General features: G+C 68.3%; 55 protein-coding genes (1 of these 55 cut by a window edge). 21 read left to right on the top strand and 34 right to left on the bottom strand.

The window, feature by feature from the left end; genetic code table 11:
• On the top strand, positions 1–1,011 hold the 3' portion of the coding sequence (locus CMO28_RS22620; protein ID WP_296717366.1) for a tripartite tricarboxylate transporter permease. It extends 522 nt beyond the left edge of the window; 1,011 of the gene's 1,533 nt are visible here — the last part of the coding sequence; the start codon falls outside the window, past its left edge; it ends in the stop codon at positions 1,009–1,011.
• Between the two features lie 19 nt (positions 1,012–1,030).
• Here CMO28_RS22620 and CMO28_RS22615 read toward each other — a convergent pair whose 3' ends face one another.
• From CMO28_RS22615 to CMO28_RS22605, 3 genes are all read right to left on the bottom strand, one after another.
• Positions 1,031–1,531: a DUF1178 family protein gene (locus CMO28_RS22615; protein ID WP_296717365.1), complete on the bottom strand. Its 501-nt coding sequence runs from the start codon at positions 1,529–1,531 to the stop codon at positions 1,031–1,033.
• Between the two features lie 56 nt (positions 1,532–1,587).
• The gene (locus CMO28_RS22610; protein ID WP_322111403.1) at positions 1,588–2,763 is read right to left on the bottom strand and encodes an MFS transporter; all 1,176 of its coding nucleotides are present in this window, start codon (positions 2,761–2,763) and stop codon (positions 1,588–1,590) included.
• 144 nt (positions 2,764–2,907) lie between these two features.
• Positions 2,908–3,792 carry a LysR family transcriptional regulator gene (locus tag CMO28_RS22605; RefSeq protein ID WP_062768121.1) on the bottom strand — a complete coding sequence of 295 codons (885 nt, stop codon included), beginning with the start codon at positions 3,790–3,792 and terminating at the stop codon, positions 2,908–2,910.
• A gap of 101 nt (positions 3,793–3,893) precedes the next feature.
• On the opposite strand from CMO28_RS22605, the gene CMO28_RS22600 reads away from it, so the two are divergent.
• Both CMO28_RS22600 and CMO28_RS22595 read left to right on the top strand, forming a co-directional pair.
• Positions 3,894–4,301: a CidA/LrgA family protein gene (locus CMO28_RS22600; protein ID WP_062768117.1), complete on the top strand. Its 408-nt coding sequence runs from the start codon at positions 3,894–3,896 to the stop codon at positions 4,299–4,301.
• Positions 4,288–4,989, top strand: coding sequence for an LrgB family protein (locus CMO28_RS22595; protein WP_062768114.1), 702 nt, complete (start codon positions 4,288–4,290; stop codon positions 4,987–4,989). Before CMO28_RS22600 ends, CMO28_RS22595 begins: the two co-directional genes overlap by 14 nt.
• A gap of 24 nt (positions 4,990–5,013) precedes the next feature.
• On the opposite strand, the gene CMO28_RS22590 is transcribed toward CMO28_RS22595, so the two are convergent.
• The 3 genes from CMO28_RS22590 to CMO28_RS22580 form a co-directional block, all read right to left on the bottom strand.
• Entirely contained in the window at positions 5,014–5,844 is an 831-nt protein-coding gene (locus tag CMO28_RS22590; protein ID WP_296717363.1) for a carbon-nitrogen hydrolase family protein, read from the bottom strand.
• Entirely contained in the window at positions 5,841–6,101 is a 261-nt protein-coding gene (gene grxC, locus CMO28_RS22585) for a glutaredoxin 3 (protein WP_014743878.1), read from the bottom strand. Before grxC ends, CMO28_RS22590 begins: the two co-directional genes overlap by 4 nt.
• 103 nt (positions 6,102–6,204) lie before the next feature.
• Entirely contained in the window at positions 6,205–7,065 is an 861-nt protein-coding gene (locus CMO28_RS22580; RefSeq protein ID WP_296717362.1) for a ComF family protein, read from the bottom strand.
• 119 nt (positions 7,066–7,184) lie between these two features.
• Here CMO28_RS22580 and CMO28_RS22575 point away from each other — a divergent pair, with 119 nt between their 5' ends.
• A complete protein-coding gene (locus CMO28_RS22575) occupies positions 7,185–8,096 on the top strand; it encodes a methyltransferase domain-containing protein (RefSeq protein ID WP_296717357.1) in 912 nt (303 codons plus the stop codon).
• A gap of 4 nt (positions 8,097–8,100) precedes the next feature.
• Here the strand turns inward: CMO28_RS22575 and mutT are convergent, their stop codons facing one another.
• From mutT to CMO28_RS22560, 3 genes are all read right to left on the bottom strand, one after another.
• Positions 8,101–8,580, bottom strand: coding sequence for an 8-oxo-dGTP diphosphatase MutT (gene mutT, locus CMO28_RS22570; protein ID WP_296717353.1), 480 nt, complete (start codon positions 8,578–8,580; stop codon positions 8,101–8,103).
• Positions 8,581–8,585: 5 nt separating this feature from the next.
• Entirely contained in the window at positions 8,586–9,824 is a 1,239-nt protein-coding gene (gene argJ / locus CMO28_RS22565) for a bifunctional glutamate N-acetyltransferase/amino-acid acetyltransferase ArgJ (RefSeq protein WP_062761424.1), read from the bottom strand.
• Positions 9,825–9,906: 82 nt separating this feature from the next.
• Positions 9,907–10,833, bottom strand: coding sequence for a peptidylprolyl isomerase (locus CMO28_RS22560; protein ID WP_296717350.1), 927 nt, complete (start codon positions 10,831–10,833; stop codon positions 9,907–9,909).
• A 367-nt stretch (positions 10,834–11,200) separates the two neighbouring features.
• Between CMO28_RS22560 and secA the strand changes: the two genes are divergently transcribed.
• The gene (gene secA / locus CMO28_RS22555) at positions 11,201–13,879 is read left to right on the top strand and encodes a preprotein translocase subunit SecA (RefSeq protein ID WP_296717344.1); all 2,679 of its coding nucleotides are present in this window, start codon (positions 11,201–11,203) and stop codon (positions 13,877–13,879) included.
• 40 nt (positions 13,880–13,919) lie between these two features.
• Here the strand turns inward: secA and CMO28_RS22550 are convergent, their stop codons facing one another.
• The 4 genes from CMO28_RS22550 to CMO28_RS22535 all read right to left on the bottom strand — a co-directional run bounded on the left by CMO28_RS22550 (position 13,920) and on the right by CMO28_RS22535 (position 17,897).
• Complete coding sequence (locus CMO28_RS22550) at positions 13,920–14,843, bottom strand: DMT family transporter (RefSeq protein WP_296717341.1); 924 nt, start codon at positions 14,841–14,843, stop codon at positions 13,920–13,922.
• Positions 14,844–14,941: 98 nt separating this feature from the next.
• Positions 14,942–15,778, bottom strand: a complete 837-nt coding sequence (locus CMO28_RS22545) for a ChaN family lipoprotein (RefSeq protein ID WP_296717338.1) — start codon at positions 15,776–15,778, stop codon at positions 14,942–14,944.
• Entirely contained in the window at positions 15,775–16,728 is a 954-nt protein-coding gene (locus tag CMO28_RS22540) for an acetyl-CoA carboxylase carboxyltransferase subunit alpha (RefSeq protein WP_014743870.1), read from the bottom strand. Before CMO28_RS22540 ends, CMO28_RS22545 begins: the two co-directional genes overlap by 4 nt.
• 185 nt (positions 16,729–16,913) lie before the next feature.
• Positions 16,914–17,897, bottom strand: coding sequence for an HpcH/HpaI aldolase/citrate lyase family protein (locus tag CMO28_RS22535; RefSeq protein WP_014743869.1), 984 nt, complete (start codon positions 17,895–17,897; stop codon positions 16,914–16,916).
• A 168-nt stretch (positions 17,898–18,065) separates the two neighbouring features.
• Between CMO28_RS22535 and CMO28_RS22530 the strand changes: the two genes are divergently transcribed.
• Positions 18,066–18,839, top strand: coding sequence for an IclR family transcriptional regulator (locus CMO28_RS22530; RefSeq protein ID WP_296717333.1), 774 nt, complete (start codon positions 18,066–18,068; stop codon positions 18,837–18,839).
• Here the strand turns inward: CMO28_RS22530 and CMO28_RS22525 are convergent.
• Genes CMO28_RS22525 through CMO28_RS22515 form a run of 3 tightly spaced genes read right to left on the bottom strand, consistent with a single transcriptional unit; the run spans position 18,836 to position 21,837 of the window.
• Positions 18,836–19,792 carry a tyrosine recombinase gene (locus CMO28_RS22525; protein ID WP_296717330.1) on the bottom strand — a complete coding sequence of 319 codons (957 nt, stop codon included), beginning with the start codon at positions 19,790–19,792 and terminating at the stop codon, positions 18,836–18,838. The two genes, CMO28_RS22530 and CMO28_RS22525, sit on opposite strands and share 4 nt — an antisense overlap.
• The gene (locus tag CMO28_RS22520) at positions 19,785–21,671 is read right to left on the bottom strand and encodes a hypothetical protein (RefSeq protein ID WP_296717327.1); all 1,887 of its coding nucleotides are present in this window, start codon (positions 21,669–21,671) and stop codon (positions 19,785–19,787) included. The genes CMO28_RS22525 and CMO28_RS22520 overlap by 8 nt, the downstream gene beginning before the upstream one ends.
• A gap of 31 nt (positions 21,672–21,702) precedes the next feature.
• Complete coding sequence (locus CMO28_RS22515) at positions 21,703–21,837, bottom strand: hypothetical protein (protein ID WP_014743865.1); 135 nt, start codon at positions 21,835–21,837, stop codon at positions 21,703–21,705.
• Positions 21,838–22,206: 369 nt separating this feature from the next.
• On the opposite strand from CMO28_RS22515, the gene CMO28_RS22510 reads away from it, so the two are divergent.
• The 5 genes from CMO28_RS22510 to CMO28_RS22490 all read left to right on the top strand — a co-directional run bounded on the left by CMO28_RS22510 (position 22,207) and on the right by CMO28_RS22490 (position 27,106).
• Entirely contained in the window at positions 22,207–22,761 is a 555-nt protein-coding gene (locus CMO28_RS22510; RefSeq protein WP_062761173.1) for a shikimate kinase, read from the top strand.
• 70 nt (positions 22,762–22,831) lie between these two features.
• Entirely contained in the window at positions 22,832–24,061 is a 1,230-nt protein-coding gene (aroB, locus tag CMO28_RS22505) for a 3-dehydroquinate synthase (RefSeq protein WP_296717319.1), read from the top strand.
• A 39-nt stretch (positions 24,062–24,100) separates the two neighbouring features.
• Positions 24,101–25,414, top strand: coding sequence for an HlyC/CorC family transporter (locus CMO28_RS22500; protein ID WP_296717316.1), 1,314 nt, complete (start codon positions 24,101–24,103; stop codon positions 25,412–25,414).
• Positions 25,411–26,310 carry an AEC family transporter gene (locus CMO28_RS22495; protein ID WP_014743861.1) on the top strand — a complete coding sequence of 300 codons (900 nt, stop codon included), beginning with the start codon at positions 25,411–25,413 and terminating at the stop codon, positions 26,308–26,310. Before CMO28_RS22500 ends, CMO28_RS22495 begins: the two co-directional genes overlap by 4 nt.
• A 160-nt stretch (positions 26,311–26,470) precedes the next feature.
• A complete protein-coding gene (locus CMO28_RS22490) occupies positions 26,471–27,106 on the top strand; it encodes a DUF2889 domain-containing protein (protein ID WP_296717310.1) in 636 nt (211 codons plus the stop codon).
• Here the strand turns inward: CMO28_RS22490 and CMO28_RS22485 are convergent.
• Both CMO28_RS22485 and CMO28_RS22480 read right to left on the bottom strand, forming a co-directional pair.
• Positions 27,069–27,455 (bottom strand): ribbon-helix-helix domain-containing protein, encoded by a 387-nt coding sequence (locus CMO28_RS22485; RefSeq protein ID WP_062761138.1) that lies wholly within the window; start codon positions 27,453–27,455, stop codon positions 27,069–27,071. The two genes, CMO28_RS22490 and CMO28_RS22485, sit on opposite strands and share 38 nt — an antisense overlap.
• Before the next feature lie 167 nt (positions 27,456–27,622).
• Positions 27,623–27,901, bottom strand: coding sequence for a BolA family protein (locus CMO28_RS22480; RefSeq protein ID WP_062761140.1), 279 nt, complete (start codon positions 27,899–27,901; stop codon positions 27,623–27,625).
• A gap of 567 nt (positions 27,902–28,468) precedes the next feature.
• Between CMO28_RS22480 and CMO28_RS22475 the strand changes: the two genes are divergently transcribed.
• From CMO28_RS22475 to cobT, 4 genes are all read left to right on the top strand, one after another.
• The gene (locus CMO28_RS22475) at positions 28,469–28,837 is read left to right on the top strand and encodes a helix-turn-helix domain-containing protein (RefSeq protein WP_014743857.1); all 369 of its coding nucleotides are present in this window, start codon (positions 28,469–28,471) and stop codon (positions 28,835–28,837) included.
• A gap of 185 nt (positions 28,838–29,022) precedes the next feature.
• A complete protein-coding gene (locus CMO28_RS22470) occupies positions 29,023–29,634 on the top strand; it encodes a J domain-containing protein (protein WP_296717291.1) in 612 nt (203 codons plus the stop codon).
• Between the two features lie 165 nt (positions 29,635–29,799).
• The gene (gene cobS, locus CMO28_RS22465) at positions 29,800–30,789 is read left to right on the top strand and encodes a cobaltochelatase subunit CobS (RefSeq protein ID WP_041605292.1); all 990 of its coding nucleotides are present in this window, start codon (positions 29,800–29,802) and stop codon (positions 30,787–30,789) included.
• Positions 30,790–30,794: 5 nt separating this feature from the next.
• Complete coding sequence (gene cobT, locus CMO28_RS22460) at positions 30,795–32,675, top strand: cobaltochelatase subunit CobT (RefSeq protein ID WP_296717286.1); 1,881 nt, start codon at positions 30,795–30,797, stop codon at positions 32,673–32,675.
• 84 nt (positions 32,676–32,759) lie between these two features.
• Here cobT and CMO28_RS22455 read toward each other — a convergent pair whose 3' ends face one another.
• The 11 genes from CMO28_RS22455 to CMO28_RS22405 form a co-directional block, all read right to left on the bottom strand.
• Positions 32,760–34,019 (bottom strand): metal-dependent hydrolase family protein, encoded by a 1,260-nt coding sequence (locus tag CMO28_RS22455; protein ID WP_296717283.1) that lies wholly within the window; start codon positions 34,017–34,019, stop codon positions 32,760–32,762.
• Positions 34,020–34,032: 13 nt separating this feature from the next.
• Positions 34,033–34,737, bottom strand: a complete 705-nt coding sequence (locus CMO28_RS22450) for an ABC transporter ATP-binding protein (RefSeq protein WP_296717280.1) — start codon at positions 34,735–34,737, stop codon at positions 34,033–34,035.
• A complete protein-coding gene (locus CMO28_RS22445; protein WP_296717277.1) occupies positions 34,734–35,543 on the bottom strand; it encodes an ABC transporter ATP-binding protein in 810 nt (269 codons plus the stop codon). The genes CMO28_RS22450 and CMO28_RS22445 overlap by 4 nt, the downstream gene beginning before the upstream one ends.
• 4 nt (positions 35,544–35,547) lie before the next feature.
• A complete protein-coding gene (locus tag CMO28_RS22440) occupies positions 35,548–36,453 on the bottom strand; it encodes a branched-chain amino acid ABC transporter permease (RefSeq protein WP_014743847.1) in 906 nt (301 codons plus the stop codon).
• Between the two features lie 12 nt (positions 36,454–36,465).
• Positions 36,466–37,338 (bottom strand): branched-chain amino acid ABC transporter permease, encoded by an 873-nt coding sequence (locus tag CMO28_RS22435; protein WP_014743846.1) that lies wholly within the window; start codon positions 37,336–37,338, stop codon positions 36,466–36,468.
• 87 nt (positions 37,339–37,425) lie between these two features.
• Positions 37,426–38,664: an ABC transporter substrate-binding protein gene (locus CMO28_RS22430; RefSeq protein ID WP_156502963.1), complete on the bottom strand. Its 1,239-nt coding sequence runs from the start codon at positions 38,662–38,664 to the stop codon at positions 37,426–37,428.
• Between the two features lie 95 nt (positions 38,665–38,759).
• Complete coding sequence (locus tag CMO28_RS22425) at positions 38,760–39,407, bottom strand: TetR/AcrR family transcriptional regulator (protein WP_062761150.1); 648 nt, start codon at positions 39,405–39,407, stop codon at positions 38,760–38,762.
• Between the two features lie 158 nt (positions 39,408–39,565).
• Positions 39,566–40,039 (bottom strand): cyanase, encoded by a 474-nt coding sequence (cynS, locus tag CMO28_RS22420; protein WP_322111402.1) that lies wholly within the window; start codon positions 40,037–40,039, stop codon positions 39,566–39,568.
• A 74-nt stretch (positions 40,040–40,113) separates the two neighbouring features.
• Positions 40,114–41,019: an ABC transporter ATP-binding protein gene (locus CMO28_RS22415; RefSeq protein WP_296717265.1), complete on the bottom strand. Its 906-nt coding sequence runs from the start codon at positions 41,017–41,019 to the stop codon at positions 40,114–40,116.
• A 20-nt stretch (positions 41,020–41,039) separates the two neighbouring features.
• The gene (gene ntrB, locus CMO28_RS22410) at positions 41,040–41,867 is read right to left on the bottom strand and encodes a nitrate ABC transporter permease (protein ID WP_062761179.1); all 828 of its coding nucleotides are present in this window, start codon (positions 41,865–41,867) and stop codon (positions 41,040–41,042) included.
• Between the two features lie 26 nt (positions 41,868–41,893).
• Positions 41,894–43,297, bottom strand: coding sequence for a CmpA/NrtA family ABC transporter substrate-binding protein (locus CMO28_RS22405; protein ID WP_296717261.1), 1,404 nt, complete (start codon positions 43,295–43,297; stop codon positions 41,894–41,896).
• Positions 43,298–43,563: 266 nt separating this feature from the next.
• On the opposite strand from CMO28_RS22405, the gene CMO28_RS22400 reads away from it, so the two are divergent.
• Positions 43,564–45,507, top strand: coding sequence for a sigma 54-interacting transcriptional regulator (locus CMO28_RS22400; RefSeq protein ID WP_296717258.1), 1,944 nt, complete (start codon positions 43,564–43,566; stop codon positions 45,505–45,507).
• On the opposite strand, the gene CMO28_RS22395 is transcribed toward CMO28_RS22400, so the two are convergent.
• The 5 genes from CMO28_RS22395 to CMO28_RS22375 form a co-directional block, all read right to left on the bottom strand.
• Positions 45,508–46,056 (bottom strand): VUT family protein, encoded by a 549-nt coding sequence (locus tag CMO28_RS22395; protein WP_014743838.1) that lies wholly within the window; start codon positions 46,054–46,056, stop codon positions 45,508–45,510.
• A gap of 198 nt (positions 46,057–46,254) precedes the next feature.
• Positions 46,255–46,566 carry a 50S ribosomal protein L28 gene (rpmB, locus tag CMO28_RS22390; RefSeq protein WP_014743837.1) on the bottom strand — a complete coding sequence of 104 codons (312 nt, stop codon included), beginning with the start codon at positions 46,564–46,566 and terminating at the stop codon, positions 46,255–46,257.
• Positions 46,567–46,845: 279 nt separating this feature from the next.
• Positions 46,846–47,655 carry an ArsR/SmtB family transcription factor gene (locus CMO28_RS22385; protein ID WP_014743836.1) on the bottom strand — a complete coding sequence of 270 codons (810 nt, stop codon included), beginning with the start codon at positions 47,653–47,655 and terminating at the stop codon, positions 46,846–46,848.
• Positions 47,656–47,805: 150 nt separating this feature from the next.
• Positions 47,806–48,723, bottom strand: a complete 918-nt coding sequence (locus CMO28_RS22380; protein WP_062761160.1) for a DMT family transporter — start codon at positions 48,721–48,723, stop codon at positions 47,806–47,808.
• 5 nt (positions 48,724–48,728) lie between these two features.
• The gene (locus tag CMO28_RS22375) at positions 48,729–49,055 is read right to left on the bottom strand and encodes an accessory factor UbiK family protein (RefSeq protein ID WP_296717252.1); all 327 of its coding nucleotides are present in this window, start codon (positions 49,053–49,055) and stop codon (positions 48,729–48,731) included.
• 367 nt (positions 49,056–49,422) lie between these two features.
• Here CMO28_RS22375 and lgt point away from each other — a divergent pair, with 367 nt between their 5' ends.
• The 5 genes from lgt to CMO28_RS22350 all read left to right on the top strand — a co-directional run bounded on the left by lgt (position 49,423) and on the right by CMO28_RS22350 (position 54,861).
• Positions 49,423–50,241 (top strand): prolipoprotein diacylglyceryl transferase, encoded by an 819-nt coding sequence (gene lgt, locus CMO28_RS22370; protein ID WP_296717249.1) that lies wholly within the window; start codon positions 49,423–49,425, stop codon positions 50,239–50,241.
• On the top strand, positions 50,238–51,416 hold the full coding sequence (locus CMO28_RS22365) for a class I SAM-dependent methyltransferase (RefSeq protein ID WP_296717248.1): 1,179 nt from the start codon (positions 50,238–50,240) through the stop codon (positions 51,414–51,416). The genes lgt and CMO28_RS22365 overlap by 4 nt, the downstream gene beginning before the upstream one ends.
• Before the next feature lie 23 nt (positions 51,417–51,439).
• Positions 51,440–52,264, top strand: coding sequence for a peptidoglycan editing factor PgeF (pgeF, locus tag CMO28_RS22360; RefSeq protein ID WP_296717244.1), 825 nt, complete (start codon positions 51,440–51,442; stop codon positions 52,262–52,264).
• Between the two features lie 141 nt (positions 52,265–52,405).
• Positions 52,406–54,160, top strand: coding sequence for an adenine deaminase (gene ade, locus CMO28_RS22355; RefSeq protein WP_296717241.1), 1,755 nt, complete (start codon positions 52,406–52,408; stop codon positions 54,158–54,160).
• Positions 54,161–54,366: 206 nt separating this feature from the next.
• A complete protein-coding gene (locus tag CMO28_RS22350) occupies positions 54,367–54,861 on the top strand; it encodes a DUF2165 family protein (RefSeq protein ID WP_296717239.1) in 495 nt (164 codons plus the stop codon).
• Positions 54,862–55,159 lie beyond the last annotated feature (298 nt).

Here is a 55,159-nt window from a genome sequence, read left to right as displayed (position 1 = left end):
GTGCTCGGCCTGATGCTGGCGACCATCGGGCTGGATGCCACCTCGGGCGCCTATCGTTTCACCTTCGGCGAGCCGGAACTCGGCGACGGCATCGAATTCGTCGTCCTCGTGATCGGCCTGTTCTCGATCTCGGAAGCGCTGATCCTGCTGGAGAAACAGGCGGCCGGCGCGGAAATTATCCGCGGCCTGGGGCGGATGACTGCGCGGCTTTCCGACATCCGTCGCGGCATCGGCACGGCGCTGCGCTCCAGCGGCATCGGCTTCGTGGTCGGCGTGCTGCCGGGTACCGGCGCCTCGGTGTCCAGCGCCATCGCCTATATGACCGAAAAGCGGATCTCGGACCGCGAGGGCAGTTTCGGCAAGGGCGATCCGCGCGGACTGGTGGCACCGGAAGCCGCCAACAACGCCACCTCCTGCGGCGCCTTCGTGCCCATGCTGACACTGGGCGTGCCCGGATCCGGCACGACGGCGGTGATGCTGGGGGCGCTGATGCTCTACAACATCCAGCCCGGCCCGACGCTGATGACCGACCGGCCGGAAATCGTCGGCGGGCTCATCGCCTCGCTCTTCATCGGCAACATCCTGCTGCTGGCCCTGAACCTGCCGCTGGTCCGGATCTTCACCCGGGTGCTGACGGTGCCCAACTGGGTGCTGGTGCCGGGCATTCTGGTGCTGTCGATCGTGGGCGTCTACTCCACCCACGCCTCCGCCTTCTCGGTGCTGCTGATGCTGGGCATCGGCATGGCCGGCTGGCTGCTGCGCAAGACCGGCTTCGACATGGCGCCGATCATCCTGGGCTTCGTGCTCGGCCGGGTGATGGAGGTGAACCTGCGCAATGCGCTCGCCATCAGCGGCGGCGATATCGGCATCCTGTTCGAGAGCACCATCTCGATCGTGCTCTGGATCGCGGCCGCCCTGGTCGCGGTGCTACCGCTGGTGCTGGGCCGGCGGCTGAAGCGGGCGACGGCGCCGACCGTGGAAGCCTCGGGCGCAGACGGACGGCCGGCATGATATTGGCCGACAAAAGTCGTCAGCCGTCCTCGCGCGGCAGCCAGGGGATGGCGGCAAAGGGAACGCCATCCTCGCGCAGGCTTTCCGCCTCGGCCTCGGTGGTCTGGCCGTAGATCGGGCGGGCAGGGGTCTCGCCCAGATGCATGCTGCGAGCCTCTTCGGCGAAGCGGTCGCCAACGAAGTCGCAATTCGCCTCCACCTCTCGGCGGATCTCGCGCAGCCGCTTCATCACCTCGCCCTGAACGGCCATCAGCCGCTCGGTGGCCGGATCGGCCGGGGCAGGCGGCTGTGCCGGCGGCACCTCTGCCGCAGCCGTCGGCACCGGCACAGGCGCGGCCTCGTCGCGGGCGTGCGAGCGCACATTGAGCCGGGGGGCCATCAATGCCTTCTCGACCTTCTGATCACCGCAGACCGGGCAGGCGACTTCACCCGCCGCGGCCTGGGCCGTGAAGGTGTCGCTGTCCCTGAACCAGGCCTCGAAACGATGGCCCGCGCTGCATTTTAGGTCGAAGACGATCATGCCGCCGATCCGCTCTCCCGCTCTCCCGGCCCCGCAGATTGCAGGGCCGTTGCGATTTAGATGGCACGAGCGGGGTCCTCAGGCAAGAGCGGCATACGGTCCAGGCGGTGCGACACCGCCGCAAGCCCCATGCCGGCCGCAGCCAGCCCCACCCCGATCCAGGGGATCTGGGCATAGGGCAGGCCATGAGTGATGGCGACGCCCCCGGCCCAGGCGCCGATGGCATTGCCCAGATTGAAGGCGCCCTGGTTGAGGGTGGAGGCCAGGTTGGGGGCGCCGCGCGCCTCGTTCACCACCCGCATCTGCAGCGGCGAAACCAGCGCGAAGGCCACCGCCCCCCACAGGATGACGCAGATCACGGCCGGCACGACAGCATGGACGCCGATGGTGAACGTACCGAGCACCGCCATCACGGCGGCGAAGAGGCCGATCACCGCCGGCATCAGCCGCCAGTCGCCCAACCGGCCGCCGATCAGATTACCGACCGTCAGCCCCACGCCCAGCAGCAGCAGGACGATGGTGACCCGGCCCGGCGCGATGCCGGTCACGTCCTGGAGCATGGGGACGATATAGGTGAAGACGCTGAACAGGCTGGCGGAGGCAAGCACGCTGATCGCCATCGCCAGCAGCACCTGCGCGCGGCCGAGGCTGCGCAACTCCCCCAGGAAACCGGCCGAGCCGATGCGCAGCCCCCGCGGCAGCCAGGCCCAAAGGCCGGCCGCCGCAAAGACCCCGATCGCGACCACCGCCCAGAAGGTCGCGCGCCAGCCCAACGCCTGCCCCAGCGCCGTACCGAAAGGCACCCCCAGGACATTGGCGAGGGTAAGGCCCGAGAACATGATTGCGATCGCCTGCGCCCGCTTCTCGGGTGCCACCACCTGGGCCGCGACCACGGCACCCAGGCCGAAGAAGGCACCATGGCAGAAGGCCGTCACCACCCGCGCCGCCATCAGCAGCGCATAATCGGGCGCGATCGCGCAGAGCAGATTGCCCAGAATGAAGATGCCGATCAGCAGCAGCAGCGCCGTGCGCCGCTCCAGCCGCGCGGTCGAAATCGCCAGCACCGGCGCTCCGAAAGTCACGCCCAGGGCATAGCCGGTCACCAGCAGCCCGGCAGCCGGAATGTCGACCCCCAGATCACGGGCGACATCGGGCAGCAGGCCCATGATGACGAATTCGGTGGTGCCGATGCCGAAAGACGCGATCGCCAGCGCGATCAGGGGCGGCGGCAGGGACAGGCGGCGGGCCATAGGCTTTGGTCTTCCTGTGGGTCTGGGGCGGCTTGTCGCCTGCACCCGGGCCGTTCACAGTGCGCCGCAGCAAGGCCGGTTTAAAATGAATTGTTTGAATATGACCCATGCCCGGCCGGCATGCTGTCAGCCGTGGCCGTGGACCTCGCGGGTCAGCGCCAGCCAGGCCCGCGCCGCATGGGAGAGATAGCCGCCACGGCGCCAGATCAGGGCCATGTGCCACTGCGCTTCCGGATCGTCGAGCGGCACCAGACGCACCGCCGCATGACGGCGCTGCTCGGCGATCATCCGCGGCAGGAAGGCGATGCCGAGGCCAGCCGCCGCCAGTTCGACGATGAAATCGATCTGGCCACTGCGCGCGGCGATGTTGGGGCGGAAGCCATGGCGACGGCAGGCATCCAGAATGATCTTGTTCAGCGCAAAGCCGCTTTCGAACAGGATCAGCGGGTGCTCGGCCAGCATGGACAGGTCGATCCTGGGCGCCTCGGCCAGTGGATGGTCGAGGGCGAGCAGCGCCGTCAGGGGCTCGGCGCGGATGGCCTGCCAGTCGAATTCTTCCGAGACCGGCAGCAGGGACGCCGCCATGTCGACCTCACCCGCCAGCAGCACCTCTTCCAGCCGCTTGCTGCCATGCTCCACAAGCCCGATGTCGATGCCCGGATAACGGCTGCGGAAGATTGCGAAGAGCGGCGCGAACAGCGTGGCGGAGCCGAGCGGCGGCAGCCCCAGACGGAGCGTGCCGCGCTTCAGCCCGCGCAGCTCGTCCAGTTCGGCGATCATGTCGTCGCGTTCGGCCAGCATCGACAGGGCGCGGCGATAGACGATCCGCCCGGCCTCGGTCAGCTCGCTGCGATGGCCGACCCGGTCGAGCAGCGGCGTGCCCAGATCGTCCTCCAGCTGCCTGACCGCCTTGCTGATGGTCGGCTGGGTGGTGTTCACGACCTTGGCCGCCTGGGAGAAACCTCCCTGGCGGACCACCTCGACGAATGCTCTGAGCGTGCGCAGTTCCATGGGCATTCCTTATACGCATCTTTAAGATGCAATCAATTCATTTTCGCCATGCCGCAATGCAGCATAGACTGTCCCTCGTAAACCCATGGAGGGTCCGTCCCATGCGCCGCCAGCGTCTCGCCGCCGCCATCCGTCATACGCTCCACCGCAACCGCCTGGTGCAGATCACGCTGCTGGCCGGTTTCTGGGCCGTGGGCGAGACTGCGGTGCGCCAACTGGCGCTGCCGGTGCCGGGCGGCATTCTGGGCATGGCCGCGGTGCTGGTTCTGCTCGCCACCCATCGCATCCGGCCCGACAGCCTGGGCCGGGGCGCAAAATGGCTGCTGGCCGAGATGCTGCTGTTCTTCGTGCCCGCGGTGATGGCCGTGCTCGACCATCACGAATTCCTGGGCACGCTGGGCCTGAAGCTGCTGGCCGTGATCATGACCGGCACGCTGATGGTGATGGTGTCGACGGCGCTGACCGTCGAACTCTTCTTTCGCCTGAGGACGCGCCATGACCCTGCCTGAGGATCCGGCGACCCTGCTCTTCTGGCCGGCCGCCACCATCGCCTTCTATATCGGCGCCCGCGCCCTGAACCGCATCCGGCCGCGCTGGTGGAGTTCGCCACTGCTGGTCACCCCCGCCCTGCTGATCCTGCTCGCCACCATCATGCAGGCGGGATATGGCGACTACAACCGCGGCAGCCACTGGCTGACGATCATGGTCGGCCCTGCCACCGTGGCCTTCGCCCTGCCGATCTGGGAACGGCGGGCCGTGATCCGCCGCTACTGGCCGATCCTGACGCTGGGCGTGGTCATCGGCAGTGGGATCGCCATGGCCAGCGCCTGGGGCATGGCCCATCTGCTGGGCCTGTCGGACCAGCTGGCGCGCAGCCTGATGCCGCGCTCGGTGACCATGCCCTTCGCCATGGCGGTGTCCGACGATATCGGCGGCCTGCCCGATCTGACGGCAGTCTTCGTGATCCTGACCGGCGTCTGTGGTGCCGCCATCGGCGAGATCATGCTGACCTGGCTGCCGCTCCGCTCCAGCCTTGCCCGCGGTGCGCTGTTCGGCATGGGCGCCCATGGCGCCGGCGTCGCCAAGGCACATCAGATCGGCACCGAGGAAGGCTCGATCGCCGGCCTGGTGATGGTGCTGGCAGGATTGTTCAACGTGCTGATGGCACCGGTGCTGGCGGCGATGCTCGCCGCCTGACCACTCGCTGACGCCGGCCCCGGGTCAGGGGCCGGTGAAGCTGCGCCGGTTGGCAAGCGAGGGCACTTTGCTCCGCGCCGCCGTCACCGCATCGGTATCCAGATCGGCCAGGATCACGCCTTCGCTCTCCCCATCGGCCTCTGCCACCACCTCGCCCCAGGGCGAGACGATCAGGCTGTGACCATAGGTACGGCGGCCGGGATAATGCTCGCCCGCCTGGGCAGGGGCCATCACCCAGCAGCCGGTCTCGATCGCCCGTGCCCGCATCAGCGCATGCCAATGGGCCCGGCCGGTCGGCACCGTGAAGGCCGCAGGAATGGCGAGCACGCTTGCCCCGGCATCGGCCAGCGCCTGATAGAGATGGGGAAAGCGCAGGTCGTAGCAGATGCTGAGCCCCATCCGGCCGGCGGGGGTGTCGATCACCCTGGCCTGATCGCCCGGACGGTAGCGGTCGCTTTCGCGATAGCTCTGGCCGTCGGCCAGATCGCCGACGTCGAAGAGGTGGATCTTGTCATAACGGGCAACGATCACCCCGTTCTGGTCGAAGACCAGCGTCCGGTTGGCGAGCCGGTCGTCGCCTGCGGCCGGTGCGCCGACCGCGATCGATCCGCAATGCAGCCAGATCCCCGCCTCCCGCGCCATGCGCGCAAAGGCCGCCACCGCCGGATGCTCCGCTTCGGCCAGGGCGGCCGCGCGTTGCTCGGGGCCGGGGGCCAGCATTGCCGACATCTCGGGCAGCATCACCAGCCGCGCGCCCTGGCCCGCCGCATCGGCGACGAAACCCGCGATCCGGTCCAGCCCCGCCGCCATGTCTGGCGTTGCCGTGGTCTGGATGCAGGCGACGCGGGTGATCACGCCGCCCCCAGCATCGGATCCAGTTTGCCGGCACGCTCCAGCGCATAAAGATCGTCACAGCCGCCGACATGGGCGCCGTCGATGAAGATCTGCGGCACGCTGGTCCGCCCGCCGGCCTTCTCGGTCATTTCCGCACGGAGCGACCGGTCGCCATAGACGTCGATATCGGTGTAGCTCACGCCCTTCCGCTCCAGCAGCGCCTTGGCGCGCGCGCAATAGGGGCAGATCGGCGTCGAATAGATGATGACCTCGGCCACGATGAACCTCGGATCCCTTCGGCTGGTGGACGGGAAGCCCCGGGCGCAGCGGCGCCCGCGACCATTGGAAACGTTCCAATGATATAGGGAGGATCGCGCCGTCTCAAAGCCTCTCGGATGCCTCTCCCTCGGCCAGCAGCGTTGCAGGATCCACCATGTGTCGGATCCCGTCGCCGGGGGCCGGCACCCGGGCCGCCGCGATGACCACCACAGCGGCGGCCCCGGCACGGATCAGGGCACGGCCGCAAGCCTCGGCGGTGGCGCCGGTGGTCAGCACGTCATCGACCAGCAGCACCCGGGCCCCCGCCAGCCGCGACCGCAAGGCTGTTCCGGCCGGTACCCGCATGGCACCGGCGACGTTGCGGGCCCGTGCCTCGCGCCCCTTGCTGCCCTGGGATGCCGTGAACCGCGCCCGGCGCAGCAGCCTGGGCTCGTGGGCCAGCCCCAGCTCGCCGGCCAGCGCCCGCGCCAGCACGGCGGACTGATTGTCGCGACGCTTCAGCCGTCGACGCCAGTGCAGTGGCACCGGCACCACCAGATCGACCGGGCCCAACCCCCGCGCCACCGGCGCCATCAGCCGGCCCAGCATCGGCGCCAGATGCCCGGCATCGCCGTGCTTCAGCGCCAGCACCAGACGTTTCGAGGTTCCCTCGTAGATCAGCGGCGCCCGGGCCATGGCAAAGGCCGGAGGCTTCGCCGCACAGCCGCCGCAGACGGCCGGGCCGCCCGGATCCGATGGCAGCGGCACGCCGCAGCGGTCACAGACCGGGCCGGTGACGAAGACCAGCCCGGACCAGCAGGCACCGCACAACCCCGGGCGGTCCACCGGTGCACGGCACAACCCGCAGAGCGGCGGCAGGGCCGCATCCAGCAACACCCGCCCGACACCGGCCAGCAGACCGGCCATCCGGCGGACCAGGGCCGCAGCCGGCCGCATGCCGCCATCGACCGCATCCTCGACCACGACGTCACCTCCCCCTGACAATCTGTCGCCATGCGATCATGATGGCCGGGACATGCGCGTGCAAGTCTCATCCGGTACGGGCTGTTGCCGCAGGCGGCCGGCCGTGCCATATAGCGGCCATGACCGATCCCATCCGCCTGTTCGACCGTGCGCTCCTGCGCCGCCGGCGCGATCGCGCCGCCCGCGCCGGCGGCGATCACGGCTTCCTGCTTCGTGAAGTCGCCGAGCGTCTGGCCGAACGGCTGGACGACGTGCTGCGGGATTTCCCGCGGGCGCTGATGATCGGCTCCCGCGATGGTGCCAGCCGCGACATCTTCCAGGGCCGGCGGGGTATCGAAACCCTGATCGGACTGGACCTGTCCCCGGCCATGGCCGCTGCCGATGCGGGGCCCGTGGTGGTGGCGGATGAAGAACTGCTGCCGATTGCCGACGGCTCGATGGATCTGGTGCTGGGCCTGTTCTCGCTGCACTGGACCAATGATCTGCCGGGCGCGCTGATCCAGATCGAGCGGTCGCTGAAGCCCGACGGGCTGTTTCTGGGCGCGATCGCCGGCGGTTCCAGCCTGAAGGAGCTGCGCGAGGCGCTGACCGCGGCCGAGATCGAGATCGACGGCGGGCTGTCGCCCCGGGTCTCGCCCTTTGCCGAGCTGCGCGATGCGGCCGGGCTGATGCAGCGGGCGGGCTTTCAGCTGCCGGTGGTCGATGTCGACACCATCACACTGACCTATGCCCATCCGCTGAAGCTTCTGGCCGAGCTGCGGATGATCGGCGCCACCAACGTGCTCCACGATCGTCGTCGCGCGCCGCTGAAGCGGGCGACCCTGATGCGGGCGATGGAGATCTATGTGGAGCGCTTCGCCCGCCCCGATGGGCGGGTGCCGGCGACACTGGATCTGATCCACCTCGCCGGCTGGAAGAAGGCAGCGGGCCAGCCGCAGCCGCGCCGCCGCGGCACCGCCGATACGGCAATGAGCGACATGCTGGCGCGGTTGAGGGCAGAGGTGCCGGGCCAAAAAGGCGACGTGAGCTGAGGCGTCAGCCGCCGATCATGTCGCGGAGCATCGCGATCAGCGGCAGATCGGCCGGCGGCATCGGATAGTCCCGCAGCTTCGAGATCCGCACCCAGGCGAGTTCCTGGCCTTCGCGCGGGGTGGGGGTACCGCGCCATTGCCGGCAGACATAGACCGGCATCAGCAGGTGGAAATCCGGATAGGCGTGGCTCGCGAACGTGGCCGGCGCCAGACACGAGGTGCTGGTGTCGATACCCAGCTCCTCGTGCAGCTCGCGCACCAGCGCCGCCTCGGGCCGCTCTCCCGGGGCCACCTTGCCGCCGGGAAACTCCCAAAGCCCGGCCATCGCCTTGCCTTCGGGGCGTTTGGCGATCAGCACCCGGTTGTCGACATCGAGAAGTGCGACCGCCACAACCAGGAGCAGCTTCGCCGGACCGGCCGGCAAGGCCGGTGCCGCGGCACAGCCATAGAGTTCCTCGTCACCGGCCGTGTCGGTCGCCGCCATGCCGCTCAGCTCCGGTAGTCGGCATTGATGTCGATATAGCCGTGGGTCAGGTCGCAGGTCCAGACCGTAGCCACGCCCTCGCCCACACCGACATCGACCGCGATGTCGATCTCCTGCCCCTTCATATAGCCGGCGACATAGGCCTTCTCGTCATAATCGGGATGAACCGCGCCGTTCTCGGCGACCAGCACGCCGCCGATATGAATGCGCAGCCGGTCCTCGGCCACCCGTTCACCCGACCGGCCGAGCGCCGCCACGATGCGACCCCAATTGGCGTCGGAACCGGCAATGGCGGTCTTGACCAGGGGCGAGTTGGCGACGGTCAGGCCGATGCGGCGGGCGGCGCCGTCATCCTCGGCGCCGGTGATCTTGAGGGTGACGAACTTGGTCGCCCCCTCGCCGTCGCGCACCACCTGACGGGCCAGATCCGACAGCACGGCTTCCAGCGCCTCGGCGAAGGCCGCACCGTCGGCATCCTCTTCGGCCAGCAAGGGGTTGCCCGCAGCGCCGGTCGCGAACAGCATCACGCAGTCATTGGTCGAGGTGTCGCCATCGACCGTGATGGCGTTGAACGAGCGATCGACGCCGCGGGCAAGCAGGCGCTGCGCCAGCGTCGCGCCGATCGCGGCATCGGTGAAGACGAAGCCCAGCATGGTCGCCATGTTGGGGGCGATCATGCCCGAGCCTTTGGCGAAGCCCACCACGGTGACGCTGCGGCCGCCGATGGTGACGGTGGCCGAGGCCCCCTTCGGGAAGGTGTCGGTGGTCATGATCGACTTCGCGGCCGGCGCCCAGGCATCGGCCGCATCGCTGGCCCGGCCCGACAGATCGGCCATCATGTCGACGATCGGCTTCGGGTCGAGCGGCACGCCGATCACACCGGTCGAGGCCACGAAGACCTCTTCGCGGGCACAACCCAGGACGGCTGCGGCACCGTCGACCTCGGCTGCAACCGCACGGGCGCCGGTCGGGCCGGTGAAGGCATTGGCATTGCCGGCATTCACCACCAGCGCCCGGGCACGGCCGCCGGCCAGCGCCGTTTCGCACCAGCGCACCGGTGCTGCACGGGTGGCCGAGGTGGTGAAGCACCCGGCCACGACCGTGCCGGGGGCGAATTCCGCCCAGAGCAGGTCGTCGCGGCCCTTGTAGCGCAGACCGGTCATGCCGGTGGCGAGACGGACCCCCGCAACCTGGGGCAGATCGGGGAAGGCGGCAGGGGCCAGCGGCGACGTCTTGGCGCTCATGGGCAATCTCTCCGGACGGTATGACGGCGGAGGATGATGTCATCCCCCGCCGTGTGGATCGGCAGACTGAAGATGGCGCGCGTCAGCCCTGGGGCTTCGCGGCCGGGGTCTGGGAGGCGGGCGCCTCGGATGCGGGCGCTCCGGCGGCCGGGGCGGCAGCCGCGGGGGCCGCTTCCTCGACGCGCTCGATCTTCGCATCCTTGCGCAGCGCCTCGAGCGTCTGATCGACGGTCTTGCGCTGCAGCTCCATCTCCAGCTCCTGCTTCTTCTCGTCGAAGGCGGGAACCGGCTGCTTGCGGCGCTCTTCCAGCTTGATCACGTGCCAGCCGAACTGGGTCTGGACCGGATCCGAAATCTCGCCGGGCTTCATCGCGAAGGCCGCATCGGCGAAGGGCTTCACCATCCGGTCGGCGGTGAAGAAGCCCAGATCGCCACCATTGGCGGCACCGGGATCCGTCGACTTCTCGGACGCGAGCTTGGCGAAATCCGCACCCTTGTCGAGCTCGGCCTTGATCGCCTTGGCTTCGTCTTCGGTCGCCACCAGGATATGGCGGGCGTGGACCTCGTCCTCGGGCTGGAAGTCCTTCTTGAAGGCCTCATACTCGGCCTTCAGCGCATCCTCGGTGACCGCGTCGTCGATCAGCTTGGTCAGATAGGATTCGGTCAGCACCCGGTCGGCGGCACGCTGGATGCGGGTCTTGACCTCGGCATCCTCTTCCAGACCCTGCTTGCGGGCGGCTTCGACCATCAGCCGGCTGCTGATCACATTGTCGAGCAGCGTATCGTAAAGCTGCGCAAAGGGCAGCGAACGGTAGGGCGGCGGCAGGGTTTCGTACGCCGCGACCACGTCCGAGCGATGGATCTCGGCCCCGTCGACGAGGGCAACCACCGGATCGTCGGCTGCGGGCTTCGCCTCTTCAGCGCGCAGCGCCGAAACATGGGTGACCGAGGCGAGAAGCAGGGCGGCGAGGGCGGCGGTGATCGGCCGGCGCGCGCTGCGGATGAGCATGCGGACAGTCTCCCTAAGGGTCGGTCGGGGCGCGGGGATCGGGCAGAGGTCGCCGGCCCGTCAGGACGCCTGCCGACGACTTCGCCGCCAGCAGATCAGGACGCTCATGATGCACAGGCCCACGCTGATCACAAGTGCCGAAAACCCATGACCTTGCAAGCGTGCAGCGCCATCGGCGGCGAAGCGCGGGCCGGGAACCCCGCGTGATTGACAGGGCACCCACGACCCCTTATTTGAGGAACGTCCGTGGAGGCGGGTTCCGCTCGCATCCATGGTCTGTCGCGCGCATGATGACGTCGCCGTCCGCACCCCGCATGCTCCGGTCCGGACGGTCTCGCGTGTTTCGTGGAGCAGGTCAGGGGATTACATGTTCGGCGCTCTTGCCCGGCGGGTTTTCGGAACCGCCAACGATCGGACGGTGAAGTCGCTCCAGCGGGCGGTGCAGGCCATCAACGCCAAGGAGCCCGAGGTTCAGGCCCTCGACGATGAGGCGCTGCGCGCACGCACCGACCAGTTCCGCGAGCGTCTCGCCAAGGGTGAGACGCTCGACTCCATTCTGGTGGACGCTTTTGCAACCGTGCGCGAGGCCGCGCGGCGGGTTCTGGGTCAGCGGCATTTCGACGTCCAGCTGATCGGCGGCATGGTTCTGCACCAGGGCAAGATCGCCGAGATGAAGACCGGCGAAGGCAAGACCCTGGTCTCGACGCTCGCCGCCTATCTGAACGCGATCGAGGGCAAGGGCGTCCACGTCGTGACGGTGAACGATTATCTGGCCCGGCGCGACTCGCACTGGATGGGTCAGGTCCATCGTTTCCTCGGCCTGACGGTCGGCGTGATCCTGCCCGGCATGGACGATCATTCCCGCCGCCTCGCCTATGCCGCGGACATCACCTACGGTACCAATAACGAGTTCGGCTTCGACTATCTGCGCGACAACATGAAGTACGGTCTGGAGCAGATGGTCCAGCGGCCGTTCAACTTCGCGGTCGTGGACGAGGTCGACAGCATCCTGATCGACGAAGCGCGCACGCCGCTGATCATCTCGGGCCCCACCGAGGACAATTCCGACCTGTACCGCCTGGTCGACACCTTCATCCCCGGCCTGGGCGAGGAAGATTTCGAGAAGGACGAGAAGCAGCGCACGGTGATCCTGACCGAAGCCGGCCAGGAGCGGATCGAGAACGGGCTGCGCGAGGCCGGGCTGATCCAGGGCGGGCTCTACGACGTCGAGAACGTCGCCATCGTCCATCACGTGAACCAGGCGCTGCGCGCCCACAAGCTGTTCACCCGCGACGTGGACTACATCGTCAAGGATGACAAGGTCATCATCATCGACGAGTTCACCGGCCGCATGATGGACGGACGCCGCTATTCCGAAGGGCTGCATCAGGCCCTCGAGGCGAAGGAGCGGGTGACGATCCAGAACGAGAACCAGACGCTCGCTTCGATCACCTTCCAGAACTATTTCCGCCTCTACCCGAAGCTGTCGGGCATGACCGGCACGGCGCTGACCGAAGCGGGCGAGTTCGGCGAGATCTACAAGCTCGAAGTCGTCGCCATCCCGACCAACCGGCCGGTGCAGCGCAAGGATGCCGACGACGAGGTCTACCGGACCGAGCGCGAGAAGATCCAGGCGATCGTCACCGAGGTGAAGCAGGCCTCGGCCAAGGGCCAGCCGGTGCTGATCGGCACGGTCTCGATTGAGAAGTCCGAGCTGATCTCGCGGCTGTTCACCGAGGCGGGCGTGCCCCACCAGGTGCTGAATGCCCGCTATCACGAGCAGGAAGCCCAGATCGTCGCCCAGGCAGGCAGGCCGGGTGCCGTGACCATCGCGACCAACATGGCCGGTCGCGGTACGGACATTCAGCTCGGCGGCAATCTGGAGATGCGGGTGGAGGTCGAACTGGCCGACGTCACCGACGAGGCCGAGCGTGCTCGCCGCACCGCCGAGATCGCAGCCCAGCTTGAAGAGGCCAAGGCGAAGGTGATGGCGGCCGGTGGCCTCTACGTCATCGGCTCGGAGCGCCATGAAAGCCGGCGCATCGACAACCAGCTCCGCGGCCGCTCGGGACGTCAGGGCGATCCGGGTGCCTCGAAATTCTTCGTCTCGCTCGAAGACGACCTGATGCGCATCTTCGGCTCGGAGCGCATCGACGGCATGCTGAAGCGCCTGGGTCTGGAAGAGGGTGAGGCGATCACCCATCCCTGGATCAACAAGGCGCTTGAAAAGGCCCAGCAGAAGGTCGAAGCCCGCAATTTCGACATCCGCAAGAACCTGCTGCGCTATGACGACGTGATGAACGACCAGCGCAAGGTCGTCTACGAGCAGCGTCGCGAGATGATGAATGCCGAGCGCGTCGACGACACCGTGCTGTCGATGCGCCACGAGGTCATCGGCGAGATCGTCTCGGAATACGCGCCCGAGAAGTCGTATCCCGAGCAGTGGAATGTGGACGAGTTGGCCGAACGCTGCCGCAAGGTGCTGGCGGTCGAGCTGCCGATCAAGGACTGGGCAGCCGAGGAAGGCATCGACCCCGACATTCTGCGCGAGCGGATCACCGAGGCGTCGGACGCGGTGATGGCGCAGAAGATCGAGGCCTATGGCGCCGAGACCATGCACCGGGTCGAGAAGAGCCTGCTGCTCCAGATCATCGACCACCATTGGAAGGAGCATCTGCTCCAGCTGGACTATCTCCGCCAGGGCATCGTGCTGCGCGCCTATGCGCAGAAGGATCCGCTGAACGAGTACAAGCGCGAGGCCTTCTCGCTGTTCGAGGCGATGCTCGATCGCATGCGCGAGACCGTGACCCAGGTGCTGTCGCATCTGGAGATCCGCATGGCCGGCACCCCCCAGCCGCAGGACGCCGAGCGGCCGATGCAGCCGACCACCGAGAGCCTGCCGGGCCCCGCCGCCGTGACCGATGCCCCGGGCGAGGACGCGCCGCCGGAGGCCCTGCCCGCCGGCTGGGAGCGCACGCCCCGCAACAGCAACTGCCCCTGCGGCTCCGGCAAGAAGTTCAAGCACTGCCACGGCCGGCTGGTCTGAGACCAGCCCGCCTGCGACGCCCCGCCGGACGCCCGCAGCATCAGCGATGCCGCGGGCGTTTGCGTTGAAAGAGCCGCCCGTCCACCATGGCGAGGCCGAGCGCGACCAGCGCCAGCCCGACCGGCATGACCGGGGCGACGACCTCTCCCAGCACCACGGCCCCCGCCAGAATGGCGATCATCGGCATCAGCAGGGTGACGAGCAGCAGATTGGCTGGCCCTGCCAGCGCCAGCAGGCGGAAATAGACCGGATAGGCCGCAGCGGTCCCGATCAGGGCGACGGCGGGAATGGCAATCCGGGCGGCGCTACCGGCAGCGGCGAGATCGGCGACCGGCGTTTCGATCATCATGGCTGCCGGCACCAGCACCAGAGTGGCGGCGGCAACCATACCCAGGGCGGCAACCGCCGGCGCCAGCGCCCCCAGTCCGCTGCGTCGCGCATGCGCGGCGGCCAGTGCGTAGGAGAGTGCCGCCAGCACGCCGGCAGCAACCCCCGCCGGATCGGCGCCGGCAGCGCCGTCCCAGGGCCGCACCGCAAGCGCCACGCCGGCAATGCCGCACAGGATGCCGCCCAGCCGCTGACGCCCCCGCGCCTCGATCAGACCGAACAGCGGGGCGACCAGGATGGTGAGGAAAGGGGTGGTGGCATTGACCGTCGCCGCCATGCCGCTGGTCATTCGGGTCTGGGCCCAGGCGGTGAGGGCGAAGGGCAGAACGTTGTTGAGCAGCCCCATCACGATCAGCGCGCCGATCGGCAGGTCACGGCGACGGAGCCTGCGGAGCGCGGGCAGGGCCAGCAGGACAAGCACCGGCAGCGCCAGGCCCACCCGCAACGCTGCAACGGTCACCGGCCCGACCTCGCGCACCGCGACGCCGACAAAGAGAAAAGATCCGCCCCAGAGGCTGGCGAGGGTGAGCAGCAGCACCCAGGCCCTGCCATCGAGTGTGGAGGAAGCGGAGGGCATGGGGAACACCTCGGCGATGGTTAAAACCACCGCAAGATGTCACCCGCAATCGCGACCGCCGCCATCCGCGGGCGGACGGCACATCCGACAGAGCCGGATCAGGCGTCGAAGCGCCAGACCGCGTCCGCCGCGCCCGGCACGAGGGCAAACGGGTCCTCTGCAGATCCGGTCATCAGAACCGCGGTGTCATGGATGCCGAGATCGGCCAGCTGATGGGGCGTGCCGTTGCCGAAGGCCATATGGCCACGCCCGATGATGCCGAGCACCACCGCCGGCGGTTCCGCATCCGTCAGGGCCCGCGTTATGCCGCAGGCGAAGGCCCGGTCCCAGACCTGCTGGGCCATGACGAAGCGATCGAAGCGCCGGGCGGCTTCGGGATCCCCGGCCGGATCGGCCATGGCACGACCGGTCATGGCGGCGAGCTGGCGCCGATAGGCGTCGGAGGCCGGTGCCGGACGGGAAATGCCTTCGGCCGCGGCGCGCTCTGCCGCGGCATCCCATCCCTCGCGCCCCACCTGCCGCACCAGATCGCGGGGACAGTTGAGCGCCAGCATCCGGACACCCGGCCGGCGGCAGAAGCGGATCAGCGGCAGATAGAGTTCCGGATCGAACCCCCAGACCGCCTTCCAGTCTACGGCATCAAGAAACGCTTCCAGGCTGGAGATCGCGCCGCGAGTCCAGGCATCAAGTACCGGCTGGACGCGGGTGGGAAACATCTCGAATCCCACCGCCATCCGGCCGGCGCGATCACAGCCATGGCGATCGTGGAGCAGGCGGGCGACATAGGCCTGCCAGTGATGGATGGCGGCATCGTCATGACGCTCCCCGGCAAGCACCACCCTCCCCCGCCCGATCCGGTCGAGCAGGGTGGCTTCGCCCAGCGGCGCGCCGGTCGCGGGATCGACCCAGTCGCCGGGGACCAGACGCGTGCTCAATCGAGATCGCGGCCCATGGCGATGAACTTGTCGCGGCGCAGATTGCGCAGCTCGTCGCCGCTCTTCGTCTCCAGATCGGCAAGCGCCGCCTCGATCGCACGGCCGACGGTGGCCATGGCCGCGGCCGGGTCGCGATGGGCACCGCCCATCGGCTCGTCGATGATCTGGTCGATCAGCTTCAGGCGGAACAGATCCTGTGCGGTGAGCTTCAGCGCCTCGGCGGCATCCTTGGCATTCTCGCCCGAGCGCCAGAGGATCGAGGCGCAGCCCTCGGGGCTGATCACCGAATAGATCGAATGCTCCAGCATCATGACCTTGTTGGCGGCCGCAAGCGCGATCGCCCCGCCACTGCCGCCCTCGCCGATCACCACAGCAATCGCCGGCACCCGCAGATCCAGGCCGACCTCGATCGAGCGGGCAATCGCCTCTGCCTGGCCGCGCTCTTCGGCACCGACACCCGGATAGGCACCGGCGGTATCGACGAAGGTCACCACCGGCAGGCCGAAGCGGTCGGCCATGCGCATCAGGCGCTGGGCCTTGCGATAGCCCTCGGGGCGGGCCATGCCGAAATTGTGGCGCACGCGGCTTTCGACGTCATGGCCCTTTTCCTGGCCGATGACCATCACCGCCCGCTCGCCGATCCGGCCGAGGCCGCCGATCACCGCCTGATCCTCGCCGAAAACCCGGTCACCCGCCAGCGGGGTGAAATCGGTCACCAGCGCCTTGAGGTAGTGGCTGAAATGCGGTCGCTCCGGATGGCGGGCAACCTGGGTCTTCTGCCAGGGCGAGAGCTTGGCATAGATCTGGCGCAGCAGCCGGTCGACCTTGGTCTCGAGCTTGCCGACCTCCTCGACGATATTGACCCCGGTCTCGCCCGACAGGTGGCGAAGTTCCTTGATCTTCCCCTCGAGTTCCGCGATCGGCTTCTCGAAATCCAGGAAATGGTTCATGGAGGGCTCTCGGCTGATGGCTGGGACGTCGCGGCCATACATGCCCCCTCGAAACCGGGGCGGCAAGGGTTGAGACGGCCGGAAATGACGGTTTTCCCGATGTCGGGCCGCACCTTAGCCCAAAAAAAACGGCGGTGCCAGATCCGGCACCGCCGCAGAAGCCCGGCCCCGGGGCCGGCAGAGGCTCAGCGCCCGGCGATCTGGTCGGCCTTGGCGACGATGCCCTGGGCCTGGCGGATCGAGGCGATGTCGATCAGCTTGCCGTCGAGGGTGACCGCACCGCGGCCTTCCTTCTGGGCCTGCTCCATCGCTTCCAGGATACGGCGGGCCTTGGTGACGTCCTTCTCCGACGGCGACATCACCTCGTTGGCGATGTCGACCTGCGACGGATGGATCGCCCACTTGCCCTCGCAGCCGAGCGCCGCCGACCGCAGCGCCTGGGCACGATAGCCGTCCGGGTCCGAGATGTCGCCGAAGGGGCCGTCGATCGGGCGCAGACCATTGGCACGGGCGGCGACGACCATGCGCGACAGGGCGTAATGCCACTGATCGCCCCAGTGATAATCGCGCTTGCCCGAAGCATCGGCCTCGGTCAGCACGCCATATTCGGCGTTGGCGCCGCCGATATTGGTGGTGCGGGCACGGGTCGAGGCAGAGTAGTCGGCCACGCCGAAATGCAGCGACTCGAGGCGCGGGCTGGCCTTGGCGATCTCGTTGATGTTCGCCATGCCGAGCGCGGTCTCGATGATCAGCTCGAAACCGATGCGGTGCTTGATGCCCTTGGCCTGCTCGATCTGGGTAACCAGCATGTCCAGCGCATAGACGTCGCCGGCGGTGCCGATCTTCGGGATCATGATCAGGTCGAGGTTGTGGCCTGCCTGCTCCACCACATCGACGACGTCACGATACATGTAATGCGTATCGAGGCCGTTGATGCGCACGCTCATCGTCTTGCCGTTGCCGCGCCAGTCGATGTCGTTCAGGGCCTGGATGACGTTCTTGCGCGCCTGCTCCTTGTCGTCCGGCGCCACGGCATCTTCCAGATCGAGGAAGATCACGTCCGAGGGGCCCTTGGCCGCCTTCTCGAAGAATTTCGGGCTCGAACCCGGCACGGCGAGTTCGCTGCGGTTGAGGCGCGGGGTCGCCTCCTTGACGATCGTGAAGCTCATGGGTCTCGCTCTCCGGATGTTCATGTCCGGGCGCCCGGCTTTTGAGAGGGGAGAAACGCCGCGCCCGTTGTCGCGGTGCACCATAACAAAGCCCCCGACCACTCGCAAGAAAATGGAAGACCTTTCCATTCTATGGAAAACGCCGCGGAAGCATGTTATGGCTAGCCCATGACCACGCCCCCTTCTTCCACCTCGGCCGCAGGCACCCCTTCGGCACCGGGCCCCGACGGCGCCGGTACCGCCGGCGGCGTGCAGGCCGTGTTGCGCGCGCTGGACCTGATGGCGGTGCTCACCGCGATGCCCGACGGCATCGGCCTGTCGGATGCAGCACGCCGTGCGGGTCTTGCCGCCTCCACAGCCCACCGGCTGCTGAACACGCTGGCCAATCGCGGCTGGGCGCGGTTCGACAGCGGCACCGGCCTCTGGCAGGTCGGTCCCGAAGCCTTCGTCACCGGCCAGGCCTTCGATCCCGCCCGCCATCTGGTCCAGACCGCCCGGCCGGTGATGCAGCGGCTGATGGAGCGGTCGGGGGAGACCGTGAACCTCGCGATCCGTTCGGATGACCGGATGCTCTATCTGGCCCAGGTCGAATGTGCCGAGATGATGCGCGCCTTCGCCCGGCCGGGCGCGCGGGTGCCGATGGTCTCGACCGGCGTCGGCAAGGCCCTGCTCGCGGCCGGTTCCCTCCCCGCCCCCGCCGGGACGGAGACGATCGCGCCGGAGCTGGACCGGATCCGAAGCCAGGGCTGGGCGCTCGACGACGAGGAACAGTCGGTGGGCCTGCGCTGCGTGGCCGCGGCCGTCCCGGCCGGCCGTGCCGGCGGAAGCCCCCGGGCCGCCATCTCGATCAGCGGGCCGACGGCGCGCATCTCGGACGACCGGCTGGCCCTGCTGGGGCGCATGGTCGGCGACGCGGCCGCAGAAATCGGGCGGGCGCTCTAGCCGGCCAGGTCGGCGGTCGACAGCGGATGCGCCCGTTCGATCGCCCGGCGCAGATCGGCATCCAGCACATGGGTATAGATCTGGGTGGTGGGGATGTCGGCATGGCCGAGCAGCTGCTGCACCACCCGGAGGTCGGCCCCGCCCGACAGCAGATGGCTTGCGAAAGCATGGCGAAGCACATGGGGGGAGACCCGCGCCGGATCCAGCCCGGCCCCAAGCGCCAGAAGCTTCAGCAGCTGCCCCACCCGCTGACGGGTGAGATGGCCTTCTGCGGCACGTGACGGGAACAGAAAACCCTGGGCCGTGCGGTCCGGCGGCAGGAAGCTGCCCCGCACCTCCAGATAGGCCCGTGCCGCCGCCCTGGCCGGCGCGCCGAGCGGCACCAGCCGGTCGCGGCCGCCCTTGCCGCGCACCATCAGCACCTGCGGATCGCGGGCGAGCGCCGCCGCCGGCAGGGTAACCAGCTCCGTGACCCGCAGGCCCGAGGCATAAAGCAGTTCCACGATCGCCGCCAGCCGGCGACCGTCGGGGCCGGGCATGGCATGGGCCGCCGCGATCAGCCGGTCGACCTCGTCTTCCGACAGCAGTTTGGGCAGCGGCCGGCGCCGGCGCGGCGCATCCAGCCGGTCGGTCGGCTGATCGGGACGGCGGCCCTCGCTCGCCAGAAAACGGAAAAAGCGGCGCAGGGCCGACAGCCGCCGTGCCTGGGTCTCGGCCGTCAGCCCGCGCGCCTCCAGCACCGCCAGATAGCGGGCAAGCGCATCGGCCGCGGCGGCGACCAGCCCGCCATCCGCACTCAAGACCCGGGCGGCGTCGTCCAGATCCGTGGCATAGGCGACGAGGGTGTTGTCGGCAAGCCCACCCTCTGCCCCCAGCATTTCAAGGAAGGCCTCGATCGCGCGCCGGTCGGCAGGCAGCGGCTCGGGTGGCGGCACCTCCGATGTCTCAGACACCCGGCGCCAGCCCCGAAACCACGCCGGCCGCGATCATCATCTCGACCGCAAGCCGGCGGGACTCGTCGTCGAAACCCGCAAGGCGGAAACCTTCCAGTGCCGTGGCAAGGCCGATCGCGCCGATCTCGGGCCGGGCTTCAAGCAGAACCAGCGACAGCGCCGCCGTCTCCCCCAGCCGGCCGGCATCGGCCGCCGCCCGGAGGGCGAACCAGACGGCCGGCACCGGTGCCACGGCATCCTCTACGGCTGGCGCCGCCGGATCGGGAGATGGCAGGGCCTCGGGGGAGAACAGGCCGATCGCGGCGGTCGCCACTTCCCGCGCCGGCCCGGCAAGCCCGGCGAGCCAGGTGCCGATATCCACCGTGCGCGCCTCGCGGCCGAGCACCGCCGATGGCTCCTGAAAGGCGACGAGAGACAGCGCCGTCAGCTCCGGATCGGCCGCGATCGCCGTGCTCAGCGCGTCCGGGCGGTTTTCCGGAACCCCCAGCATCGCCGCAGCGGCATCGACCGCCCCGCCGGCGATCGCGATCCGCGCGGCCATGATGCGGCTGTCCGGGTCGAGCCCGCGAATGGCCGCAGGGTCCAGCAGCGGCGCCACGGCCGCGGCAGCGGTCGCCGTCAGCAGCGGGTCGGCCTCTGCCGCCGCCTTGACCAGGGTGGCGACGCCATAGAGCCGCGCACCCGGATTGCGTTCGGCGGCCGCCGTTGCGAACAGCCGTGCCCGGCGCCGCTCGGGCCGGGATTCGCCCGCCCGGCCGTTGCCCGACAGGGCGGCACTGCGCTCGGCCGCCGCTGCCGCCAACCAGGCACCGGCCAGACGTTCACCGGCGAGCAAGCCGCGCGTGGCGGCCGCTTCGGCCAGCACCAGGCGATGGAACGGCGTGATCGCGCCGCTCATCACCAGCCGCGACAGCCCGGCGTCATTCAGGCCGGCGGCAAACTCGGTCACGGCGTCGGCCGTCGCCTCCGGCTCGATACCCCGCCGGGCAAGCACCGCCAGATCGGCCGCCGTCAGGACCGCCGGATCCAGACCGTCGATCGCAACCGGCCCGGGGGCGGCGGCCGCACGGGCGATCACACCTGCAACCGGCTGTCCGGTCGACACCAGTTCGGCCGTGGCCGTGCCGTCGGCAGCCGCAAACAGACGGCAGGCCAGAACATCCGCTGCGGCGGGTGCAGCCTCCGTCCCCGTGGCCGTACCCGAGGGCCCGGGAAGGGCCGCGGCACAGGCACGCTGTTCTTCGCCCGACAGGAACAGAGCATCGGAGGATGGCCGACGGCCGGCCTCGTCGGCCACGTCGACCGCGGCCGCAGGGTCGCCCAGCATGAGCAGCGCCGTCGCCCGACGATCGGCAAAGGCGCCGGCATCCTCTCCGGCCGGCGCCGGACCGTCGGTCGCGAGCAGATCGCGCAGCATCTCGCGCGCCGTCGGCCAGGGTGCGGTACCGCCAAGCGCCGCAAGGGCGGCATCGATCCGTGCCGCCGTACTGCCCTGCCAGAGATCTGCCGGCACATCCTCTGCATCCGATGCCGCCGCCTCGTCCTCCGTCACCTGAGGCGGGGGCGGGGGTGGAGGAGGCGGCGGCGGCGGAGGAGGCGGCGGCGGCGGAGGAGGCGGCGGTGCCGGCCGCAGCTGATCGGGCGTCACCTGGATCCGCGGTGCCGTCGGTGGCGGCGGCGGCGGCGTCAGGCGCGGCGCCGGCTGGACAGGCGGACGGACCTGAACCCCCGGCGCCGGAACGACGGAGCGCGGCCGCGGCTCTTCCGCCTGCGGCTCGTCAGGCACAAGCCGGAGAGGCTGGGCCATGGCCGAGGCGGAGGCCGCCGCCAGCACCAGCGCCAGCACGACACCGAGCGGCCGCCCGGCCGATGCGCTCACCGGCGGGCGTCGTCGTGTCGGATCGCTCCGGTCAGCGGAGCAGTTTGTCATTGGGCACGACCTTCTCGACCGTGCGCACCGGCGCCGGCATGTCGAAGGTCATGAGGAAGGCCCCGCCGCCCAGAACGGCAACGAGGAGAATGATCAGGATAAAGCGGATCAGCACGCCTGCGCCTCGCATCGGGGGTTCGCAACTGCCGGAAACATCGGTGGTCCTCCGGCCTGCACGATTGCCGCGACTGCCGGACCTGTGCTTTATTTCTGGCCGGGTCGGGCGCCGTCGCCCGAAGCCTATCGGTTCGGTCGGATGGTTTCAACGGTTGCGCACCGCACCATTCGCCGCACGCCGGTCTGTCGCTCCCGTTCCAGGGGCTGCGGCACCGGGCCCGCATCCGGGGGACGGCCCCGCCACAGCAGAGTCCGGTTCACCGCTTTGACCGACGACGACCAGCCATCCGCCATCGACAGCCCGATATCGGCAGACGACGCCGCCGGCGATGATGCGACAGGAACCGCCCCGGCCTTTGATCGCCGGATGATCGACCGCTCCATCGTCCTGGTCGGGTTGATGGGCGTGGGCAAGAGCAGTGTCGGCCGCAGGCTCGCCCAGCGTCTCGGCATCGATTTCGTCGACGCCGACACCGAGATCGAAAAAGCCGCCGGCCTGCCGGTGCCCGAGATTTTCCGCCTGTATGGCGAGGCCGAATTCCGGCGCGGAGAGCGCAGGGTGCTCGCCCGCCTTCTGGAAGAGCGCCCGCGGGTGATCGCAACCGGCGGCGGCGCCTTCATGGACCCTGAAACCCGTGCCGCCATCGCCCGCGACGGCATCTCGGTCTGGCTGAAGGCCGAACTGCCGGTGATTGCCCGCCGCGTGCTCAAGCGCCGCCACACCCGGCCGCTGATCGCCGAAGGCGATGCCATGGCGACACTGGAACGGCTGATCAGAGAACGCCACCCGGTCTATGCCGAGGCCGATCTGACGGTGGAGAGTACCGAGGCCCCGCATGAAGTAGCGGTGGATGCGATCATCTCGGCCCTTGCCGCCGAATGGCCCGCTCTTTCCGCAACCCGCCCGCGGCGGCCGGCATGACGCCCCGTCGCCCCGGTTCTCCTCGCCCGCCCTGCCCCGTTCCCGCGCCCGCTCCGGAGCCCGCCAGACGATGACCGCCCAGACCGCCACGCCCCTCCCCGACACCAGAAACCGGCTGTCCGATGACGGGGAGCTGGTGACCCTGCCCGGCGTCGCGGCTCCCGCGCGGCGGGTCCGGGTGCCGCTGGATGATCGCGCCTACGACATTCTGGTCGGCGACGGCCTGCTGCCGGTGACCGGCCGGCTGATCCGCGAGACCATGGGCGTGCGCCGGGCAGCTGTGGTGACCGACGAGACCGTAGCCGGCCATCATCTGGCCGTGCTGTCCCGCGCGCTCGATGATGCCGGGATCGCCCATGGCACCATCATCCTGCCGCCGGGCGAGGGCACCAAGCGCTTCGGGTCGCTGGAGACCCTGCTCGACGGCCTGCTCGCCTCGGGCATCGAACGCGGCCAGCCGGTGATCGCCCTCGGCGGCGGTGTCGTCGGCGATCTTGCCGGTTTCGCGGCCGCGGTGCTGCGGCGCGGCACCCGCTTCGTTCAGGTGCCGACCACCCTGCTCGCCCAGGTCGACAGCTCGGTCGGCGGCAAGACCGGCATCAACACCAGCCATGGCAAGAACCTGGTCGGCGCCTTCCACCAGCCCGGGCTGGTGGTCGCCGATACCGGCCTTCTGTCCACCCTGCCGCGGCGGGAACTGCTGGCCGGCTATGCCGAAGTGGTCAAATACGGTGCCATCGACGACGCCCCGTTTTTCGACTGGCTGGAACGGCGCGGGGCCGAGGTGATTGCAGGCGCCGGATCGGCGCGCGACCAGGCCGTGGCGCGCTCCTGCGCCGCCAAGGCCCGGATCGTGGCCGCCGACGAGACCGAGACCGGCCAGCGCGCGCTCCTGAACCTGGGTCATACCTTCGGCCATGCCTTCGAAGCGATGGCCGGCTATGACGGCCGTCTGCTTCATGGTGAAGGGGGGGCCATCGGCATGGTCGCCGCCTTCCGCCTGTCGGTGCGGCGCGGCCTGTGCCCGATGGCCGATCTGGAGCGGCTGACCGCCCATCTGGCGGCGGTCGGCCTGCCGACCCGCCCGCAGGATGTGGCCGGCGTCGACTGGACCGTGGACGGGCTGATGGCCCCCATCGCCCAGGACAAGAAGGCCCGCGAAGGCCGGGTCCGCTACATCCTGGCCCGCGGCATCGGCCGCTCGTTCATTGCCGATGATGTCGCCCCTGCCGAAGTGGCCGCCCTGCTCGACGATATCCTGGCCGGTCGCCCCGAGGGCCCGGCCGTTCCCGCCGGCTGATACCGGCCCAATCCGATCGGGAGAGAGACCCGCCCGCCGATGCCTGCCGAACTCTGGCTGTCCCTGCTCGCCATCCTTGTCCTGATCGCCGCGTCTGCCTTCTTCTCCGGCAGCGAGACGGCCCTGACCGCCGCCTCCCGTACCCGCATGCACCAGCGTGCATCCGACGGCGATGTCCGGGCACAGAGGGTCGAAAAGCTGACCGCCAACCGGGAACGGCTGATCGGCTCCATCCTGCTCGGCAACAACGCCGTCAACATCCTCTCCTCCTCGATCGCGACCAGCGTGCTGATCGGGCTCTTCGGCGATGCCGGTGTCGCAATGGCGACCCTGGGCATGACCCTGCTGCTGCTGATCTTTGCCGAGATCCTGCCCAAGACGGTTGCGCTGCACCAGCCGGACCGGGTGGCACTGGCTCTCTCGGGCCCGCTCGCCCTGGTCGTCCGGATCCTTGGGCCGTTTTCGAAGGTGATCGGCCTGATCGTGCGCGGTGTGGCATGGGTGATCGGCATCAAGCTCGAAGGCGACCGGCTGATGGTCTCGGCCGACGACCTGCGCGGCGCCATCCGCCTCTATGACGACCCGGAAGCCACGGCGGCCGAAACCCGCAACGAGAAGGAGATGCTGGCGAGCATCCTGGATCTCGGCGATCTGACGGTGGGCGAGATCATGATCCACCGCCGGCAGATGGCCATGATCGATGCTGACCAGCCGCCCGCCGCGATCCTGGCCCAGGTCACCACCAGCCCGCACACCCGGCTGCCGATGTGGCAGGGCGATCCCGACAACGTCATCGGCGTGCTTCATGCCAAGGATATGCTGCGGGCACTGACCGAGGCGGGCGGCGATGTGGAGAAGATCGACGTGCCGGGGCTTGCCCGCACACCCTGGTTCATCCCCGACAGCACCACGCTGCACGATCAGCTCCATGCCTTCCGTCAGCGTCATGCCCATTTTGCCCTCGTGATCGATGAATACGGCACGATCCAGGGGCTGGTGACGCTGGAGGACATCCTCGAGGAAATCGTCGGCGAGATCGTCGACGAGCACGACATTGCCGTCGAAGGTCTGGAGCATCAGGCCGATGGCGGGGTTCTGGCCGACGGCACCGTCACGATCCGCGATCTCAACCGCGAAACCGGCTGGCGCCTGCCGGATGACGAGGCGACCACCATCGCCGGCCTGGTCATCCACGAGGCCAAGGCGATCCCCGAGGTCGGCCAGCGCTTCCGCATCGCCGGGATCGAGGCCGAAGTGCTCCGCCGTCACCGCAACCGGGTGACCAAGCTGCGCCTCTCGCCCATCGGAGATCGCGCCCAGGCGGGCGCCCTCCACGACGCCGGTCGGTCATGATCGGCGAGTTGATCACCATCATCGCCCCGATCCTGGTTTGTGCCGCCATCGGCTTTTCCTGGATCCGGGTGTTCCGGCAGCCCTATGACACCGGCATGATCACCAATCTGGTGACCAATATCGGTGTCCCCTGCCTGATCTTTTCCAACCTGACCAACGGCCAGGTCGCACCCGGTGCCTTCGGCGAATTCGCGCTCGCCGCCGCCTCGACCATGGTCATGATGGGGTTCATCGCCTGGCCGATCCTGCGGGCGGCCGGCCTGCCCTGGCGGACCTGGCTGACGCCGATCATCTACGGCAATGCCGGCAATATGGGCCTGCCGCTCTGCCTCTTCGCCTTCGGGCCCGAGGGGCTGGGCTATGCCATCGGCTATTTCGCGGTCTCGGCCGTCAGCCAGTTCACGATCGGCGCCTGGGTACTGTCGGGCGAACCGGCCGGGCGCTTCATCCTGCGCCAGCCCGCCCCCTGGTCGGTGGTTGCAGCACTGATCTTCGTGCTTGGCGGGATCCCGGTCCCGAAATTCCTGAGCAACACCACCCATCTCATCGGCGGTTTCACCATTCCGCTGATGCTGATCACGCTGGGCGTCAGCCTGGCCCGGATGAAGGCGGTGCGGCCGCTGGGCACGCTGGGGCTGGCCCTGCTGCGCAGCCTGGGCGGCTTCGTGGTCGCCCTGTTCCTCGGCCTGGTGGTCTTCCGCTTCGAAGGCGTGGAACTGGGTGTCCTGCTGGTCGAGGCCTCGATGCCGGTGGCCGTGTTCAACTACCTCTTCGCCCAGCGCTACGACCGTTCCCCGGCCGAGGTGGCCTCGCTGGTGGTGACGTCCACCCTGCTGATTTTCCTGCTGCTGCCCGGGCTGCTGTGGGTGGCGCTGCATCTGGCCGGCATGAATTGACGGCTGACGACCAGGTCTGGTCGTCCATGCTGCACCGCAGATGACGACAGCGCGGTCGCCGCGTATAGTATCCTGATCGAAATTGGATCGAACGTTCGTCTCAGATGCGAGGCACGGCCCCGGCCCTGCGCCGCGGCCGGACCGAGGAGAAGCCTGCCCCATGCCCCTGTCCCAGCCGGTGAACCGCCGCCACATCCACACCCGCCAGATCGACCTCCGCGGCTATGAGCGCGAAGACGGGCTGTGGGACATCGAGGCACATCTGACCGACGTGAAGACCTACCCGATCGAAAACCGGTGGCGCGGCCAGATCGACCCGGGCACGCCGATCCACGACATGTGGATCCGGCTGACCATCGATATCGGCTTCGAGATCAAGACGATCGAGGCGGTGATGGACCACACCCCCTATTCGATCTGCGGCGACGTCGCCATCAATTTCCAGCGCCTGGTCGGGCTGAAGATTGCCCCGGGCTGGACCAAGGCCATCCGCCAGCGGGTCGGCGGCGTGCATGGCTGCACGCATCTGGTCGAGATGATGCGCCCGCTGGGGACCGTTGCCTTCCAGACGCTCTACCCGGCCCTGGAACGCCGCCGGCGCGAGGCCAATGATCGCGTCGCCGCCATGGCCGACACCGAGCCGATGGCCCGCACCGGAACAAACGATACGGCGCCGGCCGCTCTGCCGCCGCGACCGGCACCGAAACCGCCTGCACACCTGAATACCTGTCACGCCCTGGCAGCGGACGGAGAGGTCGTCAGGCAGCATTATCCTGAGTGGTATACGGGCGGCTGACCGGCGCCATCGGCCGACCGTCGCCACCGCGCGCAGCCGCCAGACGCTCCAGACGCCGCTGCACCGCCGTCCGGTCCGCACGACCCGGCCGCATCGCCTTGCCGTGACCGGCTCGGGCATGGCCCTGCTCGGTCGACGCCGCCCGGTAGTAGTTCATGATGAACACCCGGATGGCGGCGGTCAGCGTCGATTCGCGCCGGGTCGAGTTGACCATGGTGGCCAGCTCGTGGATCCGGCAGCCCTCACGCTGGCAGATCTCGGTCAGCGCGTCCCACATATCCGCCTCGAGACGGATGCTGGTGCGGCGCCCTTCGACGACGACGTTGCGGTTGATAAGTGAACTGGACATCGTGCCTATCGCCCCCCTTAGGTCCCCGGCCCCTCCGGCCGGACATATCCCCGACGACACCTTTACGCGAAAATTGGTCGATCTTTTTATTTAAGGTTGTATTAGCACAACCGCGGCGCGTTTCAAAGGGCAATCGCATGCCGGTCGCATCCGGCAGCGGTTGCCCGTCAGCTCTGCGCCACCTCAGCCGGCGTGCGGGTGATGAGCGCCAAGGCGTGAACCCGTTCCGCCAGCTCGTCGGACAGCACGTCATAGACCCGGCGCTGACGCGTCACGCGGGTCAGACCATCAAAGGCAGCGGCCACGATCTCGACGCGGAAATGTGTTTCGCCGCCGGGCTGATGGCCTGCATGGCCGGCATGCCGGTCGCTTTCGTCGGTGATCACCAGCCGCTCCGGCGCGAAGGCCGCCGTCAGCTTGGTCTCGATCCGATCTCTGATGGTCATGTCGGCACAGGCCTCCGCATTCTCAAGGTCATATCCCGATGATACTGCAATTCCCGTCACCGCGCGCGGTCCAGGCGATCCATCAAGACTGATGCGCGTACCAGGGCCGCGTCGCTTCACGCATAAGTATCATACCGGGACAACCTGTGTCATTTTGGCACAAGCGTTTCACGATCAAACAGGGACAGGAACACAGCCGCACAGCGAATGCCCCGCCGAAGCATAGGATGGGAAACCCTTTTCTCCCAGAGTGGACACCTCGGGAACCCGATCCACCGGCAAACGTTAAGCGCACATTAACCGCATCCCTGATGATCCTGGCGCGCGCGCCGGAAAACCGGCCCGGACCGCGCGTTTCCAGTCGCACATCATACCACTGGAACGCAAGCGGGTCTTGCGCAGCGGTTCTTGGCACACCGCTTGCTTGTAATCGGGCGGAGCAGGGGCGACCAGCCGGGAACACGGAACCGCACCCAGGCCGACACCATGGACGAACTGCGGACGAGGCGGAACGCTCCCCCCGTCAATCTTCTGACCAACACCCTGATCAAAGAGGGATCCCTCCCCATGAAGACCACCAAGAGCCGGGCCCAGGAAGTCGATCGTTACGTCGGTGCGCGGATCCGCGAGCGCCGCATCATGCTGGGCCTGACCCAGCAGCAGCTGGCTGACATGATCGGCGTGACCTACCAGCAGGCCCACAAGTACGAGCGCGGTATCAACCGCATCGCCGCCGGCCGTCTCTACGATATCGCGCAGGCCCTGGGCGTCACCATCTCCTACTTCTTCGAGGGCCTCGAGCAGGGCGGTCAGGTTGAGATGACCCCGCGTCAGCGCATGTGCCTGGAGCTGGCCCGCAACTTCTCGATGATCCAGAACGGCAAGCACCAGGAAGCGCTGAGCACTCTTGCCCGCAGCCTGGCCGACGCCTCCTGATTCCGCCCAAGGCCGACACGGGCGCCCCCGGCGCCCGGTGCGGATCCGGAACGCCCGCGTGACCGCCCGAATGGCCGGTCGCGCGGGCGTTCGGCGTCAAGAAGGGGCGCTTGCGTATTTTTCAACCCGGCCGGCATGGTCCGACCACTTGCCGCACCGCACCCCGTGACGCATATTTTGCCGTCATGGCGATCGACCTCTTCAGCATCCGGCGCACCGCCGCCTACGCTCCCGACGGAACCCGGCTCTGCGACTGCGAGGGCTGCGGAGAGGAAGGTGCGTTCCGCGCGCCCAAATCGCGCGACCGGCTCAGGGACTATTATTTTTTCTGTCTGGAGCATGTCCGCGCCTACAACAAGGGCTGGGACTACTTCAAGGGGCTGAGTTCGGCCGAGATCGACCGTCACCTGCATGACGACATGACCTGGCACCGCCCCTCCTGGCCCTTCGCCAGCGCCGATCGCGACCAGGCCGACGAGGTTGCCCGTGCCGCGGCCCAGATGTTCCGTGAAGGCCGGACCAGTGACCCCTTCGGCATGTTCGGCGCCGCAGGCCGCGCGGCCGAGCGCGTGCGCGCCGCCGCCGAGACCCGCTTCACCCCCGACGAGCGCCAGGCGTTCAAGACCCTGGGCATAGACCCGACCCGCGACCTGCCCCAGATCAAGGACCACTACAAGAAACTCGCCAAACGGCTGCACCCCGACGTCACCGGCGGCGACGCCGCGTCGGAGGAACGCATGAAATCGGTGAACCAGGCCTATTCCTTTTTGATGCACCGCGCGTCAGACTGGACCTGAACCGGTGCCGTTCCCCGACCGGATGGGGATGCGCGTGCCGAGATCAGGAGTTGCCCGCCGACGGCCCAGTCGGCCGCGGCCTTCACCCGCACCTCCCCGTGCGGGGGCCGGCCGCGATGTCCATCCGTTTCGTCCCCGCCTTCCCCAGTGGAGATCTTCTTCATCATGGCTTCCGAGACCCTGGCCGCCCCGACCCCGAACACGCCGGATATCAAGGTGTCTGTGCGACAGGTCTTCGGCATCGACAGCGACATGGAGGTGCCGGCATTCAGCGACCGCAGCGAGCATGTGCCCGATCTGGACCAGACCTACCGCTTTCAGCCGGATGTCACCCTCGCCATTCTCGCCGGTTTCGCCTTTAACCGCCGCGTGATGATCCAGGGCTATCACGGCACCGGCAAGTCGACCCATATCGAGCAGGTCGCGGCCCGGCTGAACTGGCCCTGCGTGCGCGTCAACCTGGACAGCCACATCAGCCGTATCGACCTGATCGGCAAGGACGCCATCGTGCTGCGCGACGGCAAGCAGGTGACCGAATACAAGGAAGGCATCCTGCCCTTCTGCCTGCAGCGCCCGACCGCGCTCGTCTTCGACGAATATGATGCCGGCCGTGCCGACGTGATGTTCGTGATCCAGCGCATTCTGGAGAACGAGGGCAAGCTGACCCTGGTCGAACAGAACAAGGTCATCCGCCCGCATCCCTATTTCCGGATCTTCGCCACCGCCAATACGGTGGGCCTCGGCGACACGACCGGCCTCTATCATGGCACCCAGCAGATCAACCAGGGCCAGATGGACCGCTGGAACGTGGTGGTCACGCTGAACTATCTGGCGCCGGACGAAGAGAGCGCGATCGTTCTGTCGAAGCTGCCGGAATTCGACAATGCCGACGGCCATAAGACCGTGCGGTCGATGGTCGCCCTGGCCGACCTCACCCGCAGCGCCTTCATCAACGGCGACATCTCGACCGTCATGTCGCCGCGCACGGTGCTGACCTGGGCCGAGAACTACCGGATCTTCAAGGATCTGCAGCTCGCCTTCCGCTTCACCTTCCTCAACAAGTGCGACGAGGTGGAGCGTCCGCTGATCGCCGAATACTATCAGCGCTGCTTCGGCACCGAGCTGCACGTCCCCGGCATCCGCCACATGGGTTGAGGGACATGCGCAAGCGCAACGATCCGCAATCCGTCGAGCAGTTCAAACGTGCCCTGACCAGCACCGTGAAGGCGATGGCGGGCACGCCTCAGCTCGAAGTCGCCTTCACCTTCGAACCGCCGCGGCTGCGCGGCGACCGGGTGAACCTGCGCGCGCCGATGCGCAACCTGCCGGAACAGCAGGTGGCCCGCATCCGCGGCGAGGCGGACCAGATCTCGCTGCGCGTGCGCCATCATGACGCCCGCATCCACATGGCCCGCCAGCCCCAGGGCGAGCTGTCCCGCCGGCTCTACGAGAGCTGCGAGCAGCTGCGCATCGAAGCCCTGGGCGGGCGGAACATGACCGGCGTGCGCGGCAATCTGGCCCGGCTGCAGGAAGATCAGCTTCGCGAGCAGCCGCAGCGTCTGGCGGTCGACGGCAGCCCGGAATCGCTTTGCGAAGCGGCATTGCTGCTGCTGCGCGAGCGCCTGACCGGTGTGCCGACGCCCGAGATCGCCCGCGAACTGGTTGAACACTGGCGCCCGATGATCGAGCGCAAGGCCGGCGAAGACATGGCCCGCCTGCCCGAGATCCTGGCCGACCAGAAGCGCTTTTCCGAGGGCGTGCGCGACCTGTTGTCCGACCTCGACATCGAGGCCGAGACCGAAGGCGAACTCGACGAGGATCGCGAGCCCGACGAGGCCGATGATCAGGCCGAGGCGGAAGCCCAGGAACAGCCCGACGGCGAAGGCGGCGAGCAGTCGCAGGATGGCGACGACAGCGGCCAGTCGAGCGAAGGCGCGCCCGAGACCGGCGACGGCGAGGCCGATGCCGACATGGCGGCCAGCGATCCCGATTCCGAAAGCGGCGCCGGCGGCGAGGACAGCTCGTCCCGGGTACGCCCCTGGATGCCGCCCGGCTCCAACGAAAACGAACCCGCCACCGACGTCTACCACCCCTACACCACCGAATTCGACGAGGTGGTGGAGGCCAGCGAGCTTGCGACCGAAGATGAGCTGAACCGCCTGCGCGGCCTGCTCGACCAGCAGATGACCCATCTGCACGGCGTGATCACCAAGCTTGCCAACCGCCTGCAGCGCCGACTGCTGGCCAAGCAGTCGCGCGGCTGGGAGTTCGACCTCGACGAAGGCCTGCTCGACAGCTCCAAACTGGCCCGCGTCGTGGTCCAGCCGCTCTACAGCCAGACCTATAAGCGCGAGCGCGACACCGACTTCCGCGACACCGTGGTCACGCTGCTGATCGACAATTCCGGCTCCATGCGTGGCCGGCCGATCTCGGTGGCTGCGATGAGCGCCGATATTCTTGCCCGCACGCTGGAGCGCTGCGGCGTGAAGGTCGAAATCCTGGGCTTCACCACCCGGGACTGGAAGGGCGGCCAGTCGCGCAAGAAGTGGCTCGACGGCGGCAAGCCGCAGACGCCGGGCCGGCTCAACGATCTGCGCCACATCGTCTACAAATCGGCCGACTGGCCGTGGCGGCGGGCGCGGAAGAATCTGGGCCTGATGCTGCGCGAAGGCCTGCTGAAGGAGAATATCGACGGCGAGGCGATCCTCTGGGCCCATAACCGCCTGCTGGCGCGGCCTGAGAACCGCCGGATCCTGATGGTGATCTCCGACGGCGCACCGGTGGACGACAGCACGCTGTCGGTCAACAGCTCGAACTATCTGGACCGCCATCTGCGCCAGGTGATCGAGTGGATCGAGAGCCGGTCGCCGGTCGATCTGGTCGCGATCGGTATCGGCCACGACGTCACCCGCTACTACAAGCGTGCCGTCACCATCGTCGATGCCGAACAGCTGGGCGGCACGGTGATGAACCAGCTGGCCGAACTCTTCGACGAAGACCAGGGCGGCCGCGGCGGCCGTCCCACCCGCCTCAGACACTGACCGACCGTCACCGGCACGAAGACGGAAGGGCGGGCCTCCACGGAGGCCCGCCCTTCTTCTTTTCATGCGCCGGACGTGTGCCGGTCACCGCGCCACCAGCACCCGGCCTTCCTTCATCACCAGTCGGATGGTCTCGTCCGGCCGCGACCAGGGTGCGACGTCGTGAAGGACGTCGCCGTCGACGACGATCAGGTCGGCGAGCAGGCCCGGTTCGACCCGGCCGATGCGGTCGCCCATGCGGAACAAATCGGCCGCGACGGTGGTGGCCGAGCGGATCACGTCGATCGGCGCCTGGACCTGGGCCCGCAGGGCGAATTCGGTCAGCTGGCGGCGATGCATGATGCCGAGCAGGTCGGTGCCGAAAGCGATCTTCACACCACCTGCATGGGCCAGGCGCAGCGCCTCGCGGCCGGCATCCAGCACGTCATAGACCTTGCGGTGCAGATCGGCCGGCATGCCCGCCGCCAGCCCCTCTTCGGCCAGGGCCGAATAGGTCGCAAGCGTCGGCACCAGCCAGCGGCCCTTTTCGACGAACAGCCGCACCGAGCTTTCGTCGAGCAGATTGCCATGCTCGATCGAGGTGATACCCGCCTCCAGCGCCCGGTTGATCGCGCGGGCGGTATAGGCATGGCCCATGACCGGAATGTTGGCGGCCTCGGCCTCTTCCACCGCCGCGTAGAGTTCTTCCATCGCGAACTGGGTGCTGTCGATCCGGTCGGTCGGCGAGGCGACACCGCCCGAGACCATCAGCTTGATATGGGTGGCGCCGGTGCGGATCAGATCACGGCAGGCCCGGCGCATCTCGGGCACGCCGTCGCAGACCCGGCCGAGCCCCGCACAGCAGAAGCACTCGCCCAGTTCCTGCTGGCCGGGCCCGCGCATGTCGGCATGACCGCCGGTCTGCGAAAGCGCCTTGCCGCAATAGAGCAGCCGCGGACCGGGCAGCGCGCCTTCCGCGACCGCCTTGGCCAGCCCCCAATCGGCGCCACCGGCATCGCGCACGGTGGTAAAGCCGCGCTCCAGCATGCCCTTCAGCACGTCGGCGGTGTGGACCGTGACGTAGAAGGGCGACATCCGGCCGAGTTCGGCGAAGTTGGGCGTGATCGCCGTGACATGGACATGGGCGTCGCACAGGCCCGGCATCAGCACCTTGCCGCCGAGATCGATCACCTCGGCATCGGCGCCGGCCATGCGGTCGGCATCGGGGGCTATGGCGCGGATCACCCCGCCCTCGACCCAGACCGACTGGCCGTCGAGATAGCGGCCGGCGACCACATCCAGCACCCGGGCATTGCGGAAGACGGTGCCGGCCCCCCGGGGCGCGGCCTTGGAAGCGGAGGTCATGAATGGATCATCCTCAATGGGTGCCGAGATAGAGATCGGCCATGCGTTCATCGGCAAGCAGGCGTTCGGCGGTGTCGTGGATCACCACCCGCCCGGTATCCAGGATGTAGCCGCGATCGCTGATCGCCAGCGCCTGACGGGCGCGCTGTTCGACCAGCAGCGCCGAGACCCCCAGCGCCGGCAGGCCGCGGATCAGCTCCAGCACCTCGTGGACCAGGGCAGGCGACAGCGCCGCCGTCGGCTCGTCCAGGATCATCAGCTTCGGTGCCGGCATCAGGGCCCGGGCGAAGGCCAGCTGCTGGCGCTCGCCGCCCGACAGCGCGCCGGCACGGGTGCGGCGACGTTCGGCCAGGGCGGGGAAGCGGTCGAACATCGCCTCGATCCTCTGGCGGCGATCGGCCACCCCCTCGACCACCTGCAGGTTTTCGGTGACGGTCAGGGTCGGAAAGACGTTCTCGACCTGGGGCACATAGACCACGCCCATGCCGATACGCTTTTCGGCCGGCACGCCCAGCAGCGGGGTATCGCCCAGGCGCATCTCGCCGCGCACCCGGGTGAGCAGCCCCATCAGCGCCTTGACCAGGGTCGATTTGCCCGAGCCGTTGGTGCCGGCGATGGTCACGATCTCCAGCGCATCGACATGGAGCGAGATGCCGGAGACGATGTCGACCTCGCCATAGCCCGCGGCAAGATCCGAAACGGTCAGCAGCCGGGTCATACCGCGCCCCCCATATAGGCCTCGCGCACCCGGGCATCGGCCAGCACCGCCTGGGGCGTACCCTGGGCCAGCAGCCGGCCACGATCGATCACGATCATCCGCTCGACCAGGGCCGAAAGCGAGGGCAGGTTGTGTTCGACGATCAGGAAGCCGATGCCGCCGCTGCCGTCGACCCCGGTCTCGCGGATCGCACGGATCCGGTCGGCGATCTCTTCGATCAGCACCGGATTGACGCCGGCGAAGGGCTCGTCGAGCAGGATCATCTTCGGCCGGACCATCAGGGCGCGGCCCAGTTCCAGCAGCTTGCGCTGACCGCCCGACAGGCCGCCGGCCGGCTTGTCGGCCACGCGGGTGAGGTTCAGAAAGGAGAGAATGCCGTCGGCCCGCCCGGCAATCTCCGCCTCCTGCCGACGGATGCGGGCGCCGCGGAAGAACACGCCGGCCAGGGTCTCGCCCGTCTGCCCCGGGGCCGCCGCCGCCAGATTCTGGCGCACGCTCAGGCTGGCGAAGACCCGCGGCACCTGGAAGGTGCGGCCAAGCCCGGCGCGCACCCGTTCCACCGGCCCCATCCGGCTGAGATCGCGGCCGGCAAAGCTGACCTGGCCGGCATCGCCGGGCTGGAACCCGCTGACGACCGAGAACAGCGTGCTCTTGCCGGCGCCGTTGGGGCCGATCAGCCCCGAAAGCCCCGAAACCGGCACCGAGAAGCCGATATCGGTCAGCACCTGCACGCCGCCGAAGCTTTTGGAAACACCCTCGACCGTCAACTGACGATCGGCGGCGGCGATGGTGTCAGGATGGCTCATCGGTTCAGCCCCCCTTCTTCGTGCCGGCCGACGGCGCACCCAGGATGCCGTCCGGGCGGAAGCGCATCAGCAGCATCAGCGCAACGCCGACCACCCCCAGCCTGAGGCTCGCCATCTCGACTTCGGAAACGCCCGGCAGGGCATCGCGCAGGAAGCGCGAGCCTTCAAGGAAACCGATCAGCACCACCGTGCCGATGGCGGCCCCGCCCACCCGGCCCGCGCCGCCGAAGATCATCGCCACCCAGACATAGAAGGTGAGCAGGGGGACGAACTGTTCCGGGGTCACGAAGGTGACGTAATGGGCGTAGAAGGCGCCGGCGAGGCCGGTGAAGGCGCTGCCGACCATGAACACGGTGACCTTGAACCGGCCCGGATGCTTGCCCAGCGACCGCACCGCCTCTTCGTCGTCGCGGATCGCCTGGATCATCCGGCCGAAGGGGCTGTGGACCAGGCGCCAGTTGACCGCCAGCACCAGGATCACCGCCACGACCAGCAGGATCAAGGTCAGCAGATTGCCGTCCACGCCCTCCACGCCCAGTGCCTGGGCGGCCGATGGAATGCCGGGGATCCCCTGAACGCCGCCAGTCAGCGCGCGCTCGTTGGTGATCACCAGGCGCACCGTCTCGGAAAAACCGAGCATGACGATGGCGAAATACTCGATCCTGAGCCGCAGCGACAAAAGCGCCACCGGCCAGGCGGCAAGGGCCGCCAGCAGGGCCGCCGCGGCGAAGCCCAGCAGCAGGGGCCAGCCCGCCATCACCAGCAGGGCGCTGGTATAGGCGCCGATGGCGAAGAAGCCGACCAGGCCGAAATTGATCAGGCCGGTGAAGCCGTATTGCAGGTTCAGGCCGAAGGTCATCAGCATGTAGATCGCCGTGACCACCGCGACCGCGACCAGATAGCTTTCCATGGGCGGCCTCTCTCAGCGAACCAGCGCGTTGCGGGCGAACAGCCCCTGCGGCCGGATCATCAGCATCAGCAGCAGCACCGCGAACCCCATGCCGATCTTGTAGGTGAAGCCGACGAAGGGGGTGGACAGCTCCTGCACCAGGCCGATGAGCAGCCCGCCCAGAACGGCGCCGATCGGGTTGCCGATGGTGCCGAGGATGGTGGCGGCAAAGGCCGGCAGCAGCAGGTCCCAGCCCATTTCGGGGGTCACCACGGTCTTGGCACCCAGCAGAACGCCGCCGAGCCCGGCCAGCCCGCCCGCCATCAGCCACATCACCGCCATCACCCGCCCGGCATTGATGCCCGAGGCCCGGGCGAGATCGGGATTGTCGGCGACCGCCCGCATCCTGCGGCCGATCGGGGTCAGGTGCAGCACGGCGAAAGTCACCGCCAGTGCGGCAGCTGCCGCCCCCATCACCTGCAGATCGGTCGGCTGCACCCGGATCGGCCCGAACAGGACCGCACGGGTCAGCGGCAGGTCGTAGACCCGCTGATCATGGCCGAAGATGAAGGAGAGCGCCGACCGCAGGAAGAAGGCGAGACCGATCGACGCGATCATCGAGGCCACCGCCGAGCGCCGGGCCAGATTGCGGAACAGCAGGAAATGGAAGGCGAGCGCCACCGCGGCCGAGACGCCCACCCCGGCGATCGCCGCCCCCAGAAGCCCGCCCCCGGCCAGCGTGCCGGCAAGGCCGCCGAAGGCGCCGACCGTCATCAGGTCGCCGGTGGAGGCGTTGGGAAAGCGGGCGATGCCGAAAACCAGCGTGATCGCCAGCGCGCCGAGGGCATAGATCGAGCCCTCGACCAGGCCGTTGAAGGCTAGGTTGAGATAATAGGCGGTATCCATGGGGACCCCGGAACGGGAGGCCGGAACGAGACGACCGACCCGCCCGGCACGCCGAAGCGTGGCCCGGGCGGGCACGGCCGGTCCGGATCAGAACGAGACCACGCCCTTGCGGACGAAGGCGCCGCCATCGATCTCCGACAGGCTGAAATCGGGCGTCACGTCGCCATACTGGTCGAAGGAGAGGCGGCTGGAGGCGCCTTCATAGTTCACCTTGCGGCCGGCCTCGATCGCGGCCTTGCCCTCGGCGAAGGTATAGACCGGCGCGCCATCTGCGGCATCGATCGCCCGGATGCTGCCGTTCACCGCCGCAATGGTCGTGTCGGGGCAGGCCTGCTGCATGGCCAGGCCCCAGGCGATCACCATGTCATAGGTCATCGCCGCATAGACATTGGCCGGTGCCTCCGCCCCCATCGCCTTCTTATAGGCCGCCTCGAAATGGGCGTAAGACGGCGCGCTCTCATTGCTGATGCTGTCGACCGCGATCACATTGGCGAGCACGTCGGGGCCCAGCGCATCGATCAGCTGCTGATTGGCGGCCCAGCCGGGGATGATCCACTTCACATCCGGGCTCTGGCCGCTCTGATACCATTCGCGCAGGATGACGGTGGTGTCCTGAAGATAGGACCCCATGACAATCACGTCGGGGTTCGCCGCCAGGATCTGCTGCAGTTCGGACCGGTAGCTCGGCCGCTTGGGCTCGTAGACCACGCTGGAGACGACCTCGCCGCCGGCGGCCGTCCAGGCCTTGGTGAAGCCCTCGGTATTGCCGATGCCGGAGGCGTTGTTATAGGCCATGGTCGCCGGACGCTTGAAGCCGCGCTCGGTCGCGATCTTGGCGAAGGCCTGGCCGAAGCGGTCATTGGTCGCCTGGAAGCGCCAGACCAGATCGGCCTTGTCCTCGGTCGAGATCGCCGGCGCGCCCGACGTGTTCAGCAGCGGCAACCCGGCCTGAGTGGTGATCGGCATGACCGCAAGCGTGATGCCCGAGGACCAGGTGCCCATCACCGCATCGACCTTGTTCACCTCGATCAGCTTCTTCACCGCCAGCACGGCGGCTTCGGGCGAGGTCTGGGTATCTTCGGCCGAGACTTCCAGCTTGCGGCCGCAGGCGCCACCCGCGGCGTTCACCTCGTCCGCCGCCAGGATGATCGCCTTCTGCATGCCGGGGCCATAGGGGCTGCCGGCGCCGGTGACCGGGTTCAGCGCCCCGATCCTGAAGGGCGCGGTCTCTGCCTGCGCCGCGCCGCCGAGCGCGAGGGACATCACCGCGAGCGAAACGCCTGCCGTCACGGCCCGGCGCATGCGGGCCTCAATCCGTCCTGCCATCCCTGTCTTCTCCTTGCCATCCCGAGAACCCGCCGCCCCGCCGGGGAGCTGCCGCCGGCCCTTCTTGAGAGGCCGATCGGTTTTGCGGGTGGATTTCACACGCCGACGCTCCCCGCCAGCGTGCCGCCTGAGCCCCGCCCCTCCACGAGGGTTGCGAGGATCGTCTTCCAGGCCCTGAGCAGGTCCTGGTAATAGTCCGGATCCGGTTTCAGCACCGTCTGGGCGCCCATGCCGCGCAGCAGGCAGAGCGTCAGATTGAGCACGGTGGTCGTGGCCCGGTCGGCCGTGCCGCGGGCCTCGAAAAACTCGGTCCACATGTCGTCGAGCGCGACATGGAAACGCTTCACCACCGGCAGCAGCGCATCGCGCAGATCGTCATCGGTCCGGGCGGCGGTGATGTGTTCCAGCGTGATGTAGAACAGCCGGCCCGAGAAGCGCCGCCACAGATCGTCCACGAAAGCGTCCAGGCCGATCGCGCCCGAACGCACCGAGGCGGCCATGCCGCGCATCTCGATGATCTCGTCGTCGAGCAGCCGCTCGATCGCCGCAACCAGCAGATCGCTGCGGGTGGGATAGTGGTGCAGCATCGCGCCGCGAGACACGCCGGCGCGTTCGCATACCGCCTGGGTGGCCAGCCGGGCATGGCCGGCCTCCATCAGCACGTCGAGCGTCGCATAGAGCAGCTTGTCGCGGGTTTCGGCGCTCCGCTCCTCCTGCGTGCGCCGCACCTTCGCACCGGTCATCTCCCTCTCCCCGGCCGGTCGCGTCATGTTTCAAGACTGCGACTCTACAAAAAAACAGTCAAGACTGTTTGTTTTTATCCACAAGGTTGACGGGTGCCGCGATCTCTCGCGACACCCGCCTCAGACCTCATGCGATTAAATGTCGTCGAGACCCCGGGTCACCAGGCCTTATAGGGCAGGAACTTGCCGTTCATGGTGATCTTCACCCGGTCGCCCTTCGGATCCTCGACCTTGTCGACATGCATGGTGAAGTCGATCGCGCTCATGATGCCGTCGCCGAACTTCTCCTGGATGATCTCCTTCAGCGTCTCGCCATAGACGCCCACGATCTCGTAGAGGCGATAGATCGCGGGGTCGGTGGGCACCGCCTGATCCCAGACCTTGGTCGGGAATGCGACCAGTGCCGGCTCGACGGCGGCCGGCAGGTCGAGCAGGGCCACCAGCGCCTGCGCCTTTTCGGCCGGCATGCTGTTCATGCCCAGCGCCGCCGAGGTGGTCCAGACCAGGGACATGCCGATGCCCTCGGCGATCGCCTCCCAGGTCAGGCCATGCGCCGCCTTGGCGTCCAGGATCAGCGCCGTGGCATCGGCCTTCGACAGCGGCGCATCGGTGGAGGTCTTGGTCATGTTCATGAGGTGTCCTCGCTGCGGGTCGTGATGAACGGGTGCGACGAAACAGGGTGCGACGAAACGGATCGGGAAGCCGATCAACGGGCGGCACGCTGGAAGGGCACGACATCGACACCCTGGGCACTGCCGTCGCGGCCGAAGCGCACGGTGCGCGGGGCACCGGTGCCAGCACCACCGGCCCCGGCGGCCAGCTCCCGCGAGCGCCGGGTCAGGAATTCGACCAGGTGGTTGCGGATGGCATAGAAGGCCGGGTCGTGCAGGATGGTGTCCCGGGCCCGCGGCCGCGGGATATCGATGACCACGCTTTCCGCGATCCGGGCCCGCGGGCCGTTGGTCATCAGCAGGATCCGGTCGGCAAGCAGGATCGCCTCGTCGACGTCATGGGTGATCATGAACACGCTCTGGTCGGTATCGGACCAGATGCGGATCAACTCGTCCTGGATGGTGCCGCGGGTGAGCGCATCCAGCGCACCGAAGGGCTCGTCGAGCAGCAGCAGCCGGGGCTCGATCGCAAAGGCCCGGGCGATGCTGACCCGCTGCCGCATGCCGCCCGAGAGTTCGGCCGGCTTGCGGTGCTCCGCCCCGCCGGACAGCCCGACCTTGGCCAGATGGCTGAGCGCATGCGCGCGGATCTGCTGCCGCGACCAGTCGCGATGTCGGGCGCGGATGGCGAAGACCACGTTTTCGAGCGCCGTCGCCCAGGGCAACAGGCTGTAATTCTGGAACACCACGCCGCGGTCGAGACCAGGGCCCGAGATTTCCCGGCCGTCCATGACCACCGCCCCCGAGGAGGCGCTGTCGAGCCCGGCCAGGATGTTGAGGATGGTGGATTTGCCGCAGCCGGAATGGCCGATCACGCAGACGAATTCGCCACGATCCATGGTGAAGTCGACCTGCTCGAAAACCGTGGTCTCGCCGCCGCCCCGGGCGGGGAAGCGTTTTGCCAGGCCCGAGACGTCGAGAAAGGGGCGTTCGCTCGTCATGGGATACCTCTCTCTCCGCCTCAATCGGCATAGGCCACGGCGCGGGCGAGCGCGCCGAGCAGCGCATCCAGCGCCATGCCGACCAGACCGATCATCAGGATGGAGAACACCACGCTGGTGAGATCGAGATTGTTCCACTCGTTCCAGACGTAGTAGCCGATGCCGGTGCCACCCACGAGCATCTCTGCCGCCACGATGACCAGCCAGGCGATGCCGATCGAGATCCGCATCCCCGTCACGATGGTCGGCGCAGCGGCCGGCAGGATGACCCTGAGGGCGGTCGAGACCGGCCCGAGTTCGTGGGTACGGGCCACATTCACCCAGTCCCGCCGGACATTGGCGACACCGAAGGCGGTGTTGAGCAGCATCGGCCAGATCGAGCAGATGAAGATCACGAAGATCGCCGACATCTGGCTGTCCTTGATCACGAACAGCGCGAGCGGCATCCAGGCGAGCGGCGAGATCGGCCGCAGCACCTGGATGAACGGGTCGAGCGCCCGATAGGCCAGCGGCGACATGCCGATCAGGAAGCCGAGCGGCAGGGCGATGGCGGCCGCGGCCAGATAGCCCGCCGCCACCCGGTAGAGCGAATAGCCGATCTGGATGCCGATGCCCTTGTCGTTGGGCCCGGCATCGTAGAAGGGATCCGATATCTCTTCCCAGGCGCGCGTCAGGATGTCGGAGGGGGCCGGCAGGCGGGCCTGGGTGTCGGCACCGCCCATCAGCCGGGCATATTCGTCCTGCGCCGCCGAGGCGGCGGGCGCCGTGCCGGAGAGTTCCCAGACCCCCAGCAGCAGGGCCAGCACTGCCACCGACAGGATCGCGGCACGGATGCGGAGCGACGGCATCATTCCGGGTCTCCCAGAGGGCAGGCTCAACTGCGCCGGATGGCGAAGGAGGCGAGATAGCCTTCGGGATCCGCCGGATCGAAGGTCTTGCCCATGATGGTGTGGGGCTCGTAAGTGACCTCGGGCGGGGTCAGACCCAGCTCCTTCATCCGGGCACCGGTCTCGGCGGCGAGATAGACCTGTTCGGCGATGCCGCGATAGTCGATCTCGCCCGAAATGTAGCCCCAGCGCTTCATCTGGGTCAGGATCCACACCCCCATGGAATGCCAGGGGAAGGGATCGAAATCGATCCGGTCGGGCACGTCCTGCACCTGGCCCAGCCCGTCGGCGAAGCGGCCGGTCAGGACCTGTTCGATCACCGGCACGGGCTGGTTCAGATAATTGGCGGGCGCGATCGCGGCCGAGATCTCCTTGCGATTGGCCGGATCGGCGGCATAGGAGGTCGCCTCCAGCAGCGCCATGACCAGGGCGCCATAGGTGTTGGGCATCTCTTCGGCGAAGGCCTTGGAACAGGCAAAGGCGCAGCAGGGATGGCCTTCCCAGATGTCCTTGGTCAGCAGATGGATGAAGCCGACCTTTTCCCAGACGGCACGCTGGTTGAACGGATCCGGCGACAGGTAGCCGTCCAGATTTCCGGCGCGCAGATTGGCGACCATCTCCGGCGGCGGCACGACCCGGATCTGGATATCCTTGTCGGGGTCGAGCCCGTGCTCGGCGACGTAATAACGCAGCAGGAAATTGTGCATCGAGTATTCGAAGGGAACCCCGAAGCGGAAGCCCTTCCAGTCCCTGGGGTCGCGCTTGTCCTTGTGATCGACATGCAGCACGATCGCCTGGCCGTTGATGTTCTCCCCCGCCGGCATCAGGAAGGGCTGGGCGGTGGAGCCCGCCCCCATGGTGATCGCCAGAGGCATCGGCGTCAGCATGTGCGAGGCGTCGTATTCCTTGTTGAGCGACTTGTCGCGCGCCACCGCCCAGCCGGCGGTCTTGATCACCTGCACATCCAGGCCGCGGCGTTCATAGAAGCCCATGGGATGGGCCATGATGATCGGGGTGGCGCAGGTGATCGGGACGAAGCCGATGTTGAGCTTCGTCTTCTCGAGCGGACCACCGCCGGTCATGCCGTCCTTGACCGCCGCCTTCACCCGGTCGAGCGGCAGAACCGAGGCCAGCGCCGCCGCAAAGGCCCCCGCCCCCACGGTCTTCAGAAACGACCGCCGGGCAATCTCGTTGCCGCCGAACATGGAGCGGACGACCGCATTCTCGACCCCCCGATCGACCAGCGCCTCTTCACCCACGGGCAGCGCCGGGTCAGATTGAGCGGAGGTCGGCCGGGCAGAGGTCGTGGCGCAGGCGGCGCAGCCGCACTGCCGGCCATGGCCGAGGTCGACATCCGGATCGAAGGCGTCGCCGAGGCTCTCGATCGTCATGTGTCACTCCCTGACGGATGAACGGTCTGAACAGCCGGGCGGCAGGCGGGGGATGCCGCGTCCCGGGCTTCTGTTCTGCAACCGCCGGGCCAGACGGACAAAATCCATCTAGTTATCTGATATAATTCGATAAATTTCCGGGATCCGACCGATGCGAGAGACCACGATATATCGTGATCCACGGGATATCGTGGTTGGTTTCACGAAGTTTCGTGCTAGGCTTCCACATACCCCCGCGCCCTTCCCGGTCCTGTCCGGAGGACGCCATGCCCGATACCGCAGCACCACCCGACCACGCCCACCGGGCCGATGCCCTGGCGGCGGCGATCATCGCCGCCAGCCCGCGGCCGATGCTGGTTTTCGATCCCGTGGCCGACCTTATCCTGCATGCCAATCCGGCGGCAGGCCGGCTGTTCGGTCTGGCGCCGGAGGTGCTGGCCACGCGCCGGATGAGCGCGCTGCATCAGGGCCAGATGCCGGCGCTGGTGGTCTTCACCGAGGCGGTTCTGGACCAGGGCCAGGCGGTGACCCGGGGCCTCGCCCCCAGCCGTGCCGACGGCAGCGAGGTGGCGGTCGAGTACGAGGGCGCGCGGCTCGACGGGCCAGGCGCCGGGCTGGTCCTGCTGACCATCACGGATCTTGAGGAACGCCACCGCCGCGAGGTCGATGCCGAGGCCGACGCCTATCTGAAGGGCGGTATCGCCGAATGGCGGCGGGTGGAACGCTTCTTCCGCGATGTCGAGCGGCAGAACCAGCTGATCCTGCGGGCCGCCGGCGAGGGGATCTACGGCATCAATGCCGAGGGCCACACCACCTTCGTCAACCCGGCCGCCGAACGTCTGCTGGGCTGGCGGGCGGAAGAACTGGTCGGCCGCGACATGCATGGCATGGTCCATCACACCCATGCCGATGGCAGCCACTATCCCGAGCATGAATGCCCGATCTACGCCGCCTTCCGCGAGGGCGAGGTCCGGCAGATCGACGACGAGGTGTTCTGGCGAAAGGATGGCCGACCGATCCGCGTGGAATATACCAGCACGCCGATCCGCGACCGCGGCGTGGTGGTCGGCGCCGTGATCGTGTTCCGCGATGTCACCAGCCGCCGGGAGGCGGAGGAACGGCTGCATGCCGCCCTGGCCGAGGTCGACGCGCTGCGCGAGCGGCTGGAGCGCGAGAACGCCTATCTGCTGGAAGAGATCCGCACCGAGGTCAACCACCACCACATCATCGGCCGCAGCGCCGCCATCCAGACGATCGCCCGCCAGATCGACCTGGTTGCGCCCACCGATGCCAATGTGCTGATCACCGGCGAAAGCGGCACCGGCAAGGAGCTGATCGCGCGGGCGATCCACGAAGCCGGCCGCCGGTCGCACCGGCCGCTGATCCGGGTGAACTGCGCAGCCATCCCGCGGGAGCTGTTCGAAAGCGAGTTCTTCGGCCATGTCCGCGGCGCCTTCACCGGCGCGGTGCGCGACCGGGTCGGCCGGTTCGACCTGGCCGATGGCGGTACCCTGTTCCTGGACGAGGTGGGCGAGATCCCGCTGGAACTGCAGAGCAAGCTGCTGCGGGTGCTGCAGGAGGGCCATTTCGAGCGGGTCGGCGAAGAGCGGACCCGGGCGGTGGATGTGCGGATCGTGGCCGCCACCAATCGCGACCTGAAGGATCAGGTACGCCGCGGCCGGTTCCGCGAAGATCTCTATTTCCGCCTCAACGTCTTCCCGATCGAGAGCGTGCCTTTGCGCGAGCGGCTGGATGACGTGCCGCTGCTGGCCGCCCATTTCCTGGCCAAGACCTGCCGGCGGCTGAATATCCCCGATCTCAGGCTGACCCGCGGCGATGTCGAGCGGCTGACCGGCTATGACTGGCCGGGCAATGTCCGCGAGTTGGAGAATGTGATCGAACGGGCGGCGATCCTGGCCCGGGGCGGGCGGCTGCGCTTCGATCTGGAGCCATCCGCCGCCCTGCATGCCGGCCCGGCAGCGGCGCCCGCAGCGCCCGCCCTGGCCGGGGACGAGGACGAGCTGCTGACCGAAGCCGGCCGCCGCGACCGTGACCGACGGATGATCGAGGCCGCCCTCAGCCGGTGTGGCGGCCGGGTCTATGGCCCGAACGGGGCTGCCGCCCTGCTCGGCCTGCCGGCAACCACGCTCGCCTCGCGGATCCGCGCGCTGGGGCTGGAGCCGCGGCGCTACCGGGCGGGCCAGGCCTGATCAGCCATGCTCGTGCACGGGATCCGTCGGCAGCGGCAGCAGGATCTGCATCAGGGCGCGATAGGGCACCAGCATGGCCAGAGCCATTGCCATCTTCACCCCCCAATCGCCCGCCGCCCAGCTGATCCAGGGCAGGCCGGTGCCGGCGAAGGCAATGGTGAAGAACAGCACCGTATCGAAAGCCGAAGCCAGCGAGGACGAAATCAGCGGCGCCTGCCACCAGGGCCGGCGGCGCAGCCGGTCGAACACCGTCACGTCCATCAGCTGCGCAACCAGGAAGGCCGCGCCCGAAGCGAGCGCAATCCGCGGATCGGCGAACCACAGCGACATGACGACCGCGATCGCGAAACCGGCATAGACCACCCTGCGGGCGGATGCGGTGCCGTAGCGGCGATTGGTCAGATCGGTGACCAGAAAGGCCGCCGGATAGGTGAAGGCGCCCCAGGTCAGCCAGTCGTTGATCGGATACTGGACCAGAATGTTGGAGGCGACGACCGCAAGGGTCATCGCCAGGATCGGCAGCCAGAGGCGGTGCAGCGCATGAGCCATGGGAGATGGTCTCTCTTTCCCAAAGGGACGGCAGGCGGTTCATCTGCCGTCCGGACGGCGATACAGGCCGTCGGGTGACGGGGCGGCACGTGACTGCGCCGTCCCGGATAGTCTGTTCGAACGCAGAAGGACCCGCAACCGTCTCCGGCGCGGGTCCTTCTGGATCTGGAGCGGCGGAACCCGCATGGGGCTCCGGCGTCACTCGGCGGCGGCGAACTCCGCAGCGCGAGCGGCACGCTTCTCGACGATCAGCTTCTTCAGCCGGCGGGCGTCGGGCGAGAGCTCGACCTCACGGGCACCGGCGAGGAAGGCATCGAGGCCACCACGACGCTCGATCGAACGCAGGGTCGACACGGCAACCTTCAGGCGGACCAGACGGCCCAGCACGTCGGAATAGATGCCGGTGTCCTGGACGTTCGGATTGAAGCGGCGACGGGACTTGTTGTGGGCATGGCTGACATTGTTGCCTGCCATGTAACGCTTACCGGTAAGCTCGCAACGACGGGCCATGTTTGGAAACCTTCAGCGGGCGGACGCTTGTTGAAACCTTCGGACGATGCGCCGCGCCGGCGTCGTCGATGGCGGCACCCGGGCCGGGCACCTTTCGGAGACCGTGTCTTTAGGCGAGCCGGTCCCGATCGTCAAGGAAAAATCAGCGATTTAGGGTCGGCGCGGAGAATCCCGCGACCGGGCCGGCGGCCTTCCGTGCAGACACACGAACCCCCGACGGTGCCGGATGATGGTCCGGCCCGCCGGGGGTTAGAGCCAAGTGCGGACGACGCTCAAGCGTCAGCGGATGGCGCCGGCCACCCAGGCGCTCTGCGGCTCGCCATGGGCGTCGTCGTCCTCGAGATCGAGGTCCGCTTCCGCCGGGCCTGCCTGTGTATCGGCATAGCTCGCATAGGCGTCGGTCAGCAGACGGCGCCAGAACGCGCGATAGCGCTCTCGCCCCGCCTGATCCAGCGTCACCAGGGCATCGGTGCGCAGATGGACCACGGTCCGCCCCTTGCCCGCCTTTTCGAAGACGAGGCGGGTCCGGGCGCTTTCGACGCCCTTCTGGCCGCAGGCACCGATCAGTTCGATCGCCGCCGGCGCCCGGGCATCGCCGATCACGGCCCAGATCATCTGGGGCCGGCCGGGACCGCGGTCGAGATAGAGCCAGCCGCCGGTTGCGGCTTCCAGGCGGACCCGCCCCTCGCCCTCACGCGGCCACCAGTTTTCCGCCTGTTCGACGAAAAGCTGATAGGCGCGCCGACGGGGCAGGTCGATCTCGACGGCCGCCTCGATCGCCATGGCCTCGACCGCACCGGGCAGATTGCCCTGTTCGGCTTCGGCCCCCACCGCGAACTGGGCAAGCCAGCCGGCGACGGTCGGCGTGAGGCGCTCGAGCGCCAGCCGGTTCCAGCGTTCGCGGCCGCGCCGTTCCACCGTGACCAGACCTGCCTCGACCAGAAGGTCGAGGTGCTTCATGACCGCGAAACGGGTCACGTCGAAGCAGGCGGCCAGATCGCCGGTGCGGCGGGGCTGCGCGTGAAGAAGTTCGATGATGCGCCTGCGGCTTGGGTCCGAGAGCGCTTTCCAGATGAGATCGTCGTCCATGTGCTCGATCGTGGGTCCGAGACCCGGCGGGAACAAGTGTCAATAAGGAGGCAGAGCTGCGGAGGTATCCGGGATCCGGACCGTCGCGCATGACAGGCGCAGGCTGGGTGGAAATCCCTCGGGCAGAAATCCGGTGACCGGATCCTTCCCTCAGGCGCCACCGTCCTGCGCGCGCCGTGTTCGGTCGAGGCTGGTCTGGGCCAATACGATGCCGGCCAGAACCAGAACTCCACCGCCGAGCGTCGCGGGTGGCAGGCTCTCGTGAAAGAGAAGCCATCCCCACAGGCTGGCGAACACCGCCTCCCCCATGAGAGAGATCGACACCGCCGTCGCCGGCAGGGCCTTCAGCGACCAGTTATAGGTGCTGTGACCAATTAGTTGGGGGATAAGCGCCATTCCCACAAGGGCCAGATATGTGGCCGTCCCGTGTCCCAGAAGAGGCAGGCCGGCTGCGAGCGTGACCGAAAGGAGGATCACGGCCGCCACACCATAGGCCAGCATCACATAAGGCACGAGATCGAGCCTGGCCCTGAGGGCACGTCCGCACAGCAGATAGGCCGCCATCGCCGCCCCGCCGACCAGCGCCAGGACGTTGCCGAGAAGCCCGTCGCCGGTCAGATCGGCAGACGGCGCCGAGACGATGACGGTTCCGATGACGGCAAGCCCCACCGCCAGCCAGCCCCGCCGGTCCAGACGGTCGATGCCGAGGACGAGACCACCGAGTGCGGTCCAGATCGGCACCGTGTTGACCAGCAACACAGAGTTGGCGATGGAGGTATAGGAGAGCGAGCTGATCCAGGTCGCGAAATGCAGCGCCAGAAAGGCGCCCGACACCACCGCAAGCAGCAGATGGCGCCGGCCGAGCGTGCGGATCGCACTGCGATGACGCATGCCCATCAGCGGCAGGATCAGCAGGCTGGCGATGGCGAGACGGCCGGTGGCGATCACCAGGGCCGGCGCATCCGCCAGACGCGCGAAAATCGCCCCGGTCGACACCGCCAGCACCCCCACCCAGAGGGCGGCGGCGGCCATGCCGGAGCGGGCCGGCACCAGTCCGGTACCGGGCATCGCGGTCAAGAGGCCGACCGTTCGTCCGGGGCGTCAGCCTGGGGGGCGTCGGCCTGGGGGGCATCGGCCTCAGGAGCATCGGCGACCGGGGCCGCCGCCGCTTCCAGCGCCGCAATCCGCGCCTCGAGTGCCGCGATCCGCTCGGCCTGGCCTTCGGCGAGTGCCCGCAACGCATCCGCCTCTTCGCGGGTCACGGCGCCCATCTCGGCCAGCATCCGCTCAACACGTGAGCGGACCAGCTGGTCCATTTCCTGGCGCAGACCGGCAAAGCCGCTCATGGCACCGCTGGCGACACGGGCCATGTCGTCGAAGAAGGGGTTATTGCTCTGCATCGGCGATCTCCCGGACGGCCGGTGGCCGAAGACAGGACCGGAAACCGGGCTTGCGCCCGGACGGCCCGGCCGGCGGACACGGACCTGGAGGACGTGTACATTGGCTTGCAGGACTGAGGATCCGCGCCTTCCGGCGATACCCGACAGAACGGGCGGCGCACGTGGTTCGGACCTTGCGGATCCATAACATGGTCACCGCTTCGTTAACAGTATCACATTCACATGCCCGGCCTGCAGTTATCGTCGGGTCTCGAAGATGTCACCACCCGCGTGACACACTCTCGGGCGGCACTGCTTGAGCGGCAGGGGCGCCCCCCTTAGACTGCCGCCGACACCCGATTCCGAACCTCCGCGAGGCCCGCTGCCGATGACCGGCCTGACCTTCCCCGACATCGATCCGGTTGCGATTGCCATCGGCCCGATCGCCATTCGCTGGTACGCCCTGGCCTATATCGCGGGTCTGCTGATCGGCTGGCGCTATGTTGTGGGCCTGACCCGGCGCCACGCCCTGGGCCTGGACGAACGGTCGATCGACGACCTGCTGGTCTGGGTCGCCTTCGGCGTCATCCTGGGCGGCCGGTTCGGGTACGTGCTGTTCTATCGCCCGGACTATTACGCCCAGCATCTGCTGGAGATCCCCATGGTGTGGAAGGGCGGAATGTCCTTCCATGGCGGGCTTCTGGGTGTGGCGGTCTCGCTCGCTCTCTTCGCACGCACCAAGGGGGTCAATCCGCTGACCGTGGGCGATCTGGTGGCCGCCGCCGCCCCGATCGGCCTGTTCTTCGGACGGATCGCCAACTTCATCAATGGCGAACTCTGGGGACGGCCGACGGACGTCCCCTGGGGCATGATCTTCCCCATGGCCGGTCCGGAACCCCGCCATCCAAGCCAGATCTACGAAGCGCTGCTTGAAGGCCTGCTGCTGTTCGTCGTGCTGTGGTTCATTGCCCGCCGCCGGGAAACCTGGGCCCGCCCGGGCCTGCTGGCCGGCTATTTCCTGATGGGCTATGCCATCACCCGGTCGATCGCCGAGCTGTTCCGCATGCCCGATGCCTTCCTGGGCTTCCTGGCGGCGGGCCTCACCATGGGGCAGCTGCTGTCCCTGCCCATGTTCCTGATCGGCGTCTATCTGGTGCTCCGCGCCCGCAGCCGGACCGACGCCGCGACCGGACCGGGCCGCGAATGACCGACGCCACCCCCCTCCCCCCTGCGGATACCCCACTCGGCCGGATCATCGCCGGACGCATCGCCGTCGACGGGCCGATGACGCTGGGCACCTATATGGGCCTGGTGCTCGGCCATCCGCAGCATGGCTATTACACGACCCGCGAGCCCTTCGGGGCAGATGGCGACTTCGTCACGGCCCCCGAGATCAGCCAGATGTTCGGTGAACTGGTCGGGCTCTGGCTGGCGGTCGCCTGGGATGAAGCCGGCCAGCCGCCGGCGGTCACGCTCGCCGAACTCGGCCCCGGCCGCGGCACGCTGATGGCCGACGCGCTTCGGGCGATGAAGATGATGCCGGGGCTTCTGGATCGGGTGTCGCTGCATTTCGTGGAGCAGAGCCCGCGCCTGCGTGAGGCTCAGGCTCAGGCGGTCGCCGATGCCGGCCTCTCCCGGCCGCCGGTCTGGCACGATACGGTCGACGGCCTGCCCGACGACCGGCCGCTGCTGCTGATCGCCAACGAGTTCTTCGATGCCCTGCCGGTCCGCCAGCTGGTCCGGCGCCCCGACGGCCTGTGGTCGGAACGGATGATCGACCTCGATCCCGACCGCCCGGGACGGTTCCGCTATGGCCTGTCGCCGGATCCGAGCCCGGCCGCAGCCCTGCTGACCCCACGCATCGCCCGGGCCTCGCTGGCCGAGATCCCGGCCGGAGCGATCGCCGAGGTCCAGCCGGCATCGATTTCGATCGCCGGCACCATCGGCACCCGGCTTGCCGCGCTCGGCGGTGCGGCGCTGATCGTCGATTACGGCCATGGCATCAGTGCCCCCGGCGACACCTTCCAGGCGGTGAAGGCGCATGCCCATGCCGACCCGCTGGAAGAACCGGGGCGCGCCGACCTGACCGTTCATGTCGATTTCGAGCGTCTGTCCGCAGCCGCGGCCGCAGGCGGCGCCCTGGCCCATGGCCCCGTCGATCAGGGCAGCTTTCTGGGCCGGCTCGGCATCGGTGCCCGTGCCGAACGCCTGGCCCGCGGTGCCCGTAACGGCGGCGAGCGCGCCCAGATCGCCACCGCCCTGAAGCGCCTGACGGCCCCGGAAGAGATGGGGCGCCTGTTCAAGGTGCTGGCCCTGACACCACCCGGCCGGCCGGCACCGCCCGGCTTCGCACCGGTGCCCGGCTTCGACGCCGATCTTTAAGCCCCCCGCGAGGAGGCAACCTGATGCCCCAGTCCCTCATGCATGACCGGCCCCCCCATGACCGCCACGGTCTGCTCCACCTGCCCGGCATCGCCCACGGCTTTTTCGGCCGGCAGGGCGGCGTTTCGACCGGCCTTTATACCAGCCTGAACTGCGGCCCGGGCAGCGCCGACGACCCGGCCGCGGTCGCGGAGAACCGCCGCCGCGTGGCTGCAGCACTGACGCCCGCGCCCCGGCACCTGCTGACCAACCACCAGGTCCATGGCCGCCGGGTGATCACGGTCGACGAAGACGGGCTGGCGCTTTATCCCGAAGCCGGTCGCGGTGCCGAAGGCCGCCCCCATGCCGACGGCATGGTCACCCGGCTGCCGGGCATCGTCCTCGGCGCGCTGGCCGCCGATTGTGCGCCGGTTCTGTTCGCCGATGCCGAAGCCCGGGTGATCGGCGCCACCCATGCCGGCTGGAAGGGCGCGGTCGGCGGCGCCACCGACGCGACCATCGAGGCCATGGAGGCGCTGGGCGCCAGCCGCAGCCGCATCCGCGCCGTCATCGGCCCCTGCATCGCCGGCCCGAGCTACGAGGTGGGGCCGGAACTGCGCGACGCCGCCACGGCCGCCGATCCGGCCGCGGCCGGCTTCTTCAGTCCGGGATGCGACGACCGGCTGCATTTCGATCTGCCCGGCTATCTGCTCACCCGGTTGAGGCGGAACCGGATCACGGCGGACGCCATCGGTACCGACACCTATGGCGCCACCGACACCCTGTTCTCCTATCGTCGCACCACACACCGGGGAGAGGCGGACTACGGCCGCCAGGTCTCGGCGATCGTCCTTCTCGACCAGGCGTAAGCGGGTGCCGGAGGCATAAGCGGGTGCCGGAGGTGGGCCACCGCTTGCCGGCCACGCCCCGCCACACCAGATTCCACCGAACCCCGCGCGGCTCTTCCATGCGGTCGCAGGGATATCCGCATGCATCCGGAGGCAAAGCCGATGGCCAGCGCCGCCCCCCGCGAGACCGGGGTTCCCCACGCAACCCGCGATCACACCAAGGCCGTGCTGAAGCGCCGCATCGACCAGGCACTCGGCCGCGAGGCCGCCGATCTGGTGATCCGTGGCGGCCGGGTGCTGAACCTCGCGACCGGCGCGCTGGAGGTGGCCGATGTCGCCGTCACCGGCGACATGATCGTCGGCGTGGGCCCGGGCTATCGCGGCCGGCGCGAGGTCGACGCCCGCAACCGGGTGATCGTGCCGGGCTTCATCGACACCCATGTCCATGTCGAAAGCACGCTGGTCACGCCGGCCGAATTCGACCGGCTGGCGCTGGCCCGCGGCACCACCACCGCCATCTCGGACCCGCACGAGATCTGCAATGTGCTCGGCACCGAGGGGTTGCGCTACTTCCTGGATGCCAGCCTGCACACGGCCCTGGACCTCAGGGTGCAGCTTTCCTCCTGCGTCCCGGCGACGGGGCTCGAGACCTCGGGCGCCCGGCTGAGCGCCGATGATCTGGTCGCCTTCCGCGACCACCCCTCGGTGATCGGGCTTGCCGAGTTCATGAATGTGCCGGGCGTTCTGCATCTGGACGACGAGGTGCTGGACAAGCTGGCCGCCTTCGACGGCACCCATATCGACGGTCATGCTCCTCTGCTCTCGGGGCGCGACCTCGATGCCTATCTCGCCTGCGGCATCCGCAATTGCCACGAATGCACCAACCGTGCCGAGGCGCTGGAGAAGATCGGCAAGGGTATGCAGGTGCTGATCCGCGACGGCAGCGTCTCGAAGGACGTGGCCGCGCTGGCACCGCTGCTCGACTGGCGCAACTCCCCCTTCTTCGCCTTCTGCACCGACGACCGCAACCCGCTCGACATCGCCGAGGAAGGCCATCTCGATCATCTGATCCGGGCGGCAATCAAGGCAGGCGCGCCGGCGGGCGCCGTCTATCGCGCCGCCACCTGGTCGGCCGCCCAGGGCTTCGGACTGAAGGATCGGGGGCTGGTCGCGCCGGGCAGGCGGGCCGATATCGTCGTGCTCGACGACCTGGAGCATTGCGCGGTCGCAACCGTCATCCGCAACGGCCGGGTGGTGGAAGACGGGATCTTCGATCATGGCGCCATGCCGGCGCCGGTGGGCTTCGGCTCGGTCCGGCTGCCGCCAGTCACCCCCGACATCTTCCGGGTGCCTGCCCAGGGGCCGGGGGCGCCGGTGATCGGCATCCGCCCGGGCAGCCTGATCACCGATCACCTGACCATGGCGCTGCCCTATGCGGGCGGCGAGCGCCGGGCGGATCCGTCGCGTGACCTGCTCAAGGTCGCGGTGCTCGCCCGCCACGGTACCAACCGCAATGTCGGCCGCGGCTTCGTCACCGGCTTCGGCTTCCCCGACGGCGCCATCGCATCCTCCGTCGGCCATGACAGCCATAATATCTGTGTGGTGGGGGCGGGCGATGCCGACATGGCGGTGGCGGTCAACCGGCTGATCGCCATGGGCGGCGGTTTCGTGGTGGTGCGCGATGGCCGGGTTCTGGCCGATCTGGCCCTGCCGGTCGCCGGGCTGATGAGCGATGCCGGCGCCGACCATGTCCGCGACCGGCTGGTGGCGCTGCGTGCGGCCGCCCGCGCCATCGGCTGCCGCCTGGCCGAACCCTTCCTTCAGCTCGCCTTCCTGCCGCTGCCGGTGATCCCGCATCTCAAGATCACCGATATGGGGCTGGTCGACGTCGACCGCTTCCGTCTGCTCGCCGCCTGACCTGCTCGCCGCCCGAACCGCCCGGCCGGCGCCTCACAAGAAAGCTGCACGCGTGCCCCATCTGATCATCTTCACCTTGGTGCTGCTTCTGGGCATGATGGCCAGTTGCATAATGATGTGAGGCGGACCCCGTTCCGGGACAGGGACCTCCGGTCAGGAGTGTCCGGACCGGGGGCAAACCGCCCGGTCCCAGGGAGCGAGCGTTCATGCCTGCTGCGTCGCGTGTGGCCAAGATCGTGATGGTGCTTGGCCTCTCGGCCTTCGCCTTCCTCGTCACCTTCAACAATCTGACCGACTACGGATCGAATTTCGCCTTCGTGTCTCACGTTCTGGCGATGGACGACACCTTCCCCGGCAATGCGCTGATGTGGCGGGCGATCACCGATCCGATCTTCTGGCATATCGGCTACTGGGCGATCATCGCCGGCGAGGGCATCACCGCGGCCCTGTTCGCCGTGGCCGGCATCGCCATGCTGCGCCGGGTCAACGGCACGGCCGGAGAATTCGGCCGCGCCAAGCGGATGGTCCATTTCGGCGCCGCCATGGGCTTTCTGGTCTGGTTCGTGGGCTTCATGGTGATCGGCGGCGAGTGGTTCGCCATGTGGCAGTCGTCCACCTGGAACGGCCAGGCACCGGCTTTCCGGTTCTACATCACGATCCTGGCGGTGGTGATCTATGTCGGCCAGCCCGACCCGGACTGACCGTACCCGGCGGCGGTACCGTGTCATTCCGGCCATGCATGCAGCGGGCGGGCACGCGCCCCCCGCCGCCTGCATGTTTACAGCTTCGAGACGCCTTGCTATTTTGCGCCCGCGCAAAGGCAGGCCCGGAGGACGTCGAACAACGTCTTGCGGTCGCTTGCCTTTTCTCGCACAGTTCGCACGGACGGCCGGCGCGACCAAAGGTTGAACCGACCATCGGCATGCAAAGCCCACGGGAATGATCCCACGGGCGGGACGTGCGTCCTCATCTTCCTCATCCGGACAGTCGGACAGATCA

It is taken from the genome of Tistrella sp. (assembly GCF_002684955.1).
GTDB lineage: Bacteria > Pseudomonadota > Alphaproteobacteria > Tistrellales > Tistrellaceae > Tistrella > Tistrella mobilis.
The sequence above is the reverse complement of the archived record's forward strand: the minus strand, read 5'-3'. Positions and strand labels throughout refer to the sequence as shown.

What these genes read in the sequence shown, in the direction of transcription:
- CMO28_RS22475 (WP_014743857.1), top strand. Translation starts at nt 28,469, where the DNA reads ATGAAGACCACCAAGAGCCGGGCCCAGGAAGTCGATCGTTACGTCGGT.
- ade (WP_296717241.1), top strand. Translation starts at nt 52,406, where the DNA reads ATGGCCAGCGCCGCCCCCCGCGAGACCGGGGTTCCCCACGCAACCCGC.
- CMO28_RS22430 (WP_156502963.1), bottom strand. Translation starts at nt 38,664, where the DNA reads ATGGCAGGACGGATTGAGGCCCGCATGCGCCGGGCCGTGACGGCAGGC.
- CMO28_RS22375 (WP_296717252.1), bottom strand. Translation starts at nt 49,055, where the DNA reads ATGCAGAGCAATAACCCCTTCTTCGACGACATGGCCCGTGTCGCCAGC.
- secA (WP_296717344.1), top strand. Translation starts at nt 11,201, where the DNA reads ATGTTCGGCGCTCTTGCCCGGCGGGTTTTCGGAACCGCCAACGATCGG.
- CMO28_RS22425 (WP_062761150.1), bottom strand. Translation starts at nt 39,407, where the DNA reads ATGACCGGTGCGAAGGTGCGGCGCACGCAGGAGGAGCGGAGCGCCGAA.
- lgt (WP_296717249.1), top strand. Translation starts at nt 49,423, where the DNA reads ATGACCGGCCTGACCTTCCCCGACATCGATCCGGTTGCGATTGCCATC.
- CMO28_RS22530 (WP_296717333.1), top strand. Translation starts at nt 18,066, where the DNA reads ATGACCACGCCCCCTTCTTCCACCTCGGCCGCAGGCACCCCTTCGGCA.
- CMO28_RS22575 (WP_296717357.1), top strand. Translation starts at nt 7,185, where the DNA reads ATGACCGATCCCATCCGCCTGTTCGACCGTGCGCTCCTGCGCCGCCGG.
- CMO28_RS22560 (WP_296717350.1), bottom strand. Translation starts at nt 10,833, where the DNA reads ATGCTCATCCGCAGCGCGCGCCGGCCGATCACCGCCGCCCTCGCCGCC.
- CMO28_RS22595 (WP_062768114.1), top strand. Translation starts at nt 4,288, where the DNA reads ATGACCCTGCCTGAGGATCCGGCGACCCTGCTCTTCTGGCCGGCCGCC.
- cobT (WP_296717286.1), top strand. Translation starts at nt 30,795, where the DNA reads ATGCGCAAGCGCAACGATCCGCAATCCGTCGAGCAGTTCAAACGTGCC.
- CMO28_RS22415 (WP_296717265.1), bottom strand. Translation starts at nt 41,019, where the DNA reads ATGACGAGCGAACGCCCCTTTCTCGACGTCTCGGGCCTGGCAAAACGC.
- CMO28_RS22615 (WP_296717365.1), bottom strand. Translation starts at nt 1,531, where the DNA reads ATGATCGTCTTCGACCTAAAATGCAGCGCGGGCCATCGTTTCGAGGCC.
- CMO28_RS22485 (WP_062761138.1), bottom strand. Translation starts at nt 27,455, where the DNA reads ATGTCCAGTTCACTTATCAACCGCAACGTCGTCGTCGAAGGGCGCCGC.
- CMO28_RS22435 (WP_014743846.1), bottom strand. Translation starts at nt 37,338, where the DNA reads ATGGATACCGCCTATTATCTCAACCTAGCCTTCAACGGCCTGGTCGAG.
- CMO28_RS22600 (WP_062768117.1), top strand. Translation starts at nt 3,894, where the DNA reads ATGCGCCGCCAGCGTCTCGCCGCCGCCATCCGTCATACGCTCCACCGC.
- CMO28_RS22440 (WP_014743847.1), bottom strand. Translation starts at nt 36,453, where the DNA reads ATGGAAAGCTATCTGGTCGCGGTCGCGGTGGTCACGGCGATCTACATG.
- CMO28_RS22400 (WP_296717258.1), top strand. Translation starts at nt 43,564, where the DNA reads ATGCCCGATACCGCAGCACCACCCGACCACGCCCACCGGGCCGATGCC.
- CMO28_RS22405 (WP_296717261.1), bottom strand. Translation starts at nt 43,297, where the DNA reads ATGACGATCGAGAGCCTCGGCGACGCCTTCGATCCGGATGTCGACCTC.
- CMO28_RS22535 (WP_014743869.1), bottom strand. Translation starts at nt 17,897, where the DNA reads ATGAGCTTCACGATCGTCAAGGAGGCGACCCCGCGCCTCAACCGCAGC.
- CMO28_RS22385 (WP_014743836.1), bottom strand. Translation starts at nt 47,655, where the DNA reads ATGGACGACGATCTCATCTGGAAAGCGCTCTCGGACCCAAGCCGCAGG.
- aroB (WP_296717319.1), top strand. Translation starts at nt 22,832, where the DNA reads ATGACCGCCCAGACCGCCACGCCCCTCCCCGACACCAGAAACCGGCTG.
- argJ (WP_062761424.1), bottom strand. Translation starts at nt 9,824, where the DNA reads ATGAGCGCCAAGACGTCGCCGCTGGCCCCTGCCGCCTTCCCCGATCTG.
- CMO28_RS22470 (WP_296717291.1), top strand. Translation starts at nt 29,023, where the DNA reads ATGGCGATCGACCTCTTCAGCATCCGGCGCACCGCCGCCTACGCTCCC.
- CMO28_RS22455 (WP_296717283.1), bottom strand. Translation starts at nt 34,019, where the DNA reads ATGACCTCCGCTTCCAAGGCCGCGCCCCGGGGGGCCGGCACCGTCTTC.
- rpmB (WP_014743837.1), bottom strand. Translation starts at nt 46,566, where the DNA reads ATGGCCCGTCGTTGCGAGCTTACCGGTAAGCGTTACATGGCAGGCAAC.
- CMO28_RS22605 (WP_062768121.1), bottom strand. Translation starts at nt 3,792, where the DNA reads ATGGAACTGCGCACGCTCAGAGCATTCGTCGAGGTGGTCCGCCAGGGA.
- CMO28_RS22500 (WP_296717316.1), top strand. Translation starts at nt 24,101, where the DNA reads ATGCCTGCCGAACTCTGGCTGTCCCTGCTCGCCATCCTTGTCCTGATC.
- CMO28_RS22490 (WP_296717310.1), top strand. Translation starts at nt 26,471, where the DNA reads ATGCCCCTGTCCCAGCCGGTGAACCGCCGCCACATCCACACCCGCCAG.
- mutT (WP_296717353.1), bottom strand. Translation starts at nt 8,580, where the DNA reads ATGGCGGCGACCGACACGGCCGGTGACGAGGAACTCTATGGCTGTGCC.
- CMO28_RS22450 (WP_296717280.1), bottom strand. Translation starts at nt 34,737, where the DNA reads ATGACCCGGCTGCTGACCGTTTCGGATCTTGCCGCGGGCTATGGCGAG.
- cobS (WP_041605292.1), top strand. Translation starts at nt 29,800, where the DNA reads ATGGCTTCCGAGACCCTGGCCGCCCCGACCCCGAACACGCCGGATATC.
- cynS (WP_322111402.1), bottom strand. Translation starts at nt 40,039, where the DNA reads ATGAACATGACCAAGACCTCCACCGATGCGCCGCTGTCGAAGGCCGAT.
- CMO28_RS22365 (WP_296717248.1), top strand. Translation starts at nt 50,238, where the DNA reads ATGACCGACGCCACCCCCCTCCCCCCTGCGGATACCCCACTCGGCCGG.
- CMO28_RS22380 (WP_062761160.1), bottom strand. Translation starts at nt 48,723, where the DNA reads ATGCCCGGTACCGGACTGGTGCCGGCCCGCTCCGGCATGGCCGCCGCC.
- CMO28_RS22495 (WP_014743861.1), top strand. Translation starts at nt 25,411, where the DNA reads ATGATCGGCGAGTTGATCACCATCATCGCCCCGATCCTGGTTTGTGCC.
- pgeF (WP_296717244.1), top strand. Translation starts at nt 51,440, where the DNA reads ATGCCCCAGTCCCTCATGCATGACCGGCCCCCCCATGACCGCCACGGT.
- CMO28_RS22480 (WP_062761140.1), bottom strand. Translation starts at nt 27,901, where the DNA reads ATGACCATCAGAGATCGGATCGAGACCAAGCTGACGGCGGCCTTCGCG.
- CMO28_RS22510 (WP_062761173.1), top strand. Translation starts at nt 22,207, where the DNA reads ATGATCGACCGCTCCATCGTCCTGGTCGGGTTGATGGGCGTGGGCAAG.
- CMO28_RS22350 (WP_296717239.1), top strand. Translation starts at nt 54,367, where the DNA reads ATGCCTGCTGCGTCGCGTGTGGCCAAGATCGTGATGGTGCTTGGCCTC.
- CMO28_RS22445 (WP_296717277.1), bottom strand. Translation starts at nt 35,543, where the DNA reads ATGAGCCATCCTGACACCATCGCCGCCGCCGATCGTCAGTTGACGGTC.
- ntrB (WP_062761179.1), bottom strand. Translation starts at nt 41,867, where the DNA reads ATGCCGTCGCTCCGCATCCGTGCCGCGATCCTGTCGGTGGCAGTGCTG.
- CMO28_RS22395 (WP_014743838.1), bottom strand. Translation starts at nt 46,056, where the DNA reads ATGGCTCATGCGCTGCACCGCCTCTGGCTGCCGATCCTGGCGATGACC.
- CMO28_RS22540 (WP_014743870.1), bottom strand. Translation starts at nt 16,728, where the DNA reads ATGAACCATTTCCTGGATTTCGAGAAGCCGATCGCGGAACTCGAGGGG.
- CMO28_RS22550 (WP_296717341.1), bottom strand. Translation starts at nt 14,843, where the DNA reads ATGCCCTCCGCTTCCTCCACACTCGATGGCAGGGCCTGGGTGCTGCTG.